A 57,671-nucleotide genomic window follows, 5' to 3' on the forward strand; every position below is an offset into this window, starting at 1 on the left:
TTTTGATGTCATTATAGATGCTTCAGTAATAAACTGGCATTTTAGAATATTAAAAAACATAACTTTTAAAAAGAAAGTAATTATAAGAGATGTTGAAATTAATTCGGGTTTAAGTTTTTTTAATTGCAAATTTGAAAAAATAATAGTTTTTCATAATGTGAAATCAACAAATTACAATGTTGATGAAAATAAAGATAATTGTAGTATTTCATTTGATAAATGTAATTCAAATTTAATTGCATTTGAAGAAGATTGTTACTTTGATAGAAGTGTTAATGTAATAAATGATTGTGTCATAGAAAAAATTTCAACACATAAAACATTCATTAATAATGGAGGATTTAAAATTGGAAAATCCATTGTTTCATATTTAGATATTAGCAATTCACATTTTGGTTTAAATTTATCTCATTCAGTTTTTAATAAAGCTGTAAGGGTTGAATCTTTAATTGGAGATATTTCTTTACTGAATAATGAATTTAATGACTGGATTACTTTTTGGAATGTTGAATGTAGATTCAGTTTGTCTTCCAATGAAAATGTTTTTAAAGATAAACTTAATATAGAAAGTAGTAGAATAAAAAATTTGACAATTTACCGTGATCACTTTCATAAAAAAGGGGAATTGGAGAATAGAGATTTATCAGGTAATGCGTTAACAACATACCTTAAAGAAATTTATATATCTGAGACAAATTTTGCAGAAGGTTTTGAATTTAGAGGACTTGGGGAACAATTAGATAAATTGGATGTTATAGCTAGTCCTGAATTGAAAGGGGTTTTAAATTTTCAAGGATGGAAAGTAGACAAAACATATATTACAGGCGTTAATCAAAACCTTAAATTATTATTTAAAAGTATGTCGTTTAGATTTTTTCTTATTAATGATTTTACTAATTATAGCGATATGAGTTTTGATAAATGCAAAGGTGATAAAGAGAGTACATTTAATCTATCAGATTCTGACTTAGGAGCAACAAAATTTAATGAATTTATGTTTGATTCATTTGGTGCAATTAGGATTGATAATGCAACATTAGACAAAATTAAACCAACAGCTAATACTTGGTTTGAAGATAAAGTTTTGCAAGTAGGAAATGGTACTCAAACAAAACAAGAAGAATTTAAAAGTAAAAGAGAAATCTATCGCCAAATTAAACAAGCTTTGAAAAATAATGGAAATCAAATAGATAGTTTAGTTTTTCAAGCAAAAGAATTATCCGCTTTTAGAAATGAGCAGAAAAATTCAGCAAATTATGATTGGGCTGATAGACTTATAATGTCTGTAAGTCAGGCAAATGATTACGGTCTTAACTGGAAAAAGCCAGCAAAAATTGTATTTGGTGTTACTTTTTTTCTTTATATAATTTTGCTTCCTTATTTATCTGATAAAATTTCTTATGAATTTGCATTTTGTCCAGATGATCTTAAAAACACATGGCAAGCTTTCTTGTCAAAATCAAACGTTCTCTGGCAACTTTTTAATCCAATTAGACAAATGAAGGTTACTTATGGAGATAATGTTAGTAATGGCTGGATTTATTTTATTGATTTGATTCACCGTATATTTTTGGGTATAATGATTTTTCAAATAGTAAAAGCGTTTAGAAAATTTGTTTCCAGTTAAATTGACTTAGATAAAACTTCTGCTAACGCAAGCGAGCCAATCATGAACACAAGTTTATCCTCTGCTAATTGTCATTTTCGACGTAAGGAGAAATCACACTAGTATTTCTACAAAGATTGGCGATATGCATTGTCGAATCCCGAGTGAGATTTCTCCCTTCGGTCGAAAAGACAAGATTGTAAAAAACTTTGCGACATGAATGGTGTATTTTGTCAATTTGGTTGTTAATTTAAATTACCAACGTTTTATTTCACAAATCTAAAAGACTAACGCGAGCGTTTCGCTCTTGAACGAAAATTTTAATTTGAAAGCTAATAAAACGATAAAACCTCTCGTTGCCGAGAGGTTTTTCTATATTTTAGAAATTCATAAAAAGAAAAAATCAAACCTTATTCTTAACCAGTTTCAGCTTTTCAAGAATAGCATCTGCTTTTTCATTTTCACAAATGAATCGTAGCGATTCTGCATAACGATAGTAATATATTGGTTCTAAATCAGCTGTTATGGCAAATAATTTATCATACCATTCGGCAGCTTTTTCCAGTTTAAAATGCGAATAAGACGAATCTCCTAATTTTTGAAATAAATCTACAGACTTGTAGCCTTTTGCAGCAATTCTTTCGTACGTTTTCATTACATCAACATAAGCATATTTATCGCTTACTTTGTCAGTAGTAAAGACTTTTTCACTCTGGGCAGAGGCGTTAAATGAAAAAATAGTCCCTAATACTAAAATAACAAGTCTTTTTTGCATAGATATCGGTTTAAAAGAATGGCTTGGTAATATTTTTTGTGTTTTTGTTTTCGCAAATATATCCAAATCAGTGAAATAAGGTATTTTTTAGTGCTTTTTTTGTGAATTTTAACGATTTTAAGCTAGTTATTTAAAAGTTTTCAGACATTTTTAATGGAGAAAAATAGTTAATGAAAATTAATAGCATAATTTTATATCTATATCAATCGGCATCGTTATGACTATCCAGGAGTATTCGAATAAAATAAACAATTTGAGATCAGGGGAGAAGATTTCTGATTTTTTTGACGCTATTGATTTGGAAAACATTGTTTTAAAAATTTCACAAGATACTGCCGAAACTTATTTTACACTTAAAGATTTTTTTGATCAGTCTGCTCCTGAATCGGATTTTTTAAACAGTGAAACTATAAAATTAGTTGCAGATTATTTAGGTTTGCTGTTTTCGAGTGAAAAAGAAGCTGGAAATGTTTGTTTTGCTAACAGTAGTGAATTACGTCCTGAATTCAGACAAATTTTCACAGCGATAGACTTGTTAGATTATATTTATGCTTTTATGCATGCTTCTTTTTATAAAGAATTTCAAAAAATAGCGATTACATCAGAAACAGGTATTTTTTGGCAACTGGTAAAAATTGGAGCCGGTATAAGGAAAGAAAGTGAATAAAAAAAACAGCTCTTGTCGTAGAGCTGCTTTTATATTTGGAGGCAAAAACAATTATTAACGACGAAAAGCAGGGCTTTCGTTTACTGACTGGTCTAATGTAATTGTTTTTGATTTTTTTGCAGAAACAGTAATTTTGTGATTTACTATTTTGTTGTTTTCCAAAACTTTTAAGTAATAAGTTCCGGCAGGATAGGTTTCAAGACTTAAGGTTTTTGAAACTTCTAATTCATTGGTAGAAAATTCTCCTGTGTAAAGTAAATTTTGTTTTTCGTCAAGGATTGAAAAATTTGATTTTTCATTAGTGTTTAATGTAAAGCTGACTACTTTTCCATTTCCGGTTTTTATATACAAGATATAATCTCCTTTTTCATTATTTGCATACGTACTTAGTGTTGTTAAAAATACAGCTACAACAAAGCTCAATCTTAAAATTTGTTTCATCTCTTTTTTTAATTTTTAATTTTCTTATTCGTGGTATCGGCAAAACTACAAATAGTTACCTTATTTCAAAATTTTTATTGTCTTTTTTTTAAACAATAACTTATTGATTTAAAAGTATTTCTGTGTTTTATTGTGATACTTACGGATTTATTGTGTCTTTGGATTTGCTTTTTTAAATATTTTTTAATCTTTTAACATTTAAGGAGTTACGGTTTTTAGGGTTTGTTTTGTTAAAATTTATTTAACTTATTGCTTTTGTAAAGCAAAACCTTAAAACAAAAAAAAACAGCTCAAGAACCACCAAGAGCTGTTTCAAAAACCGTTAAGTTTTAAACTTTACTAACTATCTAACCTCATTTTTATACTTTATGAAAAGCATAAACTTTTTTAGCGTACTGCTACGCTTGTATTTTGAGCAGAGAAACCTGTTTTGTAAACAGATGAAAGTGCTTTTGATGATAAAACTGTTTTGGTATCGGTAACATTAATTTCATGCTTAGTTGTTTTTATATTGTCTTCAATTTCTAAGATGTAAGTACCTACCGGAAAATTATCAAATCTGATTTTTTTTAAGATTCCATCTTTACCTGAAGCATTTTCAGAATAAATAACAGTATCATCTTGATCATAGATTACTAATTTTGCTTTTGTTACATTGTTTAATCCAAAAACAACTTCGTTACCATTTTCTTTAATTACATGAAGGATATAATCTCCATTTCCGTCAATTGCATAAGTACTGATTCCTGTAAAAAGCAACACTGCTACTAAACTTAATTTTAATATCTTTTTCATGGCTTTATTTTTTAAAATTATTGTTCTAATTCTGTACTGCTAAATTACTTCAACAGGGGAGTAAAATCCACAACTGTATTTTCCTATATATGTGCTGTATTCTCATTTACGAAACCGTTATAGGTTAAAATTCGAATTATTATCAGTATTAGTGTTAATTTGATTGCTATTTTTTAATTTTTCGCACATATTGAGAATATCAAAATCATAATTGTATTTTTATTTAGATCTCGTAATTTTCATTGTAAAAAAAAGGATTACTAATAATTTTACTGAAAAGGCCAAATAAAAAAACAGCTCAGGAACCACCAGGAGCTGTTTCAAAAACCGTTAAGTTTTAAACTTTACTATATCTAACTTGATTATACTTTTAACAGCATAGATTTTTTTAACGTACTGCTACGTTTGAATTTTTACCAGAAAAACCTGCTTTGTAAACAGATGAAACTGCTTTAGAAGATAAAACTGTTACGCCTCCTTTAATAGTGATTTCATGTTTGGTTGTTTTTACACTATCCTCTACTTTTAAGAAATAAGTTCCTTCCGGAAACTCTTCAAAGCTGAAAGTTTTTAGGATTCCGTTTTTACCAGAAGCTTTTTCAGAATAAATTAAAGTACCGTCTTGATCATAGATTGATATATTTGCTTTTGTTACATTGTTTATAGCAAATGTAACTTCCTTGCCATTTCCTTTAATTACATGAAGCATATAATCTTCGTTTCCGTCAATTGCATAAGTACTGATTCCTGTAAAAAGCAACACTGCTACTAAACTTAATTTTAACATCTTTTTCATAGCTTTATTTTTTTAAATTATTGTTCTAATTCTATACTGCTAAATTACTTCAACAGGGCGGTAAAACTCACAACTGTGTTTTCTGATATATGTGTTATATTCTCATTTACGAAACCGATATAGGTTAAAATTTAAATTATTGCTATTGTTAATGTTAATTTGATTGTTATTTAATAAAGTATTGAATTGAATTACAGGTGGGAATTAAGAGCTATTTTTGTCTTTTGTGAAAAAAATAATTAAAAAAAGACCATAAAAAAAAACAGCTCAAGAACCACCAAGAGCTGTTTCAAAAACCGTTAAGTTTTAAACTTTACTAACTATCTAACCTCATTTTTATACTTATGAAAAGCATAAACTTTTTTAGCGTACTGCTACGCTTGTATTTTGAGCAGAGAATCCTGCTTTATAAACTGATGAAACTGCTTTTGCTGATAACACACTAGTGTTATTAGTAATTGTAATTTCATGTTTTGTTGTTTTTACATTATCTTCAATCTTTAAGAAATAAGTTCCTTCCGGAAATTCTTCGAAGCTGAAAGTTTTTAAGATTCCATTTTTACCTGAAGCTTTTTCAGAATAAATTAGAGTACCGTCTTTATCATAAATCGATAAGTTTGCTTTTGTTGTATTGTTTAATCCAAAAGTTACTTCTTTACCGTTTTCTTTAATTACATGAAGAACATAATCTTTACCGTCAATTGCATAAGTACTGATTCCTGCAAAAAGTAATGCTGCTACGAAACTTAATTTTAACATCTTTTTCATGATTATATTTTTTTAAATTATTGTTCTAATTCTATGGTGCTAAATTACTTCAGGAGGGTAGAATAATTCACAACTGTATTTTCTTATATATATGCTATATTCTCATTTACGAAACCGTTATATGTTAAAATTTAAATTATTCTTTGTGTTTTGGTTTGTTTAGTTATTATTTTTCAAGCTTTTGGCGTCAATTGCGAATATAAAAATCAACAAATCCTTTTTATTGGTATATCGTAATTTTTGGAATAAAAAAATGCAGTTATATTAAATCTTATCTGTTCTTTAATTTGTGAAAATTTAATTTTGCTGGTGTAATGGGAGGTTTTATTGAAGAAAATATTGAAAATATAAATAATTAAGGGTAATTTGAGAACAAATACGTTTTGATCATTGCAACAGTATTTAGGTTCGAATTGATAAAAAAGCGTTACTGAGTGCGGATTTTACTTTTGATAAATACACAAGACTTATTTTCTGAAGATTTGCTTTCTAAAAAATGTAAAAGCAAAAAAAAACAGCTCAATAAACTCAAGGAGCTGTTTTCAAAAACAATTATGTTTTATTTTTTTTACCGATTTAACCATTTTTATGCAATTATTAAAATGGCAAATTTTTAACGTGCCGCTACGTTAGCATTTTTAGCAAAATCTGTTTTGTAAACTGATGAAACTGCTTTTAAAGATAAGACTGTTTTGTTATCTGTAATCGTAATTTCATGCCTTACTTTTTTGATACTGTCTTCTGCTTCAAGAAAGTAAGTGCCTTCAGGAAATTCTTCTAAACTAAAGGTTCTTAAAATCCCATCTTTACCTGACGCACTCTCAGAATAAATCAGAGTACCATCCTGATCGTAGATTGCTAATTTTGCTTTTGTAACTTTGTTTAAGGCAAAAGTGATTAGTTTTCCGTTTCCTTTTAATACATGAAGATTAAAGTCTTCATTACCGTCGATTGCATAAGTACTTGTTCCGAAAAGTACTGCTAATACTAAACTTAATTTTGAAATCTTTTTCATGATAATAGTTTTTAAATTATTAGTTCTAATTCTCTGATGCTAAATTACTTCGGGAATGTATTGTTTTACGCAGCTCTATTTTCTAATTTCAATGCTGTATTCTCATTTACGAAAGCGTTGTATGTTAAAATTTGAATTATTTTAGGTATTTTTGTTAATTTTGCATTTATTATTTAATCTTTATGAAATGAAGCCAATTGCCCCAGCTCTTGAGATAATATCAAACTCATACGGAAGTTCCTTTACCTATACTAAACACGCTCATAAGACTAATAGTAAGTCACATTTATTGCACTACCACCCCGAAATTGAAATTGTCTTTGTTAATGGTGGAGCAGGGAAGAGACAGATAGGGAGCCACATTTCGTATTATACCAACGGTTCTCTTATACTTATAGGTTCTAATCTGCCGCATTGCGGGTTTACAAATGAAAAAACAGGTAATAAAGACGAAACTGTAATTCATTTTAAGCCTGATTTCCTGGGGAATGACTTTTTTGGTATTCCTGAAATGAAAAAAATTCAAAAGCTTCTTGAGCAGGCGAAAGCAGGCATTGCGTTTGGTGGTGAAACTAAAAAGCTAATTGGAACCAGAATGGAATTAATGGAAAACAAATCTCCGTTTGAGCGTTTTCTTACTCTTTTAAGTATTTTGAAAGATCTGGCAACTTCTGAAGAATATACCATTTTAAATGCTGACGGATTCTTAATGGAAATGCAGGTACCGGACAATGATAGGATGAATGTGGTGTTTAGTTATGTGAAAGATCATTTTCAGGAACCGATTTCGGTAGACGAAGTTTCAAGTCTGGTAAGTATGACAACATCATCTTTCTGTCGTTATTTTAAGAAAATATCCAATAAAACCTTTACCGAGTTTGTAAATGAATACCGTTTGGTTCATGCCTCAAAACTTTTGGCAGAGAAACCTATTAGTATAAATGAAGTTTGTTATGAAAGCGGATTTAATAACTTCAGTCATTTTAGCAAGTCGTTTAAGCAATATACAGGTAAAAGCGCTTCAGAATACAGACAGGAGCACAGGGCTACTATTATGTAAAGATTCATTTTATAGCGCATAAAACTTAACCATCAATTTTGTTGATGGTTTTTTTGTGTCTTTTTCGAACATAAACATTTATATTTATGATTCTTAAAAAACTTTAAACGATAAAAAACTATGAAACATTTTAAAATGCTGCTTTTTGCCTGCATGATTTCTACCGGAATAGCGTATGCTGCCAAAGTAGATACGCTGGAGGTTGCCAGTACAGCAATGAATAAAACGTATAAAGCGGCTGTAGTACTGCCTAATTCATATGCTAAAAGCAAAACAACATTCCCTGTAATGTATTTATTGCATGGTGCTTACGGGCATTTTGGTGACTGGCTGAAAAATACACCAAATAAAGAATTGGTTAAAAACTTAGCAGATCAATATAATCTGATTATTGTAATGCCCGAAGGTGAAACGTTTAGTTTTTACATCGACAGTCCGGTAAATACAGGAAGCCAGTTTGAAAGCTTTGTCACTAAGGAAGTGATTCAGAAAGTGGATAAAACATACAGGACGATCGCGAATAAAAACGGGCGTGTCATTACCGGACTTTCTATGGGAGGTCACGGGGCATTGTACTTGTCCGCCAGAAATCCTGATTTATTTTGTGCTGCCGGAAGCATGAGTGGGGCGGTCGATATGAGCGTAATGCTGAATCGGGATTCTGCTGCTCAGGTTCTTAAGTTTATTGAACCTGTTTTTGGTGATAAAAGCAATGATATAAAAATGTATGAACAGCATGCCGTTTTAAATATGATCGATAAAATAAAAGTCAATAAACTGCCACTGATTATTGACTGTGGCATAGATGATTTTTTAATTGAACCAAATAAAGAACTGCATAGAAGGCTGGTATACAGTAAAGTAGAACACGATTATACGGAAAGACCAGGCGCACACACCTGGGAATATTGGGAAAATGCTTTGCCGTATCATGTATTATTTTTTAATAAAATACTGCTTAAGAATCAGTAGATTACAAAAAAATAAGTAAAAATATTCCCAAAGAATGCGTTAAAAGTTTTTTTTGGTTTGATTTTTGGAATACCTTTAAGTATAAACTTTAAAATTTAAAAAATATGAAAAAGATATTGACACTTTTCGCAGTTGTTGGATTAATAGCATTTTCAAGCTGTGAAGGACCAGAAGGGCCTCCGGGAGAACCAGGACAGGATGGATTAATCGGTCAGGTTATTCAGAGAGAGGTAGATTTTAACTCTCCTAATTACTCCGTATTAATCCCTTTCGGTGTACAGATATATCCAGAAGATGTTGTCTTAGTTTATCATAGATATGAAGTAGATAATGGCAATGCAGTTTGGAGATTGATTCCTCAAACATATTACATGAGTGATGGTGGTGCATTAGATTTTAATTATGATTTTACAAGAAATGATGTGAATATTTGGCTTGCAGCTGATTTTCCATTAAGTATGTTGTCATCTGATTGGACTCAAAATCAAGTTTTTAGAATTGTAATTGTTCCAGGAGAGAAACTTGGAGGAACGGGAAAATCAGTTAATAAACCAGATTATTCAGATTATGAAGCTGTTATCAAAAAATATAATATTGACGACAGTAATGTCAAAGATTTAAACTAAATTAATTCAAATGGTAAAAAAGGAAATCGAAAGATTTCCTTTTTTTTTATGATTAAATATTTTGAAACTTATCTCTAGTTCAAGTTGTTAATTCTTTTTCTTTCTCTTTCTCAAGTTTAGACAAACGATAACTCTGCCTTTAAGCATATTTTTTCTGTCACAATTAAAATTAATAAGATTTTTATATATTTATCGCTTTCGATGTTGTTAATATAAAATCACATTCTAAATGTTTAAATCTTTTTATCAGAATAAAAATTGCCGCATATTTTGTTTATTATGTATTTTCTTAACATTTAGTTTCCTGCACGCACAGGAAACTACAGTGATTCCTAATATCGAAAAAGTATATCTTCATACAGACAACTCAAAGTATTTTATTGGAGATGATTTGTATTATAAAGCTTATAACGTTCGGGCTTATAACAACCTGCTTTTTGATAACAGCAATATTTTGTATGTAGAATTAATTTCGTCCGATTCTAAAATAATTGCCCGTAACAAAACAAATCTGGAAATGGGGTTGGGCAACGGCGATTTTCATTTATCAGATTCTCTCGGCGTAAAACCCGGAGTTTACCAGCTGCGTGCTTACACTAATTGGAATAGGAATTTTGGAGAAGATTTTGTGTTTAAAAAAAATATTGAAATCATTGATGTTTTTGAATCACAATCCAAAAATAGTAAAACGCAAAACAGTGTTGCAGATATTAAAGTTGTTGAAATTAGCAAGCAAAATAATTTTAAGATTGATTTCTTTCCGGAGGGTGGCTCTCTTTTACAAAGTGTAGCTTGTATTGTAGGTTTTAAGGCCGTTGATCCAAAAGGAAACCCAATAGATATTTCGGGAGAAATTTTTGATTCTGACAATGAATTGATCACTTCTTTTGCAAGTGCACATGATGGAATGGGAAAGTTTCAAATAGTACCCATTGAAGGAAAAAACTATTACGCAAAAACGAAGTTTGCGGATGGACGGGAACAGAGAACAGAGCTCCCAAAAGTGACAAAACAAGGCTATTTGTTAAGTTACAGACTGCTAAGAGGTAAAAATATTGTTTCTATAATTACAAACGACGAAACCTTGCAGCAAAATCCAAATGCGGTACTTACAGTGGTTTGCAAGGCCAAAGGAGTTTCTTATTTTGAAAGCCCGCAAACGATAACACAAACAGCATTTTCTTTTGAATTGGATAAAGATATAGTTCCTGAAGGTATAAGTCAGATCACCTTATATGACAGTAATTTAAAACCACAAAGCGAACGTTTAATTTATATTGAAAAAGAGCAGGACTTAGATGTACAATTAGTAACAGATAAAGCGAGTTATCAGCCAAATGAAAAGGCTACGGTAAATATTAGTTCAAAATCTAAAACGGGTATCGCAAAATCAGCTAGTTTTTCATTAAGCGTAACCGACATGAATGGCGTTGTAGAAGAGAAGGATTTTGGTACAACGATCAGTTCTTATTTTTGGATGGAATCAGATATTCGGGGCAAGGTTTATAATCCCGGATATTATTTTGATTCTGCCAATTTAAAACGACTTGACCATTTAGAAAATTTGCTCTTAACACAAGGCTGGAGGGATTTTGTATGGAAAACAACTCCAAAATCGAATGATAATATTAAGTATATAGCCGAAAAAGGTTTTACAATAACCGGCAGAGTGAAGCAGCTTTTAGGCGATAAAGCAAAAGTGAATAACAGGGTAGGGATGGTCTTAATGAATAAAAAGCACATGAATAATTTTAAGACGTTTACTGATTCTACAGGAAGTTTTAAATTTGAAAATATAATGTTTTCAGGTAAAACCAAAATGTCTTTATATTCCAGAAATGAAAAAGGAAAATATAGCGGTGAAATAATCGTAAATCCTATTGAACAGCCTTCAATGCTAATTTCTTTAAAAGAAGAACCGATTAACTGGACTGAAACAACAAATGTAATTGTTGAAAATGTCTTTAAAAAATATACAGCTTTTGGCGTAAAGCCGGAAAATATTCTGAAAGAAGTTACTATTGTAAGCCAAAATAAATTTTCCAGACCAGTTAGCTATGGATCTCCTGATTTTGTTTATGTGCCGGATAAAGATGATTTAGAGCTGACTAATATTTTGGATCTTATTGACAGGGCATTGCCAAATAATAGAATTCTTTTATCTCATCGTGAAGAAGAAGTAGGTGTACCACTTATCTTAATTGATGGTAGTCCAATTTTGGAAAGCGGAGAATTATATATGGTTTCACCTGATGATGTCATAAGGATCGAATTAATAAAAGGTGGTTTAGCAACGATGGTTTACGGGCATGAAGCGAGTAGTGGTATTATTTCCATTTTTACTAAAGCAAACAGAAGTAATCAATCCAAAAAAGAACGTTTTTATACTATTAAAAAAGAGGTAGACGGGTTTTATACGGCACGTGTTTTTTACTCTCCAGATCCAGAAAAGCCTAATTTAGAATTGGATGAAAAGGCAGCAGTAAGAAATACGCTTTATTGGAATCCGTTTGTGCATCCGGACAAAACGGGTAATGTTAATGTGAATTATTTCAATACTAAGGTTGAAACTAAAGTAAAAGTAGCTTTAGAAGGGATTACAGCATCGGGCATTCCTGTAGTTAAAAACATCTATTATACTATTAAAAAGTAAAGAAATTAATCCGTTGGTTGAAATTGATTAAAAAGATTGATTTGATTATAAAAAGTATAAAAATTGGGAGTGAAACATCATTTATAACTTAAGGAATTGATGTCATCCTGAGCGGAGTCGAAGGCTTTTGAACACGAAAGGGCTTCGACTAAGTTTATCCTGAGCGAAGACGAATGGACTCAGCCTGACACTCATTTTTAATTTCACCCAACGGGTTAAATTAATAATATGTATTGACGTGTAGTTAAATCATAAAAAAAGGAAATCGTAAGATTTCCTTTTTTTATGATTTACTATTTTGCAAATATTTATTCTTAATCCAAATCGGTTAGTTCTTTTTCTTTTCCAAATTTCAGGGAAACTAAAATTCCAACTAATAAAGAAAATGCAATAAATCCTAAAGAAGCCCATTCAGGAAGGTGAATATAATCGTGCAATAGCATTTTTAAACCTACGAATGCTAAAATAGCAACTAAACTGTATTCGAGATAACTGAATTTTGCCAGCATATTGGCTAAAAAGAAGTACATAGAACGCAATCCTAAAATGGCAAAAATATTAGAGCTGAATACTAAAAAGGGGTCAGATGTAATAGCCAGAATTGCCGGAACACTGTCAACGGCAAATAAAACATCCATTACTTCAATTACAATTAAAGCAACAAATAATGGGGTAGCTGCTTTTTTTGCAGTTTTTGTAGTGATAAAAAATTTCTCGCCATCAGTTTCTGAGGTAATCGGAATAATTTTCCCTAAAGCTTTGTATACAAAAGAATCTTTTGGCTGAAAATCTTCATCTTCTCCCGAAAACAACATTTTTATAGCGGTAAACAATAAAAAAGCACCAAATACATAAGTTGTCCAGGTAAATTTGTTGATTAGCATTACGCCAAAGAAAATCATCAATCCGCGAAAAACAATTGCGCCCAGAATTCCCCAGAATAAAACACGATGCTGGTATTTTTGAGGTATTTTGAAAGAAGCAAAAATAATGGCTATTACAAAAATATTATCGACACTCAAGGAAAGTTCTATCAAATATCCTGTAATAAACTTCATTGAAGCAACAGTAGGTTTTAGATTGTCCGGATTTGCAATATAATCTGTAGTGTAAAGCCAATAAATTACTCCTGAAAAAAGAAAAGATAATGTTACCCAAATCAATGTCCATTTGCTGGCTTCTTTTGTACTGATAATATGTGGTGTTTTGTTGAATACACCCAGATCTAATGCAAGAATAAAAACTACGGCCAGTAAAAAGAGAGTCCAGACTATCATGATGATTTTTTTAAATGATTTGCAAAGATAAGTTTTGAATTTTAACTTTAAAATTAAATGTATAAGAAACTTACTTTAAAAGTTAGGAAATTTTGTTGGAAGTAAAATGTAAAAAGCAAGCGGTCAAAAGGTTTCCGACTGCGCCCAAACTGACAAAGAAGTCTTTTGAATTACAAGTTGTCAGTTTGAGTAGAGTCGAAATGCTTTTATAAATAAAAAAAAAGTGCCATCAATTACGATGGCACTTTTAGAGTATAAATTAAGATTTGAATTATAGTGCTGAGTTAACAGTTTTGATAATTCTTGCAGCAATTTTGTATGGATCTCCGTTTGAAGCTGGTCTTCTGTCTTCCAACCATCCTTTCCATCCTTTTTGAACAGTCATCAAAGGAATTCTGATAGAACATCCTCTGTCTGAAACTCCATAAGAGAAATCGTGGATAGAAGCAGTTTCGTGCTTACCAGTTAAACGTTGGTCGTTGTAAGCTCCGTAAACAGCAATATGCTCAGCAGTTACAGGACGGAAAGCCTCACAGATTCTTTCGTAAGTTGCCTGGTCTCCACATGTTCTTAACACCTCGTTAGAGAAGTTAGCATGCATTCCTGAACCATTCCAGTCTGTATCTCCTAGTGGTTTTGGGTGGTATTCAATATAGTAACCATATTTTTCAGTCAAACGATCTAATAAGTAACGAGCTACCCAGATTTCGTCACCTGCTTTTTTAGCACCTTTAGCGAATAATTGGAATTCCCATTGTCCGCAAGCAACCTCCTGGTTAATACCTTCAAAGTTGATTCCGGCAGCGATACATAAATCAGCATGCTCTTCTACTAATTTTCTTCCGTGAGTGTTTTTTCCACCTACAGAACAGTAGTACATACCTTGTGGCGCTGGATAACCTCCAACAGGGAAACCTAATGGCAATAAAGTTTTAGTATCCATGATGAAGTATTCTTGTTCGAAACCAAACCAGAAATCATCATTATCATCATCAATAGTAGCTCTTCCGTTAGAAGGGTGTGGTGTTCCGTCAGCATACATAACTTCTGACATTACTAAATATCCATTAATACGAGTTGGATCCGGATAAATTGCAACAGGAACTAAAAGGCAATCAGAAGATCCTCCTTCAGCTTGTTTTGTTGACGAACCATCAAATGACCAGTTTCCAAGTTCTTCTAATGTTCCTTTGAAATTTTCGTGCTCTTCAACTTTAGTTTTACTTCTAAGATTTTGAGTTGGTTCATATCCATCTAACCAAATGTACTCTAACTTAATTTTAGCCATAATAATATAAATTAATTTTTTTTGTTTTTTCGCTGGGTCAAATATAGATTTATTTTTTTAGCCGTAAAAATTAGGGGGTGTATTTTGTTTAGCTAGTTATAATTTTTTACATAAGCGCAATTTTGTATGGGGTATATTTAAAAAATAGCAATTTTTTAATGTTTAAAAAATAAATTCGTAATAAACACATGGGTTTTTTAAAATTATTTCTATTTCAATTATGAAAAATTGTTTGTTTCCTTAGTAATATTCGTATGTTTTGTTATATTTTTTTAAAAGCATTTCATAATTCTTTGTAAATCGGGCTTTTTATTGAAATATTGCTTTTCAAAAATCTAAAAGTTATATTTAGAAAAGGCTATTTATTCTTTATATTTGTTTCTCTTTATTTTAATCAAAATTATTACGAATTTTTAAAATTATATACATGTCAACATTACGTTTTCAAGCCTTAAAGGAAGCTTCGTCAAGAAAGCCGATACATTTTGAAGAAATTGACAGAAAGTCTACTCTTTTTGGGGCAAATGTTTTTAATGAGAAAGCAATGAAGCAGTATTTGACTTCAGATGCTTTAAAAGGAGTGAGGGATGCTATTCAGCACGGAACAAAAATAGACCGAAAACTGGCAGATTATATTGCCATGGGAATGAAGGAATGGGCTTTGGCAAAAGGCGTTACGCATTACACACATTGGTTTCAGCCACTTACCGGAACTACTGCAGAAAAACACGATGCCTTTTTTGATATATCGTACGACGGAAGTGATCCTGTAGAGAAATTTGGCGGAGCACAATTGGTTCAGCAGGAACCGGATGCATCAAGTTTTCCGAACGGCGGAATCAGAAATACTTTCGAAGCCAGAGGATACACGGCATGGGATCCAACTTCACCGGCTTTTATCTACGGCACAACTTTATGTATTCCGACAGTTTTTATCGCTTATACAGGTGAAGCTTTAGACAACAAGATTCCGTTGCTTAGAGCTTTATCAGCTATGGATGAAGCGGCGACGGAGGTTTGTAAATATTTTGACAAAAACGTAAAAAAGGTAACGGCAACGTTAGGCTGGGAGCAGGAATACTTTTTAATTGATAAAGCTTTGGCTAATTCGCGTCCTGATTTAATGATGACCGGAAGAACTTTATTAGGGCATACTTCCGCAAAAGGACAACAGTTAGACGACCATTATTTTGGATCTATTCCAACACGTGCTCTTACTTATATGAGGGATTTAGAACAGGAATGTATGTTATTGGGAATTCCGGTAAAAACACGTCATAACGAAGTAGCACCAAATCAGTTTGAGCTGGCTCCAATTTTTGAAGAAACGAATCTTGCCGTTGATCACAATTCTTTATTAATGGATGTGATGCAAAAAGTAGCTGAGCGTCATGATTTTAAAGTGTTGTTTCATGAGAAGCCTTTTAAAGGTGTAAACGGTTCAGGAAAACACAATAACTGGTCACTGGCGACTGATACCGGGGTTAACTTATTGAGTCCAAGTAAAACACCAATGAGCAATTTACAATTTTTGACATTCTTTATTAATACTATAAAAGCAGTTAACGATTACGAAACTTTACTAAGGGCATCTATCGCAACAGCCAGTAATGATCACAGGTTAGGAGCAAATGAAGCGCCACCGGCTATTATTTCGGTTTTTATTGGAGAGCAGTTGACTAAGGTTTTATCCGAACTTGAAAGTGTAACTACGGGTAAATTATCTCCTGAAGAAAAAACAGACTTAAAACTGAATGTTGTTGGTAAAATTCCGGATGTTCTTTTGGATAATACTGATAGAAACAGAACGTCACCGTTTGCTTTTACAGGAAATAAATTCGAATTCAGGGCAGTTGGTTCAAATTCAAACTGTTCGAATGCAATGACTAACTTAAATGCTATTGTAGCGAAACAATTAAAAGATTTTAAAATTGAAGTAGATACTTTGATTGATACCAAAGGATTGAAAAAAGACGAAGCTATTTTTAATGTTTTGAGGGAATATATAAAGGAGTCTAAAAAGATTCTTTTTGAAGGAGACGGCTACAGTGATGCCTGGGAAAAGGAAGCGGCGAAAAGAGGTTTGAGTAACTTTAAAACGACTCCGGAAGCGATTAAGGCTAAAGTTTCTAAACAAGCACTAGATTTATTCGCTGAATTAGGAATTTTAAATCATGTTGAAGCAGAAGCGCGTTATGAAATTGAACTGGAAGAATACACTAAAAAGATTCAGATTGAAGGCAGGGTTTTAGGTGATATTTCCAGAAACCATGTTATTCCAACGGCAATTCGATACCAAAATACCTTAATTGAAAATGTAAAAGGCTTAAAAGAAATTTTTGGAAAAGAATTTGAAACCATTGCAAAGGAACAAATTGTTTTGATTAAAGAAATTTCCGGACATATAGAAGGTATTAATTCTAAAGTGGAAGCAATGACCAACGAAAGAAGATCAGCTAATCAATTAACTGATGCCCAAAAAATGGCAGAAGCGTATTGTAACAAAGTAATTCCTTATTTTGAAGATATTCGTAATCACTGTGATAAACTTGAATTATTGGTTGATGATGAAACCTGGACTTTGACCAAATATAGAGAGCTACTGCTTACGAAATAAGACAATTTATTTAAATGCCTTTTCATTTTTGAAGAGGCATTTTTTTTTACTCTCAAAGTTTATAGGGTAACAATTGTAAGAGCCTGTTTGTGATTTATTTTTGAGATTTATTATTAAAGGATTTTTGAGCGAAATGAGGCAAATTTTTATAGAATAGCAGCGCTATTGTATAAAAATTTAACGAAGTTGTAGCCGAAAATCATCATTTATAGTGATTCCTTTCGTTTTGGTAAAAATTAAATTTGTTAAAGATATGAATTACCCAATGAAAAATATTTTACTCATTTTAGTTCTGTTTTTTAGTATTTCTAATTACGGTCAATACAACTCCGTTGATACCACTTCTAAAAAAGAAACAAGGGCATATTATTTAAAAAATATTTTGCCGGTAAAAGACGATTCCTTTTTTGATCAGACGTTAATTCGTTCAAATCCAATAAAAAAATGCGTAAACATTAAAAATGCTGTTTTAGATAAAATGACTATTTATGATACTCTTGGACGATTACAAAAATCATTGGTATTTTTAAATAATACCGAATATCATACCATTGATTTATCTGAACTGTCTAAAGGAGTTTATTTTGTCGTTTTAGAAAATAAAAAGAAAACAGCCAAACGAAAAATCATCATCAATTAGAACTGGTAAAAAAATAGTCTCATCCTTTTCGAATTGAATCATTCCATGAAAAAATACAAGCTGTATAAAAAGGTAAAACCGGTTTATTGTAATTTAGAACAATTGCTGGCTAATATTGTTTTGCCGTTGGTAATAGCATCTTATATTTCTTATCCAATATTGTATTTTTTTAGTACTAAAAGTGCAATAATTTTTAATTTTTTTCTGGCTTTCATTGCAATTTTATTTCACAAAAGCTTAAAAAAATATCTTTTTGTTTTAAATAATAATGATTTAGGATTTAGAACTATTTTTTATTCTTTTGCTTCTTTTCTAATCGTATTTATTGTTTTATCAATTACTGATTTTGGATTTTATTTATTGGTAGTGTACCAAAAAGAGAATCAATTCAATGTTTCTCATTTTTATTTATGGATTATAATTTTATTTGGATTGCCGCTACTGTATTATATTTTAAAATTGGGGCAATATTATTTTGTAAAAAAGTATCAGGATTATGATTTTATAAACATAGTTTTGGCAGTCAATCATGATTTGGATCTTTTTTTTTTCGATAAACAATATTCAGTTTGTAAATACTGGAAACAGAAAATCTTCTGACATAAAAATCACGAATAACATTCGTTCGTATTCTCAAAAAGATTTTATGACAATGAAAACAAAATCAAGGCATTATTATGTAAATAAAGAAGGTTTTAGAGAGGTAGTTCAAATTCCTTTTAATGCAAATACTGTTTTGCTATCTTGGTTTTCATATTTTGAGAATAAACATTATGCAATAGAAATTCCTTTTCCATTTGAGAAATTTATAGAGGTACAGAAAAAATATTCGACAAATAAAATTAAAGTATTTAGAGGAAGGAAAACAAAACCGTTGTATCTGCATCTTTATTTAAACGGAGGCGTTAAATTTTTTTATCAAGATATGATATTAATAGATTACTCTGAAAACAAAGAAAGTGCTGTTGTAATTAGATTGTCTTTATAGGTGAATTTCAGGGTAATTATAAAATTGAAACTTTAAAATCATTATTTATAATGATTGCGTCTAAAAAACTCAAGATTAGATTTGTATTATAAAATTTGCTAGTAACTAATAAAAGAAAAACGTACAATTATTCATTTGACTAATACAGAAAATAATGATGAAGTTATAATGGAGTTGAGAAACCATACTTTATATTTGAAAAACCAGCTTGTTTAGGTGTCTTTTAACTCACATACAGATTTGTAAATGAAACGTTAAGTGTACTTGAGGCTAATGTAATTTTGCTATTTGAATTACTTTTTACATTTAGATAAAAAAATGTATTTAAAAGGTAGGGTATTGTTTTTTAAAACTGTTAAAGTATTAGCGAATTTTTATTTATATGTTAATTTAAGTGTTATATAATTGCATTTATAAGTTAAAAAGAATAAAACTAACAGGGCTTTTGTAAAATCACCATTTGGTATAATTATGATTGCTAAAGAAAAACCAAAACAATATGAAAAAAATTAAACACATTTTATTTACACTAGCCATTATTTTTAGTAGCTGCTCTAGTGATGAAGGACAAACCAGCGAAAATGAAGTTATTGCAAAAGATGTTTATATCAGCGGATATGGAAGTAATAACGACAATTATGTTCCCAAATACTGGAAAAATGGCGTAGCAAAAGCTCTCACTGATGGTACAGCAACAGCTATAACAGTAGCAGGAAATGATGTGTATGTGGCAGGATATCAAAATGGGAACAAAGGTAATTTCGTTGCAAAATACTGGAAAAACGGCATAGATGTAGTACTAACAAATGGTGAAAATACTGCTCAGGCTAATGCTATAACTGTAGAAGGCAATGATGTGTATGTAGCAGGATATGAAAAAAATGGCGGAGTTAATGTGGCCAAATACTGGAAAAATGGTAAAGCTGTATCTCTTACTGATGGAACAAAAATTGCTGATACCAAGGCTATTGATGTAGTAGGGAATGATGTGTATGTTGCAGGATATGAGGGTAATGAGATTTATACAAGAATCGCCAAATACTGGAAAAATGGAAAGTCTGTACTACTTACTGATGCCACAAAAGACGCTGAGGCTAACTCCATTGCTGTAGTTGGGAATGATATTTATGTTGCAGGATACGAACATACTTTTGCTAAATACTGGAAAAATGGAGTAGCCATAAATCTTACCGACGGAAAAAGGATTGCTAAAGCCAATACAGTAACTGTAGTTGGATCTAATATATATGTAGCAGGATATGAAGAAAATGACCAGGGTATAACTGTTGCTAAATATTGGAAAAACGGAGTAGCTATACCACTTACTGATGGTACAAGGCATGCAATGGCAAGTGCAATGGCAGTGATGGGTAATGATGTATATGTTGCAGGATATGAAAGAAATAATCAAGATGTTACTATTTCCAAATACTGGAAAAATGGTGTTTCTACAGTTATTGAAAATGAAAAAAAATATTCTGAAGCAACAGGGATATTTATCACGACAGAATAATGCAGTATATATAAATTGAATTTAGGTCTTTTCGAGCCGATGATATTATCATCAAATATTTTCGACACAGACAAAATCTCAAGTTTAAATGATTAATCCTGATTATGGTAATAATTTTCAGGATTTTAATCAACCAATCCATTTTCTACAGCATATTTTACCAGTCCGGCTGTATTTTTAGCATTTAGTTTTGATAATAAATTACGACGATGTGTGTTAACTGTATTAAAACTGATAAATGTTTTTTCAGCTATTTCAGCTGTGTTGTATTCCTGAGCGATTAATACCAGGATTTCTTTTTCACGGGAGCTTAATTCGGTTATGTTAGAGATTTGCTTTTCTATTTTCTGGCTGTTATTCAGATGTTGTTCTTCAACTTCTTTAGAAAAATAGTTTTTACCACCGGCGACGCTATAAATTGCTTCTAATAATTCTGCTTTTTCAGCGTTTTTCAGTAAATAACCATTAACACCTATTCTGATTAATCTCGAAATTATTTTAGCATTACTATGCGTACTAACAATTATAATTTTTATAAAAGGATATTCTTTTTTTAATAACTTGCTTAGTTCAATTCCATCCATTTCAGGCATACTGATATCCAGAAGTACTATATCTGCTTTTTGAATTTTCAAGATATTCAAAACTTCAATACCGTTTACAGCCTTTCCAATTATTTTTATTCCGGATTCATGTTCAATCAATGAAACAATTCCTTGTAGAAACATCGTATGGTCATCGGCTATAATTAGTTTTAATTTTTCCATTAATCAATAATTTTGGGTTAGAATTTGGTCAGATTATCAAGTTGTTTTTTACGTTAATTTCGTTTGTTATTTTATTTTCAGTATTAGAAAATGGTAAAACAGGAATTTCAATATTGGCAATTGTGCCTCTTTTAAGTTTAGAATCCATTATAAAAGAGCCATTTAATTTAGCTATTCGGTTTTCTAAGTTGATAAAACCAATTCCGGGTTTGTAATTTTCGGGATTAAATCCAATGCCATTATCTTCAAATAAAATATTCAGAACATCATCGATAAGGTTAAGCTGTAAGTCAATTTTTGAAGCTTTGGCATGTTTAATTGTATTGGTCAAAAGTTCCTGTATTATTTTAAAAATCTCAATCTGGATTTCTTCATGTAAAGCATCAATTTCTTTTTTCGGATATACACTAAAGTCAGTTTTAATAGTACTGGCTTCTCCGATATTATTGAAGTAGGATCCTAAAACTTCACAAAATTTATGGTGTGTAAATTTCTTCGGAATCAATGTATGGGATAAGTTTCTAACCTGATCATAAGTTTCATCCAGGAGGGTAGTAAGGTTTTTAATTTTTGGAGAATTTGAAATTATTAAATGATTCAATTGAAGTTTTATGGCGGCCAAATTTCCGCCAATACTGTCGTGTAATTCCTGAGAAATTCGCTGTCTTTCTTTATCCTGACCGCTAATAGATGCTTTTATTAATTTTAACTCCTGGTCTTTTAAAAGATTATTTATGTTTTGGGTGCTTATTTCGGCCTGTTGGATATTTAGTAAACGCTGTGTTTTAAGTCGTTTGTAATATTGAAGCAATAATCCGATAATTGGAATCAAAACAATCAGAAAACCAAAAATGGTCAATAATTTGGTTTCTTTTTCCTGCTTTATTTGTAGAGATTTCAGTTGTTGATCCTTTTTTAGCAAAGATATTTCGCTTAATTTTTTTTGGGAGGAGTTTTGAAAAAACAGTATAGTGTTTTCGGTTATCTTTTGAGAAATCTCTTCCTGAAGATGCATATTCTCAATAGCTTCTTCCTGTTTTTCAAGCTTTAATTTTTTTGTAGTATTGTCAAATTGTAAAAACCTGATTTCTTTTTCTCTCTGAGCTGTTTTGTATTTGATTTCCAGTTCGTTGATTTCTCTTGTTTTCTGGATTTTATTTACAGAATCTTTCACTCTGGTAGATTTGGTCAGGTAATTAAAAGCGTTTTTATAATCTTCTTGTAAAACTGCAATTTTCTTGAGTTCATCATAAAAGTAAACCTGATTGTCTAAATAACCATAATCTATCGCTTTTTGAAGCGCATCAGAAAAAATTTGTTTTGCTTCGTTATATTTTTTTAAATCGTTATAAGCATCACCAATATTGCCTTGAGCTACTAAAGCTATTTGGTTTAATTCATTTTTATCAGCAATAAAAACAACTTCATTATACATATTTATAGCGTCGGTTATTTTTTGCTGCAATTGGTAATTCATACCAATGCTCAGTGCAATTACAGCTCTTGCCTGCTGATTATTTGTTTTTTCGCTTAGTTGTTTTCCCTGATTATAATAATAATTACTTTTTTCATAATCTTTTGAATCTGAATAAATATCACCCAGATTAATATAACTTCCTAAGCGTATCTCATCATCTTTTTTATATTCTAAGCATTCTTTATATGATTTTAATGCATTAGTGTTATCTCCTAAAGCCTTATACACACTTGCTAATCCATGCAAGTGTGTATAATATAAATTGATTTCTTTGTGTTTTTGAGAAATTTCAAGACCTTTTAAGTGCCATTTTTTGCTTGCCTCAAACAGTCCTTTCTTTTTGTAATTTAAACCCATCAGGTTATATCCTAAACAAAAAAGCCTGTTCTTTAGAGAGTCATTAGCTATTTTTGAATTGTATTTTAAGGCTTGATTTGTATAATAGATTGATGAATCTAATAAGGCTCTTTTATTGTAGTAATAGGCTTGTAATAGAGTCAGACTGGCTATATTGGAAGGATATTTTGCTTTTTTTAAATAATTTTTCGTATTCTTTAGCGCTTTTTTTTCTTCACCACTATTATATAAGTTATAGAAAGAGGTAACTGTTTTTTTTTCTTCAGCTTCTGCAGATTTTTTAACAACAGATAATGTTTTTTTATTATTTCCGTCAATTTGTGCAAACAAAGAGATTGATAGCATTAAAAATATAGAAAGAAATTTAAAATTAGTTACCATGTGGTTAAATTACATAAAAGAGGATTATGGTGTTGTAAATCTGTGAATTATGAATTGTTTCGTGTCTTTTTTAGAGAAGTTAAATTTAACATAAATTGATTTAATTTGTTCTTTTTATCTAAAAAAAAGCAACAAATTAGTTAAATAATTTAGACGTTTTATTTGATCAAAAAAAGTTAAAATTATACTAATTTCGCATTAAATTGTATAAGAGAAAGAAAACAGAAATTATCTAATTTTACAACAATCAAAAACATAAAATCATGAAAAAAAATATATTTATATCCACTTTTGCTGTACTTATAATTTATTCTTGTGCTACAAACCCTATTACGGGGAAAAAAAATCTGAATTTTGTTTCTAACAGCGAATTATTTCCATCGTCTTTTCAGCAATATAACACTTTTCTAAAAGAAAATAAAGTAATATCAGGGACTGCTGATGCTAAAAAAGTTGAAGTTGTAGGGGCCAGAATTAAAGCTGCAGCCGAAAAGTATTTAACCTATTTAGGGCAAACACAATATCTTAATGATTACCGTTGGGAGTATAAATTGGTAGATAATAAAGAAGTAAATGCCTGGTGTTTACCTGGAGGAAAAATCGTTGTTTATTCAGGTATTTTGCCTATTACACAAAATGAATCAGGGTTGGCTACCGTTATGGGACATGAAGTTTCGCATGCTTTGGCAAATCACGGCGCTCAGAGAATGAGTGCGGCACAATTACAGCAAATTGGAGCAGTTGGAGTGGCTGTAGCTACAGGAAATCAAAGTGCAGAAAATCAGGCGATGTGGCAGAAATATTATGGGCTAGGCTCTGAAGTAGGAGTGATGCTCCCTTTTAGCAGAAGCAACGAAAGTGAAGCTGATAAAATAGGACTAACTCTTATGGCAATAGCCGGTTATAACCCCGATGACTCTATTGCATTTTGGACCAGAATGTCTGCAAAATCAGGAGGTTCCGGAACTCCGGAGTTTTTAAGTACACACCCGTCTGATGCGACGAGAATCGCTAATTTAAAATCGTTAATTCCTCAGGCAAAAGAAACGGCTGCAAAAGTTGGAATAATTAGGATTTAAACAGGCTCTAAAAGATGAATTCTTCATTCGTTAAATTAAAAACTGGAAATTTGAAACTTTCAATTAATGTTTTATTTTGGATGTAGTTTTCGAAAGTTAGGTTTTTGTCAAATGAAAAGACAAACTTATTAGGTTTGTCACTTGGTAATTTGTGTAAATATTTCAGTAATTCAGATTGATCTACTGAAATTCCATTCACAAGAATTAGATTGTTTTTTGTGAAATGTATTTTTACGCCAAATTTTGGTTTTTCTAACTTATAAAACACTTTAGTGAAAGGTAAAAAGGCTAAGTTCTTCTTAACAGAATCTGCATAAGAATAATAATTTTCAGCTTTTTCGTTTTTGTGTGCACTGTCTCCACGTTTCTTTTCCTGCAGTTTTATAACTTCTGGAATGACTAATTTTAAAGACAAACGTTTATCAATGTTGAAAATCCAATTGGTAGAAATAATACTGTTTTTTCGGTTTACTTCTGCTAAAGTATCTTTTCCTTCAATTTTAAAGAAAATATAAATTGGTGAATGGTCCTGTACCTCTTTTACGATTGAAACATTAGATTTTGGTAATAAAACGTCTTTTTTTTCCTGACATGAAAAAAGAAGAAAAGTAAAAAATATAATAACGTATTTCATAAAGATTAATTCATTTTATTAAACAAAGTCACACACTCCACAGCTTCTTTTACATCGTGAACACGAAGGATTTTTGCGCTTTTTGTTAAAGCAATTGTATTCAGAAAAGTTGTTCCGTTTAAAGCTTTCTGCGGTGTAATATCAAGCGTTTTATAAATCATTGATTTTCTCGAAACTCCGGCTAAAACAGGTAATTCCAGCAAATTAAAAAGTTCCATTTTTTGAAGAACTTCATAATTCTGATCCGTTGTTTTGGCAAAACCAAACCCTGGATCCAAAATCAAATCATTAATGCCTAAACTTCTGGCTTTTTTTACTTTTTCAGAAAAATACAAAAGTATTTCTTTTGCAATATCATCATATTGCGTCAGGCTTTGCATTGTCTGTGGATTTCCACGCATGTGCATCATAATATACGGAACGTTGTAATGCGCAATAACATCAAACATTTTTTCATCTAATTCTCCCGCTGCAATATCATTTATAATTGCAGCGCCGCTTTCGATACTTGCTTTGGCGACTTCAGCTCTAAAAGTATCAATTGATAATAAGGTATCAGGAAAATGCTTTAAAATCAATTCAATTGCAGGTATTATTCGTTCAATTTCTTCTTTTTCAGATACAAATTCAGCGCTTGGCTTACTGGAATAAGCACCAATATCAATAAATGTGGCACCATCAGCCAGCATTTTAGAAACTTGCAAAATGATTTCATCTTCATTTTTATATTTTCCTCCATCAAAAAAAGAATTGGGCGTAATATTTAAAATCCCCATCACTTTAGGAATCGATAAATCTATAAGTTGGCCTTTGCAATTGATTGTCATTGTTTGTTTTGTTACAGGTTTCAAGTTTTAGGTTTCAGGTTTCAAGTTTCAGGTTTCAGGTTGATGATATTGCGCAAGTTCTAGAACTTGAAATCTGAAACCAGAAACTTTTTATTTTTCCAAATTATCAGTATTAACATTTTGTTTAGAAAAAACCTGAACAAAGAAAACCCGAAACTTGAAACTCTTTAATATTATCCTTATTTTTGAAGAAATTTTAGCAAATATACAGCAATAAATGAAGAATACTTCCCTTGAATTTGATAATGTAATTACGGTTAGCCGAACTTTATTTATCAATAAAATGAAAGACTACGGCAGTGCATGGCGTATTTTAAGGCTCCCATCACTGACGGATCAGATATTCATAAAAGCACAAAGAATCAGAAGTTTACAGGAAAATGAAATCCGGAAAATTGATGAAGATGAAAAAGGAGAATTTATCGGAATTATCAATTATTCGATTATGGCATTAATTCAGCTAGAATTAGGCGTTGTTGACCAGCCTGATTTAGATGTAGAAAAAGCAACTGAACTATATGATGCTAAAGTTAAATTAACCAAAGATTTAATGGAAGCTAAAAATCATGATTATGGTGAGGCTTGGCGCGATATGCGTGTAAGCTCACTGACTGATTTGATCCTTCAAAAATTGCTTCGCGTAAAACAGATTGAAGACAATAAAGGAGCAACTTTAGTTTCTGAAGGTATTGATGCCAATTATCAGGATATGATTAATTATGCCGTTTTTGCTTTAATTTTAAATCCAATAAAATAATCAAATTCCAGTTTTAAAAAATTCCAAATTTCAATGCTAAACTTTGAATTTGGGATCTGAATATTTAAATATTTTTTATGAAAAACATCATTACCCAATTCTCTCGTCTTTTTGTTGGCGTACTATTTATTATTTCCGGCTTAATAAAACTAAATGACCCTGTTGGTTTCTCTTATAAATTAGCCGAATATTTTAGCGAACCGGTTTTTAATATGCCTTTTTTAGAGCCGTTTGCTTTGGGATTGGCAATCTTTTTAGTGATTTTAGAAGTAGTTTTGGGCGTTATGTTATTGGTTGGATACAAAACAAAAACAACCATTTTAAGCCTTTTACTTTTAATAGTTTTCTTTACTTTTCTAACGTTTTATTCAGCTTACTTTGATGTAGTTAAAGATTGTGGCTGTTTTGGAGATGCATTACATTTAACTCCTTGGCAATCCTTTACCAAAGATGTTGTGTTGCTTTTCTTTATTCTGATTTTGTTTTTTAATCAAAAATTAATAAAGCCTTTATTTTTAGCACAAAAAACTAATTTTGCAGTTTATGTAAGTGTTGTTTTGTGTGCTTTTATGGCAGTTTGGGTATTAAATCATAATCCAATAAAAGATTTCCGCCCTTATAAAGTAGGGACTAATATTGAAAAAGCAATGGAAATTCCTGAAGGCGCACCAAAATCAGTTGTAGAAATGGTTTTTATTTACAAAGTGAACGGAGTTGATAAAGAATTTACAGAAAAAGACTTAATGAATATTCCTGAAGGAGCAACATTTGTTGACAGAAAAGACAAAGTAATTACAGAAGGTTACGTACCGCCAATTCATGATTTTACCATGACAAAAGATGATTCTGATTATAAAGAAGAATTATTGAAAGAACCAAAATTACTGGTATTTGTAACTTATGATTTGACTCTTTCTAATCCGGACGGAATGAAAAAGTTGGAAAAATTAAATCAGGAAGCTAAATCAAAAGGGTATAAAGTAATTGCGATGACAGCTTCAGGCGCAGAAATAATTGCAAATACAAAAAAACAGTATGGTTTAAATGTTGATTTTTATTTTTGTGACGCTACAGCTTTAAAAACAGTTGAAAGAGCCAATCCAAGTATAGTTGTTATTCAAAATGGGACTATCATTCAAAAAGTTCATTACAATGATATTCTGGATTTAAGTCTTTGATTAATAGATTTGTAAAGTGTGTTTGGATTTCAAATGTTTCTTGATTTCTTTGCAATTGTATTTTGTTTTTTTGTAATTTCGTACCTGTAATACAAAAAAATATGAATTAAAGATTATATTTTAAAATTTAAATGTTTCAGAATTATAATTTTATGTTCGTATTTACGTTCTAATACAGATAAAGCTCCTATAATATACATGTTGAAAAAAAATATTCTGTTTTTTTTGTTTTGTACTTCCGTTTCTTTTGGTCAAATAGGAGGGCGGTATGCATATCAATTTTTAAATTTAACAACTTCGCCAAGACAGGCGGCTTTGGGAGGAAAATCAATTACCATTTATGATGAAGATGTTAATCAGGTCATGTTTAATCCGGCAACGTTAAATGCAGATATGGACAATCAGCTGGCTATGAATTACGGTAATTATTATGGTGAAGCTTCTTACGGAACAGCTTCTTATGCTTATACTTACGACAGGCATTTGCAGACATTTTATGCCGGAATAAGCTATATAAATTACGGAATTTTTGAAGGGTATGATGAAAATGATCAGCCAACATCAAATTTTACAGGAAACGAAGGAGCACTTTCAGTAGGGTATGCATACAATATTCCATATACGGATATCCATTTTGGAGCAAATGTAAAGTTAATTACATCTACTTTAGAAAGTTATAATTCTGTAGGTGGTGCGTTAGATTTAGGATTTTTATTCATTGATGAAAGAAATGATGTAAACTGGGCATTGTCAATACGTAATATTGGAACTCAATTTACTACTTACTCAGGGTTAAAGGAAAAACTGCCGCTTGAGATTATTGCAGGTGTTTCTCAAGAATTAGATCACGTACCTATTAGATGGCATCTTTCTTTAGAAAATTTGCAACAATGGAATATTGCATTTTCTAATCCTGTTCGTGGAGAAGGTAATACTGATGGATCAACTAAGGAAGATAAAGTTTCATTTGTAAATAACGCTTTGAGACATGTAGTTTTTGGCGTAGAACTTTTTCCTAAAAAAGCATTTAATATCCGATTAGGATATAATTTCAGAAGAGCCGAAGAATTAAGAATTGAAGAACAACGAAATTTTTCAGGAGTTTCATTAGGTTTTGGATTAAAAATGAATCGATTAAAATTTAATTATTCGTATTCCAGATATACATTAGCAGCAAATACAAGTCTTTTTGGTTTAAATATTAATCTTCAATAGTGATTTTATATGAAAATATTTAATTTGATTTTGGTTGTAATAGTATCTGGTTTTTTTATCTGTGCAAAGCCTTATTTTAAAGATGAAGCTAATAGTCTTGAAATTGAAAGGATTAATTTTAGAATTGATGAAATGAAATCAATGCTGAATGTTAATTCTAAGTACAACACTAAAATTGCTTTTTTTATTGATATGAGAATTCCATCCGGAAAAAATCGTTTTTTCGTTTACGATCTACAGAATAATAAAATTTTAGATCAGGGTCTGGTAGCTCATGGCTGTGGCTCTGATACCGGAATTAAAGGCGAATTGAAATTTAGTAACATACCTAATTCCAACTGTACTTCGTTAGGAAGATATTCTATTGGAAATGATTATAATGGAATTTTCGGAAAAGCATATCGATTGTCTGGCTTAGACGAAACCAATAGTAATGCATTTAAAAGAGCGATTGTTTTGCATCATTATTCTGCAGTTCCATACGAAGAGCAAGATCATTATATTAGTCGCAGTCATGGCTGCCCAATGGTTAATGAACAATTTTTTAAAAGAATTGAAAAAATTATTGATGCTTCAAAATCAAACATCCTTTTAGATATTTATTATTAAAAATAAATAATAAAAACTCCTTAATTTAAAATTACCACTTTGAAAAATATTACCATTGCTATTGACGGCTTTTCATCAACCGGAAAAAGCACTTTAGCAAAACAGCTGGCCAAAGAACTTGCTTATGTTTATGTAGATACAGGTGCAATGTACAGGGCAGTTGCTCTTTTTGCAATGAATAACAGCTTGATTAAAGCTGATTTTTTTGACAAAAAAGCTTTGATTGATTCACTTCCAAAAATTCAATTAGAGTTTAAATTTAATTCAGATTTAGGTTTTGCAGAAATGTATCTGAATGGAGAAAATGTTGAAAAACAAATTCGTACGATAGAAGTTTCCAGTTTTGTGAGTAAAGTTGCCGAAGTCTCTGAAGTTCGCTCAAAATTAGTAGAACAACAACAGGAAATGGGGAAAAATAAAGCCATTGTTATGGATGGAAGAGATATTGGTACTGTGGTTTTTCCTGATGCAGAGCTTAAAATTTTCATGACTGCCAGTGCAGAAACCCGTGCACAAAGACGTTTTGATGAATTACAGCAAAAAGGTGATAATGTCTCTTATGAAGAGGTTTTAAAAAACGTGGTTGAAAGAGATTATATAGATACACACCGTGAAGATTCTCCATTGGTAATAGCAGACGATGCTATAGAAATTGATAATTCCTATTTAAATAGAGAAGAACAATTTGCTGCTGTTTTAGAATTGGTAAATGAGGTTGTTAAAACTGTTTAATTCTTTGTAGATTTCATTTTTAATGGTAGTTTTACCGCTTCATTTTATTTAAAGACAATTCATCGTATGGGAATTAAAAACAGATTAATTGTAATGAGTTTTCTTCAGTTTTTTGTTTGGGGAGCATGGCTTATTACTATTGGGAATTATTGGTTTGGAACTAAAAATTGGGAAGGAACTCAGTTCGGTTTGGTTTTCGGAACAATGGGGATTGCTTCTTTATTTATGCCAACTCTGACAGGTATTATTGCTGACAGATGGGTAAATGCCGAAAAATTATACGGAGGTCTGCATATTTTGTATGCTTTAGTTTTGTTTGGTATTGCTCAGATTACGACTCCTGAAAATTTTATTTATGTAATGCTGGCTGCAATGTGCTGTTACATGCCAACAATTGCCTTAAGTAATTCAATTTCATATACTTCTTTGAAATTAAACAATAAAAATGTTGTAAAAGATTTTCCTCCTATTCGTGTTTGGGGAACTGTAGGTTTTATTGCCGCCATGTGGATTACAAACTTAACAGGCAGTAAAGCAACAGAATATCAGTTTTATATTGCCGGAATTGGCGCTTTGATTTTAGGTTTTTATTCGTTTACATTACCAAAATGTGAACCGCAGCGTTTAACAAAAGAGGATGCTTCCTGGGTTGAGACTTTGGGTCTGGAATCTTTCAAATTGTTCGGAAATTATAAAATGGCATTGTTTTTTATCTTCTCCATGTTTTTGGGAGGAGCTTTACAATTAACGAATGCTTATGGAGATGTTTTTTTGGATGAATTTAAACACTTTCCTAAATATGCAGATTCGTTTGTAATAAAATATTCAACTATTATTATGTCAATTTCTCAGGTTTCTGAAACCTTGTTTATCTTGGCAATTCCATTTTTTTTAAGACGTTTCGGAATCAAACAGGTTATGTTGATAAGCATGCTGGCATGGGTTTTACGTTTTGGATTATTTGCTTTTGGAGATCCTGTTACAGGTTTATGGATGATAATTTTATCCTGTATTGTTTACGGAATGGCATTTGACTTTTTTAATATTTCAGGTTCGTTATTTGTAGAAAGCAATACTGACTCTAAAATTCGTTCTTCTGCTCAGGGATTATTTATGATGATGACTAATGGCGTTGGAGCCGTTTTGGGAAGTTTAACCTCTGGTTGGGCAATTGACAAATATTTTACAAAATCATTTTTGACGGTTAATGAACTTTCTACATTTTTACAGACAGATCCTTCTAATTCTAAAATGTTAGATTTTGTGAAATCTCAAGGGAATTCAATTTCTAATGATGGAATTTTTACTAATCCGGTTTTTATGAAAGACTGGCACTCTATATGGTTGTCTTTTGCAGCTTATGCTTTAATTATAGCAATTGCTTTTGCAATTTTGTTTAAACACAAACACGATCCTAAAGAATTAGAAAATATAGGGCATTAAATTATGCTATAATTATTAAAAAATAAATCCCACAAATTAAATGTAAAGTTTAATTTGTGGGATTTATTTTTTGATTCAAAACTTTATATTGACTTTTCGTATTTTTTAAGAGATAATAAAGCCTGCTCTTTTATTTTATTTTGAAAAAATCCTGTCCACCCTAATAAATATCCGGTAATTCCGAAAGCTTGTTTTGCCCATTTCCATACATCAAAATTATCAGTGTGTTTGATAATTAGTCCGTCCTGAAAGAGAAACTCAGCAGAAATTCGATTAACAACTTTCCGATTTGTTTTGCTAAAATTATAAGTAGCAACCCAACGGGCCGATCCTGAAAATTCATCGGCTTTTATATTTGAGAATTCAATTTTAATATTCCCCTTACTTTTTAAAAGCAGCATTTCCCACATTTTGGAAACCTGATTGCCTTTTAAAAGACCAAAAGCAGGATCTACAAAATGAACTTTAGGATGATAGCATTCGCTCATTGTTTTAGCATCTGCATTTGCAAATGCAGTATAAAATTTAATAATTAAATTTTCGTTAGGATTCATTTTTAACAAAATTAGGCTATAAAAGTAAGATTATTTTTGGTTTAATTAACGTTATAGAAGACTAATTGCTGCAGCTGTATCAAAAGATTTTTTAGATTTATCAAAAGCAGTCGAAAAATAATTTTTTCTGCTTATTGCTGTAAAATAACCGGTTTGGTTTCCAAAAGCATTAGAATTGCCAGTGACAATAAATCTAATTGCATGAATGTCGGTTTTTTTTAATTTTAAAAACTCAGCAGGAGTAAAATAATAATAAGAAGTAGTTTTTCCTTCTTCATTTTCCTTAATGTTTTTATCAACACAGGCAATCACATCAGCATTGACTAAATCAACATAAACACCTCCTGAAATTCGGGCTTTGTCATAGGCAGTAGCAATGGTCAGTTTTAAAATTCCTCCTTTATCCGTTTTTGCAATCTGTACATCAATTTCTCCTGTAAGAATATATTTTTCACAGATAAAAGTATAATTTTCAGTGGCAGGAAATGGTTTTGAGCCTTTTACACTTATGGTTTGTTGGGCATTCGCAAAAAATGAAATCAAAAGAAACGAAAAGAAGGATAATTTTAAAGTCATATGTGGTTAATTATTTAATTATTTTAGCATCAAATTTCTCATCCCAATCCATTGATTTTATGGCAGAAATTAAATTTTCCTGGTTTACAAAAACCCGAAGTTCTTTATTGGCAACCTTTTTTGTGTACAAAGCATGATAGCGGTAAATGGTTTCCTGTTTGGTTTTATAAACCCCGTCTAATTTCAAATCAATAAAGCTTCCATAATATTGTCGAAACCTTAAACAGGTTTTGGTTAAACGTTCTTCAGTCGTGTTTTCCATAACAGATTTCGTTACTTCAGTTTCATTAAAAGGTTTAAACTTTGATGTATTGCACGTTTCAAGAACTCTTTTTCCTAGTGAATAGGCTTTGTTTTGCTGGTTCGAATTTATTTCGGCTTCCAAAACTTTTTTAATTTTTAAATCTTCAGTATTTCTGCTGACCGTTTTGGACTTACAGCTTATTAATAACAACAAACATATAATCAATCCTGCTTTCTTCATAACTATTTATGTTATTTTTAATAATAAATTGGGATCGGGGCAGTTTTCTATATAAAAATTTAAATCCTTTGTGTTACAGACACCGGGATAATCACCCCAATAGTCTTCTATATTTTTAATAATTTGAAAATGTAAATGCGGTGCATAATCTCCGTTTACTTCTGAATTTCCTATTTTGGCCAGATGCTCTCCTTTTTTAAAAAAATTACCAACGCTAATCCCTTCTATACTTTCTAACGATAAATGCCCGTATAAAGTATAAAATTTTTGATTTTCAATTTCGTGCTCTAGAATTATCGTTGGACCATAATCACCTAAACCGGTATTGTTTTTAAAACTATGTATTTTTCCGTCAAGCGCCGTCAAAACAGAAGTGCCGGCTTTTATCCATAAATCGAGGCCAATATGAATATTGCGTTCAGGAATTAAATCGTTTTTAAAAATTGAACTTCGTTGATATAAAGTCCGTCCTTCAATATAACCTCCGTAAGCAACTTCGGCATTATTCTTTTTTAAATAATCAGTAATATATTTTTCAAAATCAGCTGAATTTCCAGATTTACTTCCGGTTAGATTCTGGTTGTTTACAGATAAATCTAAAGAGATGTATTTAGAGTAATCAATACTTGAATCGATAATTTTTGTTGGTGGTATATTTTTTAATATAGAAGCAAGAGGTTTCATAAATTAGAATTAGGCAACTTTTTCAATAATAATTAACTCGTTATGTTGCTCTACACGTGGCAGCATTTTAGTTAAATATAATTCAGTATTAATTTCTGAAATGTATTTACGATTCCTAATATTATGCTTTTCGTCAAGAATCATAGTGTTAAAAAGCACAAAACCCTGATTGTTTAAGATAGAAAAAACTCTTTCACTAAAAAAACGTTCAAATAAAAAGTTAGGCATATTGGTGTCTTCAAAAACATCAATAATAATAAGGTCGTATTGTTTTTTAGTTTTTAAAACAAATTCAAATGCATCATCGATAATGATTTCTAATTGCTTAATTTGAGAAAGGTTAAAATATTCATTTGCAATCTGAATCATATCAGCATCAATTTCGACTCCTGTTATTTTTCCTTTAAATTCAATTTCATCAACCAGGGTTTTTATAACGCTTCCTCCTGCAACTCCTAAAACCAATACATGATCCATTTCCTGAATAGTTTTAAAACCAATATTTTTTAAACCATACCTTAATATGCGCTGTAAACTTCCGTAAGAATAATTTGTGTTTTCTGAATCTAAAACTAATTCGCCGTTAGCCCACGTTACTTCAATAGTTTTACTGCGTATTGATTTTTTTTTAAATATTTTGATCGGAATTAAATAACTAAATATTTTTTGAATCATTTTTTGCACTTTTACCCAAATTTAGCATTAATTTTTTTTATTTTGTGCGAAATATGGAATTTTAATGAAGAAACAATTGTATAAATTTCTATTTTTTAAGCTAATGGGTTGGAAAATAGTAGGAATTGAAAATGCTGAAGTAAAAAAATGTGTGATGATGGTAATGCCACATACGAGTAATCATGATTTTTATTTGGGAATTTTTACAAGAGGAATATCTGGTTTAGAAATGAACTGGGTAGGAAAGAAAGAATTATTTAAATTTCCGTTTGGATATTATTTTAAAAGTGTTGGGGGTGAGCCATTAGACAGATCCGGAGGTTTGAATAAGGTTGATTCAATTGCGTCTATTTTTGAAAGAAGGGAAACTTTTCGACTAGCCGTTGCCCCGGAAGGTACCCGTAAAGAAGTAAAAGAAATTAGAAGCGGTTTTTATTATATTGCTCTTAAAGCGAATGTGCCTATCATTCCTGTTGCATTTGATTGGGCTAAAAAAGAAGTTAATTTAGGACAAGTATTTTGTCCAACGGGAGATTATGAAGCTGATTTATTTGTATTGAAAAGACATTATGAGGGTGTGATTGGTAAAATCCCTCAAAATGGATATATACTTTAATGGCATAGTTTTTCATCAGAATAGTTCTTGTGGTAAATTACTGCTCCATGCTTCCAATTAAATAAATTTGAAATTTCTTAAAACCATAATCCTGAAATTTTCGTAGATGTAATTAACCTTAAAATTATATATATGAAAAATCTATTTATTACGTCTGCTTTTTTAGTTTTGCTTTTCACTTCTTGTGATAACAATGATTCTGATGATAATAGTATCAAAGCAGAATCAACTTTGGTAACTTCAAGTAATACCTCCGGAAAAATTACTTACACAGATTTGCTTTCGACAACTTCAACAGTAAAATCTTTTACGATAGCCTCGTTAGATGCTGAAGGGATTTCATACAATAGTGATTCTGATGCTGTTGTTGTAGCTTCAAGAAGTAATAACAAGTTAGAGACCTATTCGGGAATTAAAAGTGCAATTAAAGCAGGAACAGACAATTTGACTTTATCGTTAAGTAGTCTAACCGGAGACTTTACAAATGCGAGAGAAACTGCAGTTTCAGGAGATATTATTGTAGTGGCTCAGGATCAATTGGCTTCAAACGGTATGGTAAACAAACTTTTTGTTTATAAAAAATCGTCAACAGGTTTTGCCCTGCAAAAAACTTTTACAACTGATTTTAAGCTTTGGGGAATTCATATTAACGGAAATGATTTATATGCTGTTGTCGATTTGACTGGTGATATTGTATTATTTAAAAATTTTATGAGTAATGCTTCTGGTACAATTGTGGCTACCAAACGTGTTACAATAGCAGGATTGGTTCGTACCCATGGAATTACTTATTCAGCTTCAGATGATGTAATGATCTTGACAGATGTTGCGAGTGCAGCTTCAGGAACTGATGGTGGATTGGTTATAATTAAAAATTTCTCAAGTGTTTTCAATTCAACTGCCGCAGCAGGCACAATTGCTTTAACAAATCAAATAAGAGTTTATGGGTCTAATTCTCTTTTAGGAAATCCGGTAGATGTTGCGTACGATAATGTAACAAAAAAGATTTATGTTGCCGAAAGGTTTAATGCAGGAGGAGAAGTTTTAACTTATAATTTTCCAACAGCATCTGGTGATTTTGCTCCGGTAAATGTAAGAGCAGAGGCAGGTGTAACTTCTGTTTTTGTTTTAAGAAAATAATTATTGATTTTTAATATTTTGGTTAGTAATGGTGACCTTATTTCAATATTTGAAGTAAGGTCATTTTTTTGTGTATGAGAAACGTTTAAATAAAAATATTTTTTATTTTTTCAAATACGCAAAATTTACAGATTTATGGAATGTAGGTTTTGAATGTTCCGTTTTTGTAAAAAAATACAATTTTTTCAATTTCGTTGTTTTCTGATTTTAGAATCATATTTTTTGTATCAGGAAAATTTTTAGACGTTATTTTTTCTTCAGACAAAATAGGTGGAGCAATTTCCGTTGTGTTTTCTTTTTTTGAAATTATGTCTTGATCATTGTTATTGTTTTTAGGAAAATTTCCTTTGCCACTTAAAATCCAATACAAGTCAACATCCGGAAAAACTTCCAAAATTTTCATTACAAAATCCAGGCTCGGTTTGTTTCTGCCAGATAGGAGATGAGACATGCTTGAACGCTGAACACCAATTTTATCTGCAAAAGAAGAAGCGTTCAGGGTGTAATAATCAAGTATAATTTCCAGTCTTTTTACAAAGTCGTCAATGTTTACCATTGTAAATTGTTGTTTTTTTAGTTTTGTATTTACAAATGTAAAAATTAAGAGGTTCTGATGTGATTTACAGTTGTAAAATTTAGTAATTGGTTAATTTTTTGTTAATTTAAAACTATATGTGATTGTTTTTAAAAATATGATTATCAATGTTTTTAATGTTGTTTTTAATCTTAATTTGTTTTTTATCAACAGGTTTCTTGTTTTTCTTTTTAAAAGAATTTAATCTGTTTACATTCTTAACTCTTAAATAGTGTTATTAGTTTACATTTGTAAAAATAAAGATTTTTACTTTTGTGAACTAATCAAAAAGCAAATGAATTTAGAAGCAATTTTCAATCAATACAAAGAGCAGTCAATAGCCGGGAGGTATTTAACTTTAGAACATATTCAGTCTTTATTAGATAAAATCAATACTAATAACCAGATTAAGATTATTGGGAAATCGGTTTTGGATAAACCTATATATAGTTATGAAATTGGTTCTGGAGAAACGCGGATTTATCTGTGGTCTCAAATGCATGGAAACGAAAGCACTACAACAAAAGCATTATTTGATTTTATTAATGTTTTGAATGGCGGTTCTGAGTTTGCTCAAAACATGCTCAAAACATTTACTTTTTATTGTATACCAATTCTGAATCCGGATGGAGCCGCATTATACACACGTGCTAATGCAAATAAAATTGACCTGAATCGTGATTCGCAGGATCTGACCCAGCCTGAAAGCAGGATTTTGCGTGAGGTTTTCGAAAAATTTAAACCTCATTATTGTTTTAATCTTCACGATCAGCGTACTATTTTTGGAGCTGGTGAGACAGGGAAGCCGGCAACTGTTTCGTTTTTGGCGCCTTCTTATAATGAAGAAAGAGAGATTAATGAAAATAGATTAAAAGCTATTAATTTGATTGCAGTAATTAATGATGAGCTTCAAAAGTATATACCAGGGCAAGTAGGGCGTTTTGATGATTCCTTTAATATTAATTGTATAGGAGATACTTTTCAGTATTTGGGAGTGCCGACAATTTTGTTTGAAGCAGGGCATTTTCAAGATGATTATTCGAGAGAAGTAACCAGAAAGTTTATATTCTTTTCGCTTGTTACAAGTTTCAAAGCGCTTTTCGAAAACGATATAGTTGATAATAGGATTAATGATTATTTGAATATTTCACAAAATAAAGTGGTTTTTTATGATTTTATGTATAAAAATGTCAAGATAAATTATGATGGTATCGAAATTATTACGAATTTTGTCGCTCAATACAAAGAGGAATTGATTGACAGCAAGATTCAATTTAATGCTTATATAGTTGAAGTAGGGGAATTAGAAAATTATTTTGGACATTATGTCTACGATGCAAAAGGCGCTGCATACTCAGATGATTTTACCAATTTTCCGAAAACGGATCAAAAAGCAGACTTTTATTTAAATAAAAACGTTAAATTTGTTAACGGATTGATAAAAAGTTAAATTTTATGTGAATTTCTTGTTTTTTATATATATTTTTATACTTTGTAATACAAATTAGTAATATTAATTAAAGAATTATGAGTAAATTTCGTTTAGATGAAGTAGATCACCAGATTTTAGATATGTTAATAGACAACACGAGAGTTCCGTTTACTGACATTGCAAAAAAATTGTTGATTTCTGCCGGAACTGTACATGTTAGAGTAAAAAAAATGGAGGATGCCGGAATCATCATGGGATCTTCATTAGCCTTGGATTACGATAAATTAGGGTATTCATTTATTGCTTATGTAGGAGTGTTTCTTAATAATACATCTCAGACAAAATTTGTATTAGAGCGAATTAATCAAATTCCTTTCGTAACAGTTGCGTCTGTAACTACAGGGAAATTTAATATTTTTTGCAAAATTAGAGCTAAAGACACTAAGCATGCCAAAGAAGTTATTTTTATGATTGATGATATCGAAGGAGTTTACAGAACTGAAACAATGATTTCATTAGAAGAAAGCATTAATGATAAGAAGCGTTTGATGCATACTATTTTCAAAAATATGTAATATTTTCTTGAATGCTATATTATAAAATATAACCTCAAGTTTTCTTGGGGTTTTTTTATGACTAATTAACCAAAACAACTATAAAAGGATTATGTACACGTTGCCAAAAATAGAACGTTTCAATCAGGATGTTCTCTCTAAATATCATATTTATAATAGTGTTTTTATAACATTACCCTTCGATTCTATTGATAATACAGGGGTTTTGCTTCCGTTGTTTACGGAAACATGTGAAACGGGGTTTAAAAAACAGGAAACTCCAAAAGAAATTTTTGACTTTTTCTCAAATAAATTTTTAAATAACGTTTCGGAAACAGAGAAAATAGATTTGATGTTTCGGTTTATTCAATATATAGAGCGTCAGATTGTATTATTTGATGCTATTGAAGATGCAGCTTTTCCTGTCGTAAATAATATGGAAGGGCGAGGTTCGCTTCGGGATATTAAAGAAAAATCAGATGCCAAAGAAAAAGATGAGGAATTAATTGATTTTCTTGAGAATTTTAATGTTAGAACTGTTTTAACTGCACATCCTACGCAGTTTTATCCGGGTCCTGTTTTGGGGATAATAAATGATTTGACTGAGGCAATCAGACAGAATGATTTGTTGAAAATAAAGCAGTTATTGGCTCAATTAGGAAAAACTCCTTTTATACAAAATGAAAAGCCGAATCCGTACGATGAAGCGGTAAGTTTGATTTGGTATTTGGAAAATGTATTCTATGAAACGGCTGGAGAAATAGTTCATTATTTGCAAAAAAATATTCTTCATGGAGAAGCGATTCAGAATCAGTTAATAAAACTTGGTTTCTGGCCGGGAGGTGATCGAGATGGAAATCCGTTTGTGACTACAGATATTACATTAAAAGTTGCGGAGCGTTTGCGTACTTCGATTTTAAAATGTTATTATGTTGAAATGCGTAACTTAAAAAGAAAGTTAACTTTCTCAGGTGTAGATACTTTAGTTGCTGAACTTGAATATAAACTTTATAGATCTGTTTTTTATTCTAAAGGAGAAATTTATATCACTTTAGAGGAATTACTGACTCAGTTAAATAAAATCAGAGCCATAATTGTCGAAAAGCATCAGTCTTTGTACTTAGATGAATTAGAAGCTTTGCTGGTTAAGATTAATTTGTTTGGTTTTCATTTTGCTACTTTAGATATACGTCAGAACAGTAAAATTCACAATGCTGTTTTTCACGATGTGGTAAATTATTATTTAAATTCAGATTCAAAAATATTCCCTGAAAATTATTTCGATTTATCTGAAGATGAAAAATTAGTTGTTTTATCAAAGGTGAAAGGTAATCTGAATCCGGCTGATTTTGATAATGAAATAACCAAGCTAACGTTAGAGTCTGTTCAGGCTATTAAAACCATTCAGGAGAATAATGGTGAATTTGGTGCAAATCGTTATATTATTAGTAACAACGAAAGTGCATTGAATGTAATGGAAACTTTTGCAATGATTCGTTTGAATAATTGGGAAAATCCAACAGTTGATATTATTCCGCTTTTTGAATCAGTTGATGATTTACAAAATGCGCATTCAATAATGGAACAATTATATACAAATCCTGAATATGCAGCGCATTTAAAATCTCGTGACAACAAACAGACTATCATGCTTGGTTTCTCTGACGGAACAAAAGATGGAGGTTATTTAATGGCAAACTGGAGTATTTATCAGGCAAAAATTGAACTTACACAAATTTCAAGAAAATATGGTATAAAAGCTATTTTCTTTGATGGTCGTGGAGGCCCTCCTGCTCGTGGTGGTGGAAAAACGCACAAATTCTATGCGTCTCTAGGGCCTAAAATTGAGAACAACGAAATTCAGATTACTGTACAGGGACAAACTATTAGTTCTAATTTTGGAACTTTAGATTCATGTCGTTACAATATCGAAAATTTACTAAGTGCAGGAGTTACTAATCAGGTTTTTAGTAAAGAGAAAAATGAATTAAGTGCTGAAGAAACAGCTATTTTGACTCAATTGGCAGGTTTAGGATATGATAAATACTTAAGTTTTAAAAACCACCCTAAATTTATCCCGTATTTGGAAAAAATGAGTACGTTAAAATATTACTCTAAAACGAACATTGGAAGCCGCCCATCTAAAAGAAGTAAATCTGAACAGTTAGATTTTGCCGATTTAAGAGCAATTCCTTTTGTAGGTTCATGGAGTCAATTAAAGCAAAATGTACCAGGATTTTTTGGCGTAGGGTCGGCTTTAAAACATTTTGAAGATACCAATCAATGGGATAAAGTAAGTGATTTGTACCACAATTCATTATTCTTTAAAACACTTTTAGAGAATAGTATGATGTCGTTGGCGAAATCGTTTTTACCATTGACGGCTTATATGAGAAAAGATCCTGAATTTGGTGAATTCTGGCAAATTATCTATGATGAATTCTTAGAAACGGAACGTCTCTTGCTTAAAATTGCAGGTCATAAAACACTAATGGAAAATTACCCTGATGGTAAAGCTTCTATTCAAATAAGAGAGCGTATTGTGTTGCCTTTGTTAACAATACAGCAATATGCTTTGTTAAGAATTAATGAATTGAATAAGGAAAAGGTAGTTGATCAGGATCTGATTAAAGTATATGAGAAAATTGTAACCCGCTCATTGTTCGGTAATACAAATGCAAGTAGAAATTCAGCTTAAATTTTAAATTTATGATAGCTTCAGATTTACCAACAAATGAATATTCTGTTTTTAATGCGACTTATATTAAAGCTGCTGGTGATAAAACATTAGTACAAGGTTTAATAAATGGATTGCCTCAACTGGTTAATTTTATAAAAAATATTCCAATTGAAAAATTGGAATATCGTTATGCGGAAGGTAAATGGACAATTAAAGATATTGTGCTTCACATGATAGATACTGAGCGTATTTTTGCTTATCGTGCTTTAAGAATCAGTAGGGGAGATAAAACTCCTTTGCCTGGTTTTGAAGAAAATGATTATGTGCCGTTTGCATTTGCCAATACTCGTTCGATTGAAAGTTTATTAGCTGAATATGAAAACGCCAGAAAAGCAACTATTAGTTTTTTTGAAAGCCTGAATGAAGAACAGCTTTTGTTTGTAGGAACAGCTTCGAATACTGCTATTTCTGTAAGGGCAATTGGGTTTATTATTACAGGTCACCAAAATCATCATTTGAGAGTGATTTCAGAAAGATATTTGTAATTTTTAGTCTAAAGCACGTTTTGTTACATATGCCCGATAACCAATAATTGCCATTTGCCATTTTTTTGCTTTTGCAATATCTAAACCTTGTTTGGTAAAACTTGGTAAAATGATTTTATTAATTTTGGCTAAAATTTTAAACATAGAGATTAATTTTTCTCAAAGATATAAAAAAAGACTTTGCTGTTAAGTAAAGTCTTTTTTGTGTTTTTATATAAATCGTCTACGATTTTTGATTTTCTTTTTCTAATTTTTTCATTTCTTTTTCGTGAAGCTTCATATTCTTCTCGTATATTTTCATGTCTTTTTCATATTGTTTCATGTTCTTTTCGTACTCTTTTGAGTCTTTACCGTATTTTGTTTCAACTTCTTCAGTGAATTTCTCCATGTCTGCATTGAATTTTTCCATGGCTATTTCGTATTTCTCCATTTCTTTTTCAAAAATAGCTTCGCGTTTAGACATGATTTCTTCAACTTGTTTTTCGTAAGCAGACATATCCGGTTCAAAAGCTTCCATTTTTTTCTCAAACTCCACCATTTCTTTTTCAAATTTACTCATAGCGACTTTGTCCTTATGATTAGTTGGTGGAACTGGAGGTTTTGGCATTTTTGACATATCCGGTACCGGAGCCTGTGGCATTGGACCTGTTGGAAATGCAGGCGGAGTAGGAGGAACAGGAGTTGTTATGGTTGAAATGGTATTTATCTTGACAGGATTTTTTTCATTTATAATAAGATTATCTCCAACAACTATTGGCTTATCCATTCCGCCATCGGTAATAATATTTATTTTTTTGTTGTTATTATCATCAACTGAAATAACGATTCCACAGCTTTTAATTGCATTATCACCCTCAATTTGGATAGTTTGATCTCTCCCGGTACCTTTCTCAACATCAACTTTGATTGCTGTTAATTGATTATTTGAGTTTCTTTTTACTTCAGAAATTTCAATATCTACATTATGAATCTTTTTTAGTTTTACAGTCATTTCTTTTAATTCTTCGTCTGTTGTTGTGTTTTTAATTTTGTAAACATCAACAGACTGAATTTTTTTATTGATTTCCTGAGCTTCTTTTTTCTCTTGGGCAATGGTTTTTATCTGAAATAAAAGTACAAATGCTACAAGTGCCGGAAGTATGGCATAATACTTCCAGTAATTTCTCTTTCTTGATTGATTTTTGTTTAACATGACAATTCGTTTTTTGATTAATGATTGATAAAAATGATTGGTAATGGCTACACAACTCTCGTGTGTAGTTATTTTTAAAAGCGTGTATTGGTAGGCTTTTTTGTCTGATATTTTTTTAGCGGCCTCGTTGTCGGCAATAAATTCAAGATTTTGTAAAATAGCTTTTTTGTACAGCCAAATAATTGGGTTAAACCAAAACAACACACAAAACACTCTGGAAATTAATACATCGACAGTATGATTTTGATCGCTGTGTACTTTTTCGTGTTCAATAATGTTTTCTAATTCTGCTGCTGTGTACATTGATGAGTTGTACACGATGTAATCAAAATAAGAAAATGGCGCAATGTTTTCAGATACATCAATAAATTTGAAATCTGCTTGCTGTTGTATTTTTTTGCCTTTTAAAACTGAATTTAAACTATAAAAATCAACAGCAAATTTCATTATAAGCGTAAAAAATCCAATACAGTAAATAGAAAGCACTACATAATTCCAATTGATTTCAAATGATTCTTGATGAATCGTTTGAGCTATAAAACTTTGCGGATAATTAACAGTTGAAACCGGAATAGGGTCAATCCAGACAACTTTTGTATAAACCAGAAATGGAAGAATTAGTGACGTGGCTAAACCTGTCAGTAAAAACCATCTGTTGCTGTTAAAAAAAGTTTCTTTGCGTAATAAAAAATAATAAGCACAATAAAATAATAGGATTAACCCGGATGATTTTGCGATATAAATGAAAAGCGCTTCCATAAATAATTATTTTTCTTCTTTTGGTGTTTCAATCATAGCTAAGATTTCGCGTAATTCGGCTGCAGAGATTTTTTCTTCCTTGGCAAAAAATGAAACCATATTTTTGTAAGAACTGTTGAAATAATTATCAATTGCAGTTTTCATATATTTTTTGCTATACGCTTCCAGACTTATTATTGGGTAATATTGATGTGTATTTCCAAAAGCATTATGTCCTACAAATCCTTTTTCTTCCAGATTTCGAACAATTGTAGAAAGTGTATTGTAATGCGGTTGATCTTCAGTTATTTCTGCCTGAACTTCTTTTACGAAAGCTTTTTTCAGCTTCCATAAAACATGCATGATTTCTTCTTCTTTGTTTGTTAATTTTTGCATGATTTGAGTATTGTGGTTTATTCGAATTTATTTTTTGGTAGTGATTTCAAGTACGCCATTTTTTCCTTTATCACCATATTTTATAGTAGAAGCAGGGGTTTTTAACACGTTTATTTGTTCAATTTTTTGAGGGTCTAAATCATCAGGATTTTTATTTGTGATTTTTCCATCTATTACAACTAATGGTTTTTCAGAGCTTTTGATATTTATTTTATCAGATGAAATGACCACTGAATTATCTTTTCTTGTTTGTATTTTTACACTTGAAGACTGCTCATTATTTTCGGTCAAATGTTTTGTAGTAATTTCGATAACACCATTTTTTCCGATTGTACCATATTTGTCTTCAGCAGATTTTCCTTTTATTACATTAACACTTGTAATTTCGTTAGTTGGAATATCATTAATATCTACGTTTGAATTTGTTTGAATTCCATTAATTATAATAATAGGTTTTGCTTCTGTTTTTGTTGAAATTCTTACTGTGTTTCCATTTGTGTTTACAGAAGTATTTGTATTAACATTTGTAGCAATGCTTGTGTTAGCATCAGAATTAGCTTTACTATTATTGTTTGTATTAGAAGTTTGAGTATTCTTAATTTTTATTAAAATGTCTTTAGCTTCTGTTTTATTGCTAATTACAGTAGGCTGTGTATCAGTAAAATTAAATGAAATGATTCCGTTTTTGTCTTTAATGATAATAATTCCAATTTTTTCGATTCCATTAGATGTTAGCGATTTCTTTGATTTAGTAACTTTTTTTTCATCTTTTAAATCGACATTGATAGAAGTAATTTCATTTTTAGAGTTTCTCTCCAGTTCTGAAATAGTGGTAGAAATACTAAATTTTTCTTTTAAAGTTTTTACTCTTTGGTCTATATCAGCATCTGTACTGTTTTTATCTATTGTAAATACATCTACCGATTCAACTTTGTCAGGATTTATTTTTTCAATTATGCCCGGACCTTTTTCTTGGGCGACAGTTTCAATTTGAAATAAAATTACAAATGCTGTAAGTGCCGGAATTACAACATAGTATTTCCAGGAATTTCTTTTGTTTGATTGATTTTTGTTTAACATGACGATTCGTTTTTTGATTAATGATTGATAAAAATGATTGGTAATGGCAACACAATTTTCATGAGTTGTTATTTTTAAAAGGGTGTATTGATAAGCCTTTTTGTCTGAAATTTTTTTAGCAGCTTCTTTGTCGGCAATAAATTCAAGGTTTTGAATAATTGCTTTTTTGTAAAGCCAAAGTATTGGATTGAACCAAAATATCAGACAAAAAAATCTGGAAAGCAGCACATCAATAGTGTGATTTTGGTCGCTGTGTACTTTTTCATGTTCAAGAATATTTTCTAATTCGGATTCCGTGTACATTGAAGAGTTGTATACGATATTTTGAAAATAAGAAAAGGGAGAAATATTTTCAGTTACATCGATAAATTTATAGTCTGCCTGCTGTTGTATTTTTTTTCCTTTTAAAATTGTATGCAAACTGTAAAAATCTATTACAAATTTTATAAGAGAAACAATAAAGCCAATACTGTAAATGATTAGGATGATATAATTCCAGTTTATTTCAAGAGATTCTTCTTTATTTATTTGAGGAATAGTTAATTCAGACAAGTTTAAATTATCTAACGTGGCAGGTTCTATCCAGATAGTTTTTGTGTAAACAAAAAAAGGCAGCGCTATCGAAGTTATCAATCCGGTCAATAAAAACCAGCGGTTGCTGTTGAAAAAAGTTTCTTTGCGCAGTAAAAAATAGTAAGCACAATAAAACAATATAACTAACCCGGATGATTTTGCGATATAAATAAAAAGTGCTTCCATAAATAATTATTTTTTTTCTGTTGGAGATTCGATCATAGCTAAGATTTCACGTAATTCGGCTGCGGATATTTTTTCTTCTTTAGCAAAAAATGAAACCATATTTTTATAAGAACTGTTGAAATAATTATCAATTGCAGTTTTCATGTATTTTTTGCTATATGCTTCGAGGCTTATTGTAGGATAATATTGGTGGGTATTTCCAAAAGCATTATGTGCCACAAAACCTTTTTCTTCCAGATTTCGAATAATAGTTGAAAGAGTATTGTAATGAGGCTGGTCTTCAATAATTTCTGCCTGGACTTCTTTTACGAATGCTTTTTTGAGCTTCCATAAAATATGCATAATTTCTTCTTCTTTATTAGTTAATTTTTGCATGTGGTTTAATTTTAAATCAAACCTACAACTATTTTTTTAGTTATACAACTATAAAAATAGTTATTTAACTAAAAAAGAAGTTTTGCTTTTGATTTTGAAGAAGAAATGTTATTCTGTTTTTACTTTAATAGTCTTAATTACAGTTTTTTGGTGATTTTTTCATGAAGCTTTTTCCAGAATCAGAGCATTCTTAATCCATAAGCAACAAAATGTAGCTATTACACCAATGCAGGCCATAAAAAACCAATTAACCTGATATCCAAATCGTGTAATAATTTCAAAACCTACTTTTGAACTTATGATGTGGGCCAGACTAAAGCTCATAGTATAAAGCGCCATATATTGTCCTTCCTGACCTCGCGGAGCACGGCTTAAGGCAAAAGCATTAGAAAAAGGAAAGGCGAGGATTTCTCCCAGAGATATGCAAATCATACTAATAATTAGAATTCCTGCCCAAACATTAATTAGTAGTAGAAAAAAACTTAGCGACATAATAAAGGAGCCCCAAATAATGATTTTTATTTTCGGAATACCTTTTCTTTCCATAAACCCAACAGTAGGCATTTCTAAGGCGAAAATCAGCAATCCATTTAAGGTCATTAATAGACCGGTTTGAAATTCTGTTAAACCAAATTTCTCATTGTGATATAATGGTAAAGTAGTAAAAAGCTGGAAAAAGATCATAGCAGTCACAAAACTCACAAATAAGAAAACCCAAAATATTCTGTCTTTAAATACTGATTTTTTCTCTGCTGCACTTTCAATTTTATCTTCATATATAATTTTTTTCTTTTCTTTTACCAGTAAAGCAAAAATTGAAATAGAAATGATGCAGGAAAGGCCATCAACCCAAAAGAGTCCCTGGTATCCTATTCCCATAATAATCAGACCTCCCAAAGCAGGACCGGCAGCAAAACCTAAATTTACAGCTAAACGAACTAATGTTAAGGCTCGTGTTCTGTTTTCGGGCTTTGCATACGCACCAAGTGAAACAAACATTGCAGGTCTAAACATATCTGCAATTGCCATTAAACAAAACATTCCTATACAAAGTCCGAAAAAAGTAGTGATATATTGAATTAAAAACATGGAAATTCCAGTAGTAAACAAACTAAAAATCATGATTTTATAAAAACCTATTCTATCGGATAATTTTCCTCCCAGCCAGGATCCCAGCATTGAGCCTAATCCAAATGCAACCATAATCCAGCCAACCTGATTATAGGTAAAATGAAGGTCTTCTTTTAAATATTTTGATAAAAAAGGCAATACCATTGTGCCTGCACGATTAATAAAAGTAATAATGGCAAGTATCCATATTTCTCGTCTAAATCCTCTAAAATTGTTGATGTAATGGTGAAAAGCGTTTTTTAACATTATATGGAAGTTGTTTTTCAACAAAGTTAGAAAACTTTGTAACGTGGAGCGGTTGCTGCTTTGTTTGTTTTAAACTATTTTTGTGCAAAATTTCTATGATGAAAAATAGTGTACTTATTTTATTATTGGTTTTTAATTGTACTTATAGTCAGGGTAAATTCAGTAAAAATGATGCTGAAAAATTTCAGAAAACTATCAATACAGAATACGCAGATGCTAAGACAAGTCCTTTGAAAGAAGAGGATTTGAAGCTATTTAAATCATTGGAGTTTTATCCGATAAACAGCAGGTATTTTGTAAATGCGAAGTTTGTTCCGGCAAAAAACGAAAAGGCATTTGATATGAAAACGTCTACAAGCAGGAGACCAAAATACATTAAATATGGAACCGTTTTCTTTACGATCGATGGAGTTGCATTACAATTGAGTCTTTACCAGGATGTTCAACTTTCTAAATCAGATAAATACAAAGACCATCTATTTCTTCCTTTTTCAGATTTAACCTGTGGTAAAGGAAGTTACGCTGGAGGTAGATATATAGATTTAAAAATTCCAAAAGGTGATAGGATTTCAATTGATTTTAACCAGGCTTATAACCCGTATTGTGCTTATAATTACAAATATTCATGTCCAATTGTTCCGTCAGAAAATGATTTGAATGTAGAAATTAAAGCAGGAGTAAAAACGTTTCACTAATGGAGTTTTTTAATCTTCATACGCATCAGTTTACAAATAATCCTGATATTTTAGAATTGGTAAATCAATATCCGGTGGAATTTGATGAGTCAATTCCGTTTTATTCAATTGGAATACATCCCTGGCATATTAAGGAGAACCAGATAGATTCTGAATTACTGATTATTGAAGAAAAACTGAAAACTAAAAATTGTTTGGCAGTAGGAGAATGTGGTTTAGATAAACGAATCGAAATTTCATTAGAACAGCAGGTTACTGTTTTTGAAAAACAATTGTTTTTAGCAAAAAAGTATAACAAACCAGTAATTATTCATTGTGTTGCTGCCTATCAGGAAGTGATTTCAATAAAAAAGAAATTAAAGATTTCGGTACCGATGATTATTCATGGCTTTTCTAAAAACAGACAGGTTGCCGATCAGCTTGTTAAGGAGGGATTTTATATTTCGTTTGGGAAGTATTTATTGCAAAATCCGGATTTAAAAACAGTTTTTCAGAATATACCAAATGATCGTTTCTTTTTGGAAACCGATACAATTGAAGAGAATTTAAAACAGGTTTACAATTTAGCTTCAGAGTATAAAAATATTACAATCAAAGAATTGCAAGGTGTTATCTCAAGTAATTTTAAAAGAGTGTTTGGTAAAAAAAGTGATTAGTAAAAAGCAAAAAGTGAAATGAGTTTGTCACCCTGAGCGAAGTCGAAGGGCACTCCAATTGGACGTGGGGCTTCGACTTCGCTCAGCCTGACAGCAGAGAATTTGAAACCTGAAACAACAAATAAAACAAACTAAAAAAAATAGAATATATGGCAGAGTGGACTGAAAGAGCCGAGCTTTTATTTACTAAAGAAGGATTAGATAACTTGCAAAACTCAAATGTTTTGGTTGTAGGTTTAGGAGGAGTGGGGTCATTTGCAGCTGAATTTTTGGCAAGAGCAGGAGTAGGAAATATGACTATTGTGGATGGCGATGTTGTTGATATTACCAATATAAACAGACAATTGCCTGCTTTGCATTCGACAGTAGGCGAACCAAAAATTAAAATTGTTGGGGATCGTTTAATGGATATTAATCCTGAATTAAAGCTAACCAAAGTACAGGAATTTTTATCTCCGGAGCGTGCTTTCGAGATCGTTTCTCCTGAGTTTGATTATGTTTTGGATTGTATTGATAGTATTACGCCAAAACTGAATTTAATTATAGCTGCAAAACGCAAAAGAGTAAAAATTATTAGCAGTATGGGCGCTGGCGGAAAAATGCTGGCCTCTAAAGTTAAAGTTTCGGATATTTCCAAAACAATTAATTGTTACTTTTCTAAAGCAATCCGAAAGAGATTAAAAGCAGCAAAAATCAATAAATTAAAAGTTGTTTTTTCTTCAGAAATACAAAATGAAAAAAGCCTGAAATTAACCGATGGTAAAAATTTCAAAAAATCTTTTTACGGAACAAACAGTTATATGCCGGGATTGTTTGGTCTTCACGCTGCTGAAACCGTAATTCGGCACTTGCTTAAAAAAGAATAATTATTAAGATACTAAGGTCTAAGTTGCTAAGACTTAACTTTAATTCTTAAATTCCTTTAAAAAAAGCGTTTGCGAGCAGTAAAAACTTAGAATCTAAATATTTCAGCAACTTAAAAAAAATGATTAAAACAGTAATTTTTGATATGGATGGCGTAATCGTAGATACAGAACCCGTTCATCGTTATGCTTATTACAAACAATTTTCAGAATTAAATATTGAAGTTTCCGAAGAAATGTACACTTCATTTACAGGATTTTCAACCCGAAATACATTTCAGACTTTAAAAGGATTTTTTCCCACAATAGAAGATGGTGTTGAAGATTTGATTCAAAGAAAGAGAAGCATTTTTAATGATGCTTTTGATACTAAAGAAGATTTATATTTGTTAGAAGGTGTAGAGGATTTAATTAAGGATTTATATGCTAACGGAATTCAGTTAATCTTAGCTTCATCAGCATCAAAAGTGACTATTGATCGTGTTTTTACCCGATTTAATCTGCACCAGTATTTTTCGGCAATTGTGAGCGGTGAAGATTTCCCGCAATCAAAACCAAATCCGGCAATTTTTGTTCATGCAGCTTCATTATCAATTGCCCCGAAAGAAAATTGTATTATTATTGAAGACAGTACAAACGGTGTAAAAGCGGCAGGAGGAGCAGGGATTTTTTGTGTGGGTTACAGAAGCGAAAACTCAGAAGGTCAGGATTTATCAGAAGCAAATTTGATTATTAATCATTTTAATGAGTTAAATGCTGTCATAATATCACAATTAAGTATTTGAATTAAGTAAAATTTAACTTTTGTCCTTTTTTGAATTCGTAATTTTGAAAAAAAAACAAACAGACTTATAAAAATGAAAAAACTACTTATTGCATTAGCCATTGTTTTGGCACCTCTTGTTGCAGAAGCACAAATAAAAACACCGCAGGCCAGTCCTAAAGGCTATATTAAGCAAACCGTTGGATTGACTGATGTTGAAGTTACCTATTCAAGACCTGGTGCCAGAGGCAGAGCGGTTTTTGGAAATCTGGTTCCGTTTGGGAAATTATGGAGAACAGGAGCCAATGAAAATACAATAATCAATTTTGGAGACGACGTTATTATTGATGGTAAAACATTAAAAAAAGGAAAATATGCAATTTATACGATTCCAAGAATAGAAAGTTGGGAGGTGATTTTTTACCTTTCTACGGATAATTGGGGATTGCCGGAAAATTGGAGCGATGCTTATGTAGCTTTAAAAACAACGGTAAAAGAAGATGCATTGCCAACTCCTGTTGAAACTTTTACTATTGGTATTAATACTCTTGATCAAAATTCAGGATATTTGGAAATGGCCTGGGAAAACTCTCATATAGCCTTAAAATTTGAAGTTCCTACTGCAAAATTAGCTACAGCAAGCATTCAAAAAACGTTAGCCGGTCCAACGTGGAATGATTATTATGCTGCATCTCAGTATTTATTTCAGTCAAACGGAAACATGATTAGTGCACGTGAATATGTTGATAAAGCATTAGAAATGAGTACTGAAAAACCTTATTATGTTACGAGGTTAAAATCATTGATTCAGGCTAAACAAGGAGATAAAGCCGGTGCTGTTGAAACGGCAAAAATTTCTTTGGCTGCTGCTGAAGCTGCTAATAATCAGGATTATGTAAAAATGAATAAAGATAGTATTTCAGAATGGAGTAGATAATCTGTATTCGTTATATAAAACAAAACCCATTTTGAAAATGTTTCGAAATGGGTTTTTTATTATTCTTTAATTAAAAGATTTCTATGCCAAAGGAAGTATTGAAAGTTTGATTTGCTTCCAGAATCAGAATTCCTTCTTTTTTAAACAAATCTCCTGATTTTTTAAGTGTGTCAGAGTAGCCAAACCAAGGTTCAATACAAATAAAAGGAGCATTTTCTTTGGTCCAGATTCCTAAATTTGGAAAATCTTTAAAATCAACTTTAATATATGGTTTTGAGCTTTCAAGAATAGTTAAAGAATTTGATTCAAGAGTTTTAAAAACCAAAGCATCATTTTTAAATAATTTGTAATTTAATGAAACTACATCATTTGAGGTTTCTAAAGTTTCGGTTGTATTGGAAATTAAGCCATCTTGAAGGAGTGAATATTCCAGTTTTTCTTCTTTTTCAAATTGAATATTGTATTTTGAAAATTCTTCGGGTAAAGCAAAGGCAGGATGTGCGCCTATAGAAAAAGGAATTTGTGTTTCTTCTTTATTAATTACCCTGTAGGCTATATTCAGGTTGTTTTCTTCAAGTTTGTAAATAATCTGCAACTCAAACTTAAACGGATATTTTTTAAGCGTTTCATTATTATAGGATAAAGAAAAAGTAGCAGATGATGCTGTTTTTTCTATCAATTGAAATTCCATATCACGCGCAAAACCATGTCTTGATAAATGATAGTCTTTTTTATTAAAAGTATAAGTTTCGTTTTTTAGACTTCCAACAATCGGAAAAAGAACAGGCGAGTGTTTGGGCCAGAATTTAGGATTACCGTTCCAGATATATTCTTTGTTTTGATTGTCGATCAGAGAAAATAATTCGGCTCCCAGATGTTTAATAGAAGCTTTTAGTGTTGAATTTGATATTGTTGTATTCAAAATGATGCTTTTAAGAGAATTAAGTTAATGTAATTGTAAATATAATTTTATAAATTTTATTTTGTGTAAAAAATATTTGAAATGCTTTTTTGATAATATTTTGCTAAAATCAAATAAGAGCTTTGGTTTTTCTCTGTAAATAGCTTTTTTTTTCATTAATTTGCTATATAAACAGGTATAAAATATGAAAAGACAATCCGCTAAAGCCTTATTGACAATGGCTTTGTTTGTAGGAATTTCTTCTGTTTGGGCGCAGCAAGTACCCGCAACAGAAGGAAAATCAGTTAATAATTACAATTATCAAGATGCTTTCGCACCGCATTTTTACTCAAAAAATGGTACTCCAACCCGTTCAGCAAGTGGTCAGCCGGGTGTTGAATACTGGCAAAACAGGGCAGATTATCAAATTAATGTTAAGTTAAATGCTGCTACAAATGAAATTATAGGTACAGATGAAATTATCTATACAAACAATAGTCCGGATAAGCTGTCTTTTTTGTGGTTGAATTTAGATCAGAATTTATTCAAAAATGATTCCAGAGGAAATGCGGTTGTGCCTTTGACAGGTAGTCGTAATGGGGCTCAGGGGCAGGTTTTTGATGGGGGAAATAAAATTAAATCGGTAAAAGTAATTTCAGGAGGAAAGAAAAGTACAGAAACCGATGTGAAATATGTAGTTACAGATACCAGAATGCAAATTTTTCTTCCGGAGGAATTAGCATCGAAAGGCGGGTCTGTAAAAATTAAAATAGAGTTTTCATTCATAGCACCTTTTGAAGGTTCTGACAGAATGGGGGTTTTAGAAACTAAAAACGGTAAAATATTTACAATGGCGCAGTGGTACCCGCGTATGTGTGTGTATGATGATGTAAGAGGATGGAATACAGCGCCATATTTAGGAGCTTCTGAGTTTTATTTGGAGTATGGTAATTTTGATGTAAAGCTTACAGTGCCGGCAAATCATTATGTGGTAGGTTCCGGAGAATTGATTAATGGATCTGATGTTTTATCTGCTGAACAGTTTAAACGTTATAAAGAAGCGTCTCAAAGTGATAAAACGGTTATGATTCGTTCTGCAGAAGAAGTTGCAGCGACTGCAAATGCTAATGCAACTGCAGAAAAAACTTGGCATTATCAAATTAAAAATGCGCGTGATTTTTCATGGGCATCATCTTCGGCTTTTATCTTAGACGGTGCAAAAATCAACCTGCCAAGCGGTAAAAAATCTTTGGCACTTTCTGCTTATCCAATTGAAAGTGCAGGAAAAGACGGTTACGGACGTTCTACAGAATATGTAAAAGCATCCATTGAACATTATTCTAAACAATGGTTTGAATATCCTTATCCCGCAGCTACAAACGTGGCTGGAAACGAGGGCGGAATGGAATATCCCGGAATTGTATTTTGTAGCTGGGAATCAAAAGGAAAAGACTTATGGGGTGTTACGGATCATGAATTTGGTCATATCTGGTTTCCTATGATTGTAGGTTCAAACGAAAGATTATTCGGTTGGATGGATGAGGGCTTTAATACTTTTATAAATTCACTAAGTACTGAAGCATTTAATAATGGAGAATACAAAGAACCGGCTACAGATTTGCATGAAATGGCAGAACCTTTTACCCGCCCTGATTTAGAAACCATTATGAGTTCTCCTGATAATATGAAAGAGGGAAATATTGGTATGTTGTGTTATTTTAAACCAAGTGCCGGACTGATAATTTTAAGAGAACAGATTTTAGGAAAAGAACGTTTCGATACTGCTTTTAAAACTTATATTCAACGCTGGGCATACAAACATCCTCAGCCGGATGACTTTTTCAGGTCTATGGAAAATGTTGCGGGAGAGGATTTAAGCTGGTTCTGGAGAAGCTGGTATGTAAACAACTGGCGTTTTGATCAGGGAATTAATTCGATTAAATATGTGAAAAATGATCCTGCAAAAGGAGTAGTCATAAATATTGAAAATTTTGATAAAATGCCAATGCCAATTGTTTTGGATGTAAAGGAAAAAAGCGGAAAAGTTACAAGGGTTAATTTGCCTGTAGAAGTTTGGCAGCGTAATCATGACTGGTCTTTTAAACACAATTCTACTGAAGAAATAGAGAGTGTTACTTTAGATCCGGATCACGTATTTCCTGATCATAATGAAAGTAATAATGTTTGGACTTCGGGAAAAGGAAAAATTGAAAAAGATATTATTCTTGATGGTTATTTAGGAATTTACGTTACTAAAAATGCCCCGCTAAAAATTGAATTTTCTGAAAAAAATAGCGTTTTAAATGTAGAAATTACAGATTTTCCTAAGTTTACAGTTGAGCCAGTAGCGGATGAAAAAGATACTTTTGTATCTAACAGAGCCGGTTTAAAATTCAAATTCAATGAAGCAAAAACAGCTTTTGATATGACTGTTTTAGGGAATGGACAAGTAATTTCATTTACTAAAAAATAAAATAATTTTATTAAGTAGTTCAGCCCGATAGATTTACGGAAGTCTATCGGGCTTTTTTTTGTTTTAAAATAACATTGCATTAAAAAAATGTTAGAATTTTAAAAATTTGTTTTCTATATTAAAAAATAATGTACTTTTGCACCAATGAATAAAATAAGTTTACATATAACTTCTTTGTCACGGACAATCTCTCCTGGTACTTCTCCCGAAGTACGGATGCTATCTATATAGTATTCAAAGAGTTTTTCACCGCGTATTTATTTATATTCATTTTCATTTTGAAATCATTTAAGTTGTCCATCGGGCAAACACATACCAAAAGTATTTATTTTTTTAAAAATTTACTTAATCAACTTTTTGAATTTAAAGGTGTTACTTCTGTTGTGTCTAATCTTATTAGCTTGTTTTTTGAATTTCAAACCAAACAATACGTTTTAATATTTAACGCTAAACTTCAATTATTGAAATGAAGATCTCTATTGTTGTTACTCAGGAAGAACACTTCAAATTCGCACAGGAAATCTGCGATACAATAGAATCATCTGCCTTGTTAAGAGGTACGGGGATTGCTAAAAGAACTCCTGAATATATTCAGAAAAAAATGTCGAATGGTGATGCGATGATTGCTTTGGCAGACGGAAAATTTGCAGGCTTTTGTTATATCGAAAGCTGGCAGCATGGTCAATTCGTGGCACATTCAGGTCTAATTGTACATCCTGACTACAGAAACTTAGGTTTGGCTAAAAAGATAAAATCGAAAGTTTTTGATTATTCATTGCAAAAATATCCAAATGCAAAAATTTTTGGTATCACGACAGGTTTGGCTGTAATGAAGATTAATTCTGATTTAGGTTACAAACCCGTGCCTTTCTCAGAGCTTACAACCGATCCGAGTTTTTGGGCCGGATGTAAAACTTGTACTAATTTTCCAATTCTGCAAAGCAAGGAAAATAAAATGTGCTTATGCACCGGAATGTTATATGATCCGGCAGACAAACCAAAAGATCCTCCAAGACACCCTTTTAATGAAGCTGTTTTGAAAAGATTAAAAAAAATAAAACAAGCTCTGTTTTTAAATAAAATACTGTCTTTCGGTTTTTTATCTTAAAAATTAAATATAAAAAAGAATCTCAAACTTGCTAAATACGAAAGTATTAGCCTAAATTATAAAAAATGAAAAAAGTTGTATTAGCTTATAGTGGAGGATTAGATACCTCGTATTGTTTGAAATATTTGAAAAACGAAAAAGGATATGAAGTTCACACCGTACTTGTAGATACAGGAGGATTTAGTGAAGAAGAATTATCTGCCATTGAAAAAAGAGCTTACGAATTAGGAAGTGCACAACACGCGAACCTTACAATCGTAGACAAATATTATGATAAAGCTATAAAATATTTGATTTTCGGAAATGTATTGAAAAATAATACTTATCCGTTATCAGTAAGTGCAGAGCGTGTTTTTCAGGCAATTGAAGCTATTAAATATGCTAAAAAAGTGGAAGCAAGCGCGATCGCACACGGAAGTACAGGTGCAGGAAATGACCAAATTCGTTTTGATTTGATTTTTCAGACGATCGCTCCGGAAATCGAAATCATCACTCCAATTAGAGATTTAAAACTTTCAAGACAGGAAGAGGTTGATTATTTAGCTCAAAATGGTGTTCACTATTCTTGGGAAAAAGCACAATATTCTATCAATAAAGGACTTTGGGGAACAAGTGTTGGAGGAAAAGAAACTTTAACTTCAAGCCAGCCATTGCCAAGTGAAGCTTATCCTTCACAATTACAAAAAGAAGGTGAAGAAAAAGTGACGCTTCATTTTGAACAAGGAGAATTAGTTGCTTTAAATGGTAAAAAAGATGCTCCTGAAAAAAACATCGTAAAACTTGAAAAACTCGCAAATGCTTATGCAATTGGTAGAGATATTCACGTTGGAGATACTATTATCGGAATTAAAGGAAGAGTTGGTTTTGAAG

General features: G+C 31.2%; 57 protein-coding genes (2 of these 57 cut by a window edge). 32 read left to right on the forward strand and 25 right to left on the reverse strand.

What is annotated here, in order from left to right; translation table 11 throughout:
* On the forward strand, nt 1-1,627 hold the 3' portion of the coding sequence (locus tag FLV_RS12990; protein ID WP_243234451.1) for a hypothetical protein. Its footprint begins 83 nt before the window's first position; the window shows 1,627 of its 1,710 coding nt (coding positions 84-1,710); its start codon lies beyond the left edge, outside the window; it ends in the stop codon at nt 1,625-1,627.
* A 382-nt stretch (nt 1,628-2,009) separates the two neighbouring features.
* On the opposite strand, the gene FLV_RS12995 is transcribed toward FLV_RS12990, so the two are convergent.
* Nucleotides 2,010-2,381, reverse strand: a complete 372-nt coding sequence (locus FLV_RS12995; protein ID WP_243234452.1) for a flagellar motor protein MotB — start codon at nt 2,379-2,381, stop codon at nt 2,010-2,012.
* A gap of 217 nt (nt 2,382-2,598) precedes the next feature.
* Between FLV_RS12995 and FLV_RS13000 the strand changes: the two genes are divergently transcribed.
* Nucleotides 2,599-3,048, forward strand: coding sequence for a hypothetical protein (locus FLV_RS13000; protein ID WP_243234453.1), 450 nt, complete (start codon nt 2,599-2,601; stop codon nt 3,046-3,048).
* 54 nt (nt 3,049-3,102) lie between these two features.
* Here FLV_RS13000 and FLV_RS13005 read toward each other — a convergent pair whose 3' ends face one another.
* The 5 genes from FLV_RS13005 to FLV_RS13025 all read right to left on the reverse strand — a co-directional run bounded on the left by FLV_RS13005 (nt 3,103) and on the right by FLV_RS13025 (nt 6,863).
* Complete coding sequence (locus tag FLV_RS13005) at nt 3,103-3,489, reverse strand: secretion protein (protein ID WP_243234454.1); 387 nt, start codon at nt 3,487-3,489, stop codon at nt 3,103-3,105.
* Between the two features lie 387 nt (nt 3,490-3,876).
* Nucleotides 3,877-4,284, reverse strand: a complete 408-nt coding sequence (locus FLV_RS13010; RefSeq protein WP_243234455.1) for a secretion protein — start codon at nt 4,282-4,284, stop codon at nt 3,877-3,879.
* A 388-nt stretch (nt 4,285-4,672) separates the two neighbouring features.
* Nucleotides 4,673-5,080 (reverse strand): T9SS type A sorting domain-containing protein, encoded by a 408-nt coding sequence (locus FLV_RS13015; RefSeq protein ID WP_243234456.1) that lies wholly within the window; start codon nt 5,078-5,080, stop codon nt 4,673-4,675.
* A gap of 363 nt (nt 5,081-5,443) precedes the next feature.
* Nucleotides 5,444-5,848, reverse strand: a complete 405-nt coding sequence (locus FLV_RS13020) for a T9SS type A sorting domain-containing protein (RefSeq protein WP_243234457.1) — start codon at nt 5,846-5,848, stop codon at nt 5,444-5,446.
* Between the two features lie 613 nt (nt 5,849-6,461).
* On the reverse strand, nt 6,462-6,863 hold the full coding sequence (locus FLV_RS13025) for a secretion protein (RefSeq protein ID WP_243234458.1): 402 nt from the start codon (nt 6,861-6,863) through the stop codon (nt 6,462-6,464).
* A 187-nt stretch (nt 6,864-7,050) separates the two neighbouring features.
* On the opposite strand from FLV_RS13025, the gene FLV_RS13030 reads away from it, so the two are divergent.
* The 4 genes from FLV_RS13030 (at nt 7,051) to FLV_RS13045 (ending at nt 12,174) form a co-directional block, all read left to right on the forward strand.
* The gene (locus FLV_RS13030; RefSeq protein ID WP_243234459.1) at nt 7,051-7,923 is read left to right on the forward strand and encodes an AraC family transcriptional regulator; all 873 of its coding nucleotides are present in this window, start codon (nt 7,051-7,053) and stop codon (nt 7,921-7,923) included.
* Between the two features lie 120 nt (nt 7,924-8,043).
* Nucleotides 8,044-8,895, forward strand: coding sequence for an alpha/beta hydrolase (locus tag FLV_RS13035; RefSeq protein WP_243234460.1), 852 nt, complete (start codon nt 8,044-8,046; stop codon nt 8,893-8,895).
* 104 nt (nt 8,896-8,999) lie between these two features.
* Entirely contained in the window at nt 9,000-9,521 is a 522-nt protein-coding gene (locus FLV_RS13040; RefSeq protein ID WP_243234461.1) for a hypothetical protein, read from the forward strand.
* 229 nt (nt 9,522-9,750) lie between these two features.
* The gene (locus tag FLV_RS13045; RefSeq protein ID WP_243234462.1) at nt 9,751-12,174 is read left to right on the forward strand and encodes a hypothetical protein; all 2,424 of its coding nucleotides are present in this window, start codon (nt 9,751-9,753) and stop codon (nt 12,172-12,174) included.
* A 314-nt stretch (nt 12,175-12,488) separates the two neighbouring features.
* On the opposite strand, the gene FLV_RS13050 is transcribed toward FLV_RS13045, so the two are convergent.
* Both FLV_RS13050 and FLV_RS13055 read right to left on the reverse strand, forming a co-directional pair.
* On the reverse strand, nt 12,489-13,451 hold the full coding sequence (locus FLV_RS13050) for a TerC/Alx family metal homeostasis membrane protein (protein ID WP_243234463.1): 963 nt from the start codon (nt 13,449-13,451) through the stop codon (nt 12,489-12,491).
* A gap of 271 nt (nt 13,452-13,722) precedes the next feature.
* Nucleotides 13,723-14,739: a glutamine synthetase beta-grasp domain-containing protein gene (locus tag FLV_RS13055; protein WP_243234464.1), complete on the reverse strand. Its 1,017-nt coding sequence runs from the start codon at nt 14,737-14,739 to the stop codon at nt 13,723-13,725.
* A gap of 427 nt (nt 14,740-15,166) precedes the next feature.
* Between FLV_RS13055 and FLV_RS13060 the strand changes: the two genes are divergently transcribed.
* The 5 genes from FLV_RS13060 to FLV_RS13080 all read left to right on the forward strand — a co-directional run bounded on the left by FLV_RS13060 (nt 15,167) and on the right by FLV_RS13080 (nt 20,497).
* Nucleotides 15,167-17,356: a glutamine synthetase III gene (locus FLV_RS13060; protein ID WP_243234465.1), complete on the forward strand. Its 2,190-nt coding sequence runs from the start codon at nt 15,167-15,169 to the stop codon at nt 17,354-17,356.
* A 265-nt stretch (nt 17,357-17,621) separates the two neighbouring features.
* Nucleotides 17,622-17,996 (forward strand): T9SS type A sorting domain-containing protein, encoded by a 375-nt coding sequence (locus tag FLV_RS13065; protein WP_243234466.1) that lies wholly within the window; start codon nt 17,622-17,624, stop codon nt 17,994-17,996.
* A gap of 45 nt (nt 17,997-18,041) precedes the next feature.
* Complete coding sequence (locus FLV_RS13070; RefSeq protein ID WP_243234467.1) at nt 18,042-18,596, forward strand: hypothetical protein; 555 nt, start codon at nt 18,042-18,044, stop codon at nt 18,594-18,596.
* A gap of 52 nt (nt 18,597-18,648) precedes the next feature.
* Nucleotides 18,649-18,984 carry a DUF2931 family protein gene (locus FLV_RS13075; RefSeq protein WP_243234468.1) on the forward strand — a complete coding sequence of 112 codons (336 nt, stop codon included), beginning with the start codon at nt 18,649-18,651 and terminating at the stop codon, nt 18,982-18,984.
* Between the two features lie 499 nt (nt 18,985-19,483).
* Nucleotides 19,484-20,497 (forward strand): hypothetical protein, encoded by a 1,014-nt coding sequence (locus FLV_RS13080; RefSeq protein ID WP_243234469.1) that lies wholly within the window; start codon nt 19,484-19,486, stop codon nt 20,495-20,497.
* A gap of 125 nt (nt 20,498-20,622) precedes the next feature.
* On the opposite strand, the gene FLV_RS13085 is transcribed toward FLV_RS13080, so the two are convergent.
* Together FLV_RS13085 and FLV_RS13090 are read right to left on the reverse strand one after the other, a co-directional pair.
* Nucleotides 20,623-21,264 carry a response regulator gene (locus tag FLV_RS13085; protein ID WP_243234470.1) on the reverse strand — a complete coding sequence of 214 codons (642 nt, stop codon included), beginning with the start codon at nt 21,262-21,264 and terminating at the stop codon, nt 20,623-20,625.
* A gap of 28 nt (nt 21,265-21,292) precedes the next feature.
* On the reverse strand, nt 21,293-23,443 hold the full coding sequence (locus tag FLV_RS13090) for a histidine kinase (RefSeq protein ID WP_243234471.1): 2,151 nt from the start codon (nt 23,441-23,443) through the stop codon (nt 21,293-21,295).
* 299 nt (nt 23,444-23,742) lie between these two features.
* Here FLV_RS13090 and FLV_RS13095 point away from each other — a divergent pair, with 299 nt between their 5' ends.
* Complete coding sequence (locus tag FLV_RS13095) at nt 23,743-24,558, forward strand: M48 family metallopeptidase (RefSeq protein ID WP_243234472.1); 816 nt, start codon at nt 23,743-23,745, stop codon at nt 24,556-24,558.
* A gap of 7 nt (nt 24,559-24,565) precedes the next feature.
* On the opposite strand, the gene FLV_RS13100 is transcribed toward FLV_RS13095, so the two are convergent.
* Together FLV_RS13100 and folP are read right to left on the reverse strand one after the other, a co-directional pair.
* Nucleotides 24,566-25,192, reverse strand: a complete 627-nt coding sequence (locus tag FLV_RS13100) for a hypothetical protein (protein WP_243234473.1) — start codon at nt 25,190-25,192, stop codon at nt 24,566-24,568.
* A gap of 5 nt (nt 25,193-25,197) precedes the next feature.
* Nucleotides 25,198-26,019, reverse strand: a complete 822-nt coding sequence (gene folP, locus FLV_RS13105) for a dihydropteroate synthase (RefSeq protein ID WP_243234474.1) — start codon at nt 26,017-26,019, stop codon at nt 25,198-25,200.
* 238 nt (nt 26,020-26,257) lie between these two features.
* Between folP and FLV_RS13110 the strand changes: the two genes are divergently transcribed.
* From FLV_RS13110 to FLV_RS13135, 6 genes are all read left to right on the forward strand, one after another.
* Nucleotides 26,258-26,797, forward strand: coding sequence for a DUF1599 domain-containing protein (locus FLV_RS13110; protein ID WP_243234475.1), 540 nt, complete (start codon nt 26,258-26,260; stop codon nt 26,795-26,797).
* A 77-nt stretch (nt 26,798-26,874) separates the two neighbouring features.
* Nucleotides 26,875-27,975 (forward strand): BT_3928 family protein, encoded by a 1,101-nt coding sequence (locus tag FLV_RS13115; RefSeq protein ID WP_243234476.1) that lies wholly within the window; start codon nt 26,875-26,877, stop codon nt 27,973-27,975.
* Between the two features lie 198 nt (nt 27,976-28,173).
* Entirely contained in the window at nt 28,174-29,190 is a 1,017-nt protein-coding gene (gene porQ, locus FLV_RS13120) for a type IX secretion system protein PorQ (RefSeq protein WP_243234477.1), read from the forward strand.
* Nucleotides 29,191-29,199: 9 nt separating this feature from the next.
* Nucleotides 29,200-29,799, forward strand: coding sequence for a murein L,D-transpeptidase catalytic domain-containing protein (locus FLV_RS13125; RefSeq protein ID WP_243234478.1), 600 nt, complete (start codon nt 29,200-29,202; stop codon nt 29,797-29,799).
* Nucleotides 29,800-29,838: 39 nt separating this feature from the next.
* Nucleotides 29,839-30,531 (forward strand): (d)CMP kinase, encoded by a 693-nt coding sequence (gene cmk / locus FLV_RS13130; RefSeq protein WP_243234479.1) that lies wholly within the window; start codon nt 29,839-29,841, stop codon nt 30,529-30,531.
* Between the two features lie 66 nt (nt 30,532-30,597).
* Complete coding sequence (locus tag FLV_RS13135) at nt 30,598-31,974, forward strand: nucleoside permease (protein WP_243234480.1); 1,377 nt, start codon at nt 30,598-30,600, stop codon at nt 31,972-31,974.
* Between the two features lie 83 nt (nt 31,975-32,057).
* Here FLV_RS13135 and FLV_RS13140 read toward each other — a convergent pair whose 3' ends face one another.
* The 5 genes from FLV_RS13140 to FLV_RS13160 are packed head-to-tail and all read right to left on the reverse strand — an operon-like array spanning nt 32,058 to nt 34,947.
* Nucleotides 32,058-32,528: a nuclear transport factor 2 family protein gene (locus FLV_RS13140; protein ID WP_243234481.1), complete on the reverse strand. Its 471-nt coding sequence runs from the start codon at nt 32,526-32,528 to the stop codon at nt 32,058-32,060.
* A gap of 51 nt (nt 32,529-32,579) precedes the next feature.
* Nucleotides 32,580-33,104 carry a hypothetical protein gene (locus tag FLV_RS13145; RefSeq protein ID WP_243234482.1) on the reverse strand — a complete coding sequence of 175 codons (525 nt, stop codon included), beginning with the start codon at nt 33,102-33,104 and terminating at the stop codon, nt 32,580-32,582.
* 10 nt (nt 33,105-33,114) lie between these two features.
* Nucleotides 33,115-33,588, reverse strand: coding sequence for a hypothetical protein (locus FLV_RS13150; protein ID WP_243234483.1), 474 nt, complete (start codon nt 33,586-33,588; stop codon nt 33,115-33,117).
* Nucleotides 33,589-33,594: 6 nt separating this feature from the next.
* A complete protein-coding gene (locus tag FLV_RS13155) occupies nt 33,595-34,272 on the reverse strand; it encodes a peptidoglycan DD-metalloendopeptidase family protein (protein ID WP_243234484.1) in 678 nt (225 codons plus the stop codon).
* A 9-nt stretch (nt 34,273-34,281) separates the two neighbouring features.
* Nucleotides 34,282-34,947: a spermidine synthase gene (locus tag FLV_RS13160; RefSeq protein ID WP_243234485.1), complete on the reverse strand. Its 666-nt coding sequence runs from the start codon at nt 34,945-34,947 to the stop codon at nt 34,282-34,284.
* Nucleotides 34,948-35,050: 103 nt separating this feature from the next.
* Here FLV_RS13160 and FLV_RS13165 point away from each other — a divergent pair, with 103 nt between their 5' ends.
* A complete protein-coding gene (locus FLV_RS13165; protein ID WP_243234486.1) occupies nt 35,051-35,563 on the forward strand; it encodes a 1-acyl-sn-glycerol-3-phosphate acyltransferase in 513 nt (170 codons plus the stop codon).
* Between the two features lie 132 nt (nt 35,564-35,695).
* On the forward strand, nt 35,696-36,703 hold the full coding sequence (locus FLV_RS13170; protein WP_243234487.1) for a hypothetical protein: 1,008 nt from the start codon (nt 35,696-35,698) through the stop codon (nt 36,701-36,703).
* Nucleotides 36,704-36,836: 133 nt separating this feature from the next.
* Here FLV_RS13170 and FLV_RS13175 read toward each other — a convergent pair whose 3' ends face one another.
* Nucleotides 36,837-37,259: a helix-turn-helix domain-containing protein gene (locus tag FLV_RS13175; protein ID WP_243234488.1), complete on the reverse strand. Its 423-nt coding sequence runs from the start codon at nt 37,257-37,259 to the stop codon at nt 36,837-36,839.
* 313 nt (nt 37,260-37,572) lie between these two features.
* On the opposite strand from FLV_RS13175, the gene FLV_RS13180 reads away from it, so the two are divergent.
* The 4 genes from FLV_RS13180 (at nt 37,573) to FLV_RS13195 (ending at nt 42,488) form a co-directional block, all read left to right on the forward strand.
* A complete protein-coding gene (locus FLV_RS13180) occupies nt 37,573-38,727 on the forward strand; it encodes a M14 metallopeptidase family protein (RefSeq protein ID WP_243234489.1) in 1,155 nt (384 codons plus the stop codon).
* Nucleotides 38,728-38,804: 77 nt separating this feature from the next.
* Nucleotides 38,805-39,284: an Lrp/AsnC family transcriptional regulator gene (locus FLV_RS13185; protein WP_007805990.1), complete on the forward strand. Its 480-nt coding sequence runs from the start codon at nt 38,805-38,807 to the stop codon at nt 39,282-39,284.
* A 91-nt stretch (nt 39,285-39,375) separates the two neighbouring features.
* Nucleotides 39,376-41,961: a phosphoenolpyruvate carboxylase gene (locus tag FLV_RS13190; protein WP_243234490.1), complete on the forward strand. Its 2,586-nt coding sequence runs from the start codon at nt 39,376-39,378 to the stop codon at nt 41,959-41,961.
* An 11-nt stretch (nt 41,962-41,972) separates the two neighbouring features.
* The gene (locus tag FLV_RS13195) at nt 41,973-42,488 is read left to right on the forward strand and encodes a DinB family protein (RefSeq protein ID WP_243234491.1); all 516 of its coding nucleotides are present in this window, start codon (nt 41,973-41,975) and stop codon (nt 42,486-42,488) included.
* Nucleotides 42,489-42,491: 3 nt separating this feature from the next.
* On the opposite strand, the gene FLV_RS13200 is transcribed toward FLV_RS13195, so the two are convergent.
* The 6 genes from FLV_RS13200 to FLV_RS13225 form a co-directional block, all read right to left on the reverse strand.
* Nucleotides 42,492-42,632 carry an SsrA-binding protein gene (locus FLV_RS13200; protein ID WP_243234492.1) on the reverse strand — a complete coding sequence of 47 codons (141 nt, stop codon included), beginning with the start codon at nt 42,630-42,632 and terminating at the stop codon, nt 42,492-42,494.
* A 79-nt stretch (nt 42,633-42,711) separates the two neighbouring features.
* Complete coding sequence (locus FLV_RS13205; protein WP_243234493.1) at nt 42,712-44,439, reverse strand: M56 family metallopeptidase; 1,728 nt, start codon at nt 44,437-44,439, stop codon at nt 42,712-42,714.
* A 6-nt stretch (nt 44,440-44,445) separates the two neighbouring features.
* Nucleotides 44,446-44,814: a BlaI/MecI/CopY family transcriptional regulator gene (locus FLV_RS13210; protein WP_243234494.1), complete on the reverse strand. Its 369-nt coding sequence runs from the start codon at nt 44,812-44,814 to the stop codon at nt 44,446-44,448.
* A gap of 27 nt (nt 44,815-44,841) precedes the next feature.
* Nucleotides 44,842-46,653, reverse strand: a complete 1,812-nt coding sequence (locus FLV_RS13215) for a M56 family metallopeptidase (RefSeq protein WP_243234495.1) — start codon at nt 46,651-46,653, stop codon at nt 44,842-44,844.
* Between the two features lie 6 nt (nt 46,654-46,659).
* The gene (locus FLV_RS13220; protein WP_243234496.1) at nt 46,660-47,028 is read right to left on the reverse strand and encodes a BlaI/MecI/CopY family transcriptional regulator; all 369 of its coding nucleotides are present in this window, start codon (nt 47,026-47,028) and stop codon (nt 46,660-46,662) included.
* A gap of 159 nt (nt 47,029-47,187) precedes the next feature.
* Nucleotides 47,188-48,405: an MDR family MFS transporter gene (locus FLV_RS13225; protein ID WP_243234497.1), complete on the reverse strand. Its 1,218-nt coding sequence runs from the start codon at nt 48,403-48,405 to the stop codon at nt 47,188-47,190.
* A gap of 95 nt (nt 48,406-48,500) precedes the next feature.
* On the opposite strand from FLV_RS13225, the gene FLV_RS13230 reads away from it, so the two are divergent.
* The 5 genes from FLV_RS13230 (at nt 48,501) to FLV_RS13250 (ending at nt 52,319) form a co-directional block, all read left to right on the forward strand.
* Complete coding sequence (locus tag FLV_RS13230; RefSeq protein ID WP_243234498.1) at nt 48,501-49,100, forward strand: DUF1684 domain-containing protein; 600 nt, start codon at nt 48,501-48,503, stop codon at nt 49,098-49,100.
* The gene (locus FLV_RS13235; protein ID WP_243234499.1) at nt 49,100-49,756 is read left to right on the forward strand and encodes a TatD family hydrolase; all 657 of its coding nucleotides are present in this window, start codon (nt 49,100-49,102) and stop codon (nt 49,754-49,756) included. Before FLV_RS13230 ends, FLV_RS13235 begins: the two co-directional genes overlap by 1 nt.
* Nucleotides 49,757-49,905: 149 nt before the next feature.
* Nucleotides 49,906-50,622, forward strand: a complete 717-nt coding sequence (locus tag FLV_RS13240; RefSeq protein ID WP_243234500.1) for a ThiF family adenylyltransferase — start codon at nt 49,906-49,908, stop codon at nt 50,620-50,622.
* Between the two features lie 119 nt (nt 50,623-50,741).
* Nucleotides 50,742-51,404: an HAD family hydrolase gene (locus FLV_RS13245; RefSeq protein WP_243234501.1), complete on the forward strand. Its 663-nt coding sequence runs from the start codon at nt 50,742-50,744 to the stop codon at nt 51,402-51,404.
* A gap of 72 nt (nt 51,405-51,476) precedes the next feature.
* Nucleotides 51,477-52,319, forward strand: a complete 843-nt coding sequence (locus tag FLV_RS13250) for a DUF2911 domain-containing protein (RefSeq protein ID WP_243234502.1) — start codon at nt 51,477-51,479, stop codon at nt 52,317-52,319.
* 70 nt (nt 52,320-52,389) lie between these two features.
* Here FLV_RS13250 and FLV_RS13255 read toward each other — a convergent pair whose 3' ends face one another.
* Nucleotides 52,390-53,241, reverse strand: coding sequence for an aldose 1-epimerase family protein (locus FLV_RS13255; RefSeq protein ID WP_243234503.1), 852 nt, complete (start codon nt 53,239-53,241; stop codon nt 52,390-52,392).
* A gap of 184 nt (nt 53,242-53,425) precedes the next feature.
* Here FLV_RS13255 and FLV_RS13260 point away from each other — a divergent pair, with 184 nt between their 5' ends.
* From FLV_RS13260 to FLV_RS13270, 3 genes are all read left to right on the forward strand, one after another.
* Nucleotides 53,426-55,693 (forward strand): M1 family metallopeptidase, encoded by a 2,268-nt coding sequence (locus FLV_RS13260; RefSeq protein ID WP_243234504.1) that lies wholly within the window; start codon nt 53,426-53,428, stop codon nt 55,691-55,693.
* A gap of 466 nt (nt 55,694-56,159) precedes the next feature.
* On the forward strand, nt 56,160-56,801 hold the full coding sequence (locus FLV_RS13265; RefSeq protein WP_243234505.1) for a GNAT family N-acetyltransferase: 642 nt from the start codon (nt 56,160-56,162) through the stop codon (nt 56,799-56,801).
* Between the two features lie 65 nt (nt 56,802-56,866).
* Nucleotides 56,867-57,671: the 5' portion of an argininosuccinate synthase gene (locus tag FLV_RS13270; protein WP_243234506.1), read on the forward strand. 389 nt of this gene lie beyond the right edge of the window; only the first 805 of its 1,194 coding nucleotides appear in the window; the start codon lies at nt 56,867-56,869; its stop codon lies off the right edge, out of view.

Origin of the sequence: Flavobacterium pectinovorum, assembly GCF_022802975.1 — a bacterium.
Taxonomy (GTDB): domain Bacteria; phylum Bacteroidota; class Bacteroidia; order Flavobacteriales; family Flavobacteriaceae; genus Flavobacterium; species Flavobacterium pectinovorum_B.

What these genes read in the sequence shown, in the direction of transcription:
- FLV_RS12995 (WP_243234452.1), bottom strand. Translation starts at nt 2,381, where the DNA reads ATGCAAAAAAGACTTGTTATTTTAGTATTAGGGACTATTTTTTCATTT.
- FLV_RS13000 (WP_243234453.1), top strand. Translation starts at nt 2,599, where the DNA reads ATGACTATCCAGGAGTATTCGAATAAAATAAACAATTTGAGATCAGGG.
- FLV_RS13005 (WP_243234454.1), bottom strand. Translation starts at nt 3,489, where the DNA reads ATGAAACAAATTTTAAGATTGAGCTTTGTTGTAGCTGTATTTTTAACA.
- FLV_RS13010 (WP_243234455.1), bottom strand. Translation starts at nt 4,284, where the DNA reads ATGAAAAAGATATTAAAATTAAGTTTAGTAGCAGTGTTGCTTTTTACA.
- FLV_RS13015 (WP_243234456.1), bottom strand. Translation starts at nt 5,080, where the DNA reads ATGAAAAAGATGTTAAAATTAAGTTTAGTAGCAGTGTTGCTTTTTACA.
- FLV_RS13020 (WP_243234457.1), bottom strand. Translation starts at nt 5,848, where the DNA reads ATGAAAAAGATGTTAAAATTAAGTTTCGTAGCAGCATTACTTTTTGCA.
- FLV_RS13025 (WP_243234458.1), bottom strand. Translation starts at nt 6,863, where the DNA reads ATGAAAAAGATTTCAAAATTAAGTTTAGTATTAGCAGTACTTTTCGGA.
- FLV_RS13030 (WP_243234459.1), top strand. Translation starts at nt 7,051, where the DNA reads ATGAAGCCAATTGCCCCAGCTCTTGAGATAATATCAAACTCATACGGA.
- FLV_RS13035 (WP_243234460.1), top strand. Translation starts at nt 8,044, where the DNA reads ATGAAACATTTTAAAATGCTGCTTTTTGCCTGCATGATTTCTACCGGA.
- FLV_RS13040 (WP_243234461.1), top strand. Translation starts at nt 9,000, where the DNA reads ATGAAAAAGATATTGACACTTTTCGCAGTTGTTGGATTAATAGCATTT.
- FLV_RS13045 (WP_243234462.1), top strand. Translation starts at nt 9,751, where the DNA reads ATGTTTAAATCTTTTTATCAGAATAAAAATTGCCGCATATTTTGTTTA.
- FLV_RS13050 (WP_243234463.1), bottom strand. Translation starts at nt 13,451, where the DNA reads ATGATAGTCTGGACTCTCTTTTTACTGGCCGTAGTTTTTATTCTTGCA.
- FLV_RS13055 (WP_243234464.1), bottom strand. Translation starts at nt 14,739, where the DNA reads ATGGCTAAAATTAAGTTAGAGTACATTTGGTTAGATGGATATGAACCA.
- FLV_RS13060 (WP_243234465.1), top strand. Translation starts at nt 15,167, where the DNA reads ATGTCAACATTACGTTTTCAAGCCTTAAAGGAAGCTTCGTCAAGAAAG.
- FLV_RS13065 (WP_243234466.1), top strand. Translation starts at nt 17,622, where the DNA reads ATGAAAAATATTTTACTCATTTTAGTTCTGTTTTTTAGTATTTCTAAT.
- FLV_RS13070 (WP_243234467.1), top strand. Translation starts at nt 18,042, where the DNA reads ATGAAAAAATACAAGCTGTATAAAAAGGTAAAACCGGTTTATTGTAAT.
- FLV_RS13075 (WP_243234468.1), top strand. Translation starts at nt 18,649, where the DNA reads ATGAAAACAAAATCAAGGCATTATTATGTAAATAAAGAAGGTTTTAGA.
- FLV_RS13080 (WP_243234469.1), top strand. Translation starts at nt 19,484, where the DNA reads ATGAAAAAAATTAAACACATTTTATTTACACTAGCCATTATTTTTAGT.
- FLV_RS13085 (WP_243234470.1), bottom strand. Translation starts at nt 21,264, where the DNA reads ATGGAAAAATTAAAACTAATTATAGCCGATGACCATACGATGTTTCTA.
- FLV_RS13090 (WP_243234471.1), bottom strand. Translation starts at nt 23,443, where the DNA reads ATGCTATCAATCTCTTTGTTTGCACAAATTGACGGAAATAATAAAAAA.
- FLV_RS13095 (WP_243234472.1), top strand. Translation starts at nt 23,743, where the DNA reads ATGAAAAAAAATATATTTATATCCACTTTTGCTGTACTTATAATTTAT.
- FLV_RS13100 (WP_243234473.1), bottom strand. Translation starts at nt 25,192, where the DNA reads ATGAAATACGTTATTATATTTTTTACTTTTCTTCTTTTTTCATGTCAG.
- folP (WP_243234474.1), bottom strand. Translation starts at nt 26,019, where the DNA reads ATGACAATCAATTGCAAAGGCCAACTTATAGATTTATCGATTCCTAAA.
- FLV_RS13110 (WP_243234475.1), top strand. Translation starts at nt 26,258, where the DNA reads ATGAAGAATACTTCCCTTGAATTTGATAATGTAATTACGGTTAGCCGA.
- FLV_RS13115 (WP_243234476.1), top strand. Translation starts at nt 26,875, where the DNA reads ATGAAAAACATCATTACCCAATTCTCTCGTCTTTTTGTTGGCGTACTA.
- porQ (WP_243234477.1), top strand. Translation starts at nt 28,174, where the DNA reads ATGTTGAAAAAAAATATTCTGTTTTTTTTGTTTTGTACTTCCGTTTCT.
- FLV_RS13125 (WP_243234478.1), top strand. Translation starts at nt 29,200, where the DNA reads ATGAAAATATTTAATTTGATTTTGGTTGTAATAGTATCTGGTTTTTTT.
- FLV_RS13135 (WP_243234480.1), top strand. Translation starts at nt 30,598, where the DNA reads ATGGGAATTAAAAACAGATTAATTGTAATGAGTTTTCTTCAGTTTTTT.
- FLV_RS13140 (WP_243234481.1), bottom strand. Translation starts at nt 32,528, where the DNA reads ATGAATCCTAACGAAAATTTAATTATTAAATTTTATACTGCATTTGCA.
- FLV_RS13145 (WP_243234482.1), bottom strand. Translation starts at nt 33,104, where the DNA reads ATGACTTTAAAATTATCCTTCTTTTCGTTTCTTTTGATTTCATTTTTT.
- FLV_RS13150 (WP_243234483.1), bottom strand. Translation starts at nt 33,588, where the DNA reads ATGAAGAAAGCAGGATTGATTATATGTTTGTTGTTATTAATAAGCTGT.
- FLV_RS13155 (WP_243234484.1), bottom strand. Translation starts at nt 34,272, where the DNA reads ATGAAACCTCTTGCTTCTATATTAAAAAATATACCACCAACAAAAATT.
- FLV_RS13160 (WP_243234485.1), bottom strand. Translation starts at nt 34,947, where the DNA reads ATGATTCAAAAAATATTTAGTTATTTAATTCCGATCAAAATATTTAAA.
- FLV_RS13165 (WP_243234486.1), top strand. Translation starts at nt 35,051, where the DNA reads ATGGGTTGGAAAATAGTAGGAATTGAAAATGCTGAAGTAAAAAAATGT.
- FLV_RS13170 (WP_243234487.1), top strand. Translation starts at nt 35,696, where the DNA reads ATGAAAAATCTATTTATTACGTCTGCTTTTTTAGTTTTGCTTTTCACT.
- FLV_RS13175 (WP_243234488.1), bottom strand. Translation starts at nt 37,259, where the DNA reads ATGGTAAACATTGACGACTTTGTAAAAAGACTGGAAATTATACTTGAT.
- FLV_RS13180 (WP_243234489.1), top strand. Translation starts at nt 37,573, where the DNA reads ATGAATTTAGAAGCAATTTTCAATCAATACAAAGAGCAGTCAATAGCC.
- FLV_RS13185 (WP_007805990.1), top strand. Translation starts at nt 38,805, where the DNA reads ATGAGTAAATTTCGTTTAGATGAAGTAGATCACCAGATTTTAGATATG.
- FLV_RS13190 (WP_243234490.1), top strand. Translation starts at nt 39,376, where the DNA reads ATGTACACGTTGCCAAAAATAGAACGTTTCAATCAGGATGTTCTCTCT.
- FLV_RS13195 (WP_243234491.1), top strand. Translation starts at nt 41,973, where the DNA reads ATGATAGCTTCAGATTTACCAACAAATGAATATTCTGTTTTTAATGCG.
- FLV_RS13200 (WP_243234492.1), bottom strand. Translation starts at nt 42,632, where the DNA reads ATGTTTAAAATTTTAGCCAAAATTAATAAAATCATTTTACCAAGTTTT.
- FLV_RS13205 (WP_243234493.1), bottom strand. Translation starts at nt 44,439, where the DNA reads ATGGAAGCGCTTTTCATTTATATCGCAAAATCATCCGGGTTAATCCTA.
- FLV_RS13210 (WP_243234494.1), bottom strand. Translation starts at nt 44,814, where the DNA reads ATGCAAAAATTAACAAACAAAGAAGAAGAAATCATGCATGTTTTATGG.
- FLV_RS13215 (WP_243234495.1), bottom strand. Translation starts at nt 46,653, where the DNA reads ATGGAAGCACTTTTTATTTATATCGCAAAATCATCCGGGTTAGTTATA.
- FLV_RS13220 (WP_243234496.1), bottom strand. Translation starts at nt 47,028, where the DNA reads ATGCAAAAATTAACTAATAAAGAAGAAGAAATTATGCATATTTTATGG.
- FLV_RS13225 (WP_243234497.1), bottom strand. Translation starts at nt 48,405, where the DNA reads ATGTTAAAAAACGCTTTTCACCATTACATCAACAATTTTAGAGGATTT.
- FLV_RS13230 (WP_243234498.1), top strand. Translation starts at nt 48,501, where the DNA reads ATGATGAAAAATAGTGTACTTATTTTATTATTGGTTTTTAATTGTACT.
- FLV_RS13235 (WP_243234499.1), top strand. Translation starts at nt 49,100, where the DNA reads ATGGAGTTTTTTAATCTTCATACGCATCAGTTTACAAATAATCCTGAT.
- FLV_RS13240 (WP_243234500.1), top strand. Translation starts at nt 49,906, where the DNA reads ATGGCAGAGTGGACTGAAAGAGCCGAGCTTTTATTTACTAAAGAAGGA.
- FLV_RS13245 (WP_243234501.1), top strand. Translation starts at nt 50,742, where the DNA reads ATGATTAAAACAGTAATTTTTGATATGGATGGCGTAATCGTAGATACA.
- FLV_RS13250 (WP_243234502.1), top strand. Translation starts at nt 51,477, where the DNA reads ATGAAAAAACTACTTATTGCATTAGCCATTGTTTTGGCACCTCTTGTT.
- FLV_RS13260 (WP_243234504.1), top strand. Translation starts at nt 53,426, where the DNA reads ATGAAAAGACAATCCGCTAAAGCCTTATTGACAATGGCTTTGTTTGTA.
- FLV_RS13265 (WP_243234505.1), top strand. Translation starts at nt 56,160, where the DNA reads ATGAAGATCTCTATTGTTGTTACTCAGGAAGAACACTTCAAATTCGCA.